The following is a 57,671-nucleotide window of genomic DNA, read 5'->3' on the forward strand; positions in this document are numbered from 1 at the left end:
ATCCGTTCGCAGGTTCACCGGTCTGGTCGCTCGGCCACCGCAATCCCCAGGGCCTTGCCTGGGACGCCTCCGGGCAGCTCTTCGCAGCCGAGCACGGCCAGTCCGGCCATGACGAGGTGAACCGGATTGAGCGGGGTGGCAACTACGGCTGGCCGCTGATCCAGGGCGATGAAACCCGCGACGGCCTGCTCGCACCGCTGGCGCATTCGGGCCAGAGCACCTGGGCGCCTTCCGGCCTGACCTCGGACGGTGACCGGCTGCTTCTTGCGGGCTTGAGAGTGAACGGAATTCTGGAAGTGACCACCGATGGCCGGGTATCCGAAGCCTACCAGGCCGGAGAACGTATCCGGGACGTGCTTGTGTCGGATGGCGTGATCTATGCAATCACCACAAACCGGTCTCCCCGGCGGGAAGGGGCTTCTGAAGACAGGCTGATCCGGCTTGATCCCTGATTTCATAATCGATGGACCTCATGAGCCCGGCACATATATGTGGGAGAGACAGTGATGATTCTGGATGATCAGAACGGGACCTCCCACATGCTCCGAGAAAATATCAATGATCTCATCGCGCTTGCGGCTGTTGCGGAGGAACGCAGTTTCACGCGGGCCGCAGCGCGGTTGAACGTGTCTCAGTCCGCCCTGAGCCACACGATCAAGGGACTGGAGCAACGCCTGGGCCTGAGGCTTTTGACGCGGACGACCCGGTCGGTCGCTCCCACGATCGAAGGCGAAGACCTTCTGGCTACCCTGACACCATGCCTCGAAAAGATCGAAGCCCGGCTTCAGGCACTCAACGATGCACGTGACCAGCCCACAGGAACAGTAAGGATCGTCGCCACGGAATATGCCATAGAAAGCCTCCTCTGGCCGAAGCTGTCTCCGGTTCTCAAGGCCCATCCGCTGGTCAATGTCGAATTCGTCATGGACTACGGTTACACGGACCTTGCCGATTCCCAATGTGACGCAGGTGTGCGGTATGGCGAACAGGTCAGCGAGGGCATGATCTCGATGCGTATCGGTCCGGACGAGCGTATGGTCTGTGTCGGATCACCCGACTATCTGGACAGGGTTGGCGAGCCGGAAACACCCCAGGATCTCGCGGACCATAGTTGCATCAACCTGCGGCTTTCCACCCATGGCGCACTCTATGCCTGGGAGTTCGAAGACAAGGACGGCAACGAAATCCGGGTGAAGGTAAAGGGACAAGCCTGCTTCAATACGATCAACCCGGTCATGCGTGCGTCCGTGGACGGTCATGGACTGGCACTGGTTCCCGAAAGGCTGGCGCAGGAACATCTTGCGGCCGGAACCTTGCGCACATGTCTTTATGACTTCAGCCCGTCGTTTCCCGGTTTTCACCTTTATTACCCCAGCCGGCAAAAGCCCTCGTTCGCCTTCCAGGTCGTCCTGGATGCCCTGCGGGACCGTGGTTGAGACCACTCATGAGGTGACGTCATGAGTGGCTTGAAAGACCCGGTTATTAAGATACGTTTTTTGCGCTCCAGATTAGCAGGGTAATTGCCCACTTGCCGAAAGGGAGCTCCCGATGAAATCCATTCTCACCGCAGCCGGTCTGGCGTTGATGGCCACGACAGCAGCCGCTCAGGACGCGGCAGGAACCTTGCCTGCAGCCGTTGGCCGCGTTGCCCCGGCACTTGAAGCCTATGCGAAGGACGATCTATTCGGTGCGGAATGGAACGGGGCAGGCCTTTCCAAGAGAGACCGGGCACTGGTCACCTTTGCCGCCCTCATGACGCGGCACGAGACCGGAAATCTTGCAAGCCATGTGTCGTTGGCTCTCGATTCAGGCGTTACACCGGCAGAGATCTCCGAAACCATCACCCACCTCGCCTTCTATACAGGCTGGGGCAATGCCACTGCGGCCGCCGAAGCAGCCGCACCAGTGTTTGAGGAAAGGGAGATCACCATTGAAGACCTGCCGGCCTCCGACCCGGACCTGCTGCCGCTCAACGAAGAGGCCGAAGCTGCCCGTGAAAACCTCGTACGCGGCAACTATGCGGATGTGAGCATGGGTGTCGTGGACAACACGCGTGAGTTGCTGTTCCGCGATCTCTGGCTGCGTCCCGATCTCGCACCCCGCGACCGGAGCCTCGTGACGGTGGCCGCCTTGATTGCAGCCGGTCAGCCCGAACAGATGACATTTCACCTCAACCGCGCCATGGACAATGGCCTGACACAGGAAGAAGCCGGTGCCATGCTTTCTCACCTGGCATTCTATGCCGGTTGGCCGAAGGTGTTTTCGGCATTGCCGGTTGCCAAGGCCGTGTTCGAAAAACGCGCACAGTAACAGGTTCCCGCCGGAGCCGGCCTTGCTGCACGAAAGATCGGAACTGAGACATGAAGATAGGCATTCTGGGGTCGGGTCTGATGGGCGCCAAGCTCGGACAGCTCTGGGCGCGTTGCGGCCATGATGTGACCTTCGCCTATTCCCGCAGCCACTCGAAGCTCGAGCGTCTCGCCCAGGCGGCAGGCGCTTCGCACGGGTCGGTGGCGGATGCGGTCGAGAATGCGGACGCGCTGCTGCTGGCCGTTCACTGGTCGCGGGTGAACGACGTCCTCGCGCAAGCCGGCGATCTTGCAGGAGCCGTGGTGCTGAACTGCTGCGTGCCCCTTGACCCGACGAACACGGATCTGGTGGTCGGTATCCAGTCGTCCGGAGCCGAAGAGTTGGCCGCCATGCGGCCGCAGGCCCGCTGGGTTTCCTGTTTCAACACGGTTCCCTCCGAGGCATTCATGCCGGTTTTTTCGCAAAAGGAACGGACACCAAGGCCGCAAGTCCTGGTTTATGGGGACGATGCCGGTGCGAAGGAAGTCGCCGGTCTCCTGATCCGGGATATCGGTTTCGATCCTCTTGAAGCCGGCCCACTTCGCACGGCCCGCTTCGCGGAGCCCTTTGCCATGGTCACCGCCGAGTTGGCTTACAGCCAACCCGGTGGGCCTGCCTTAACCTACCGTTTTGAAAAGCTGCGCGGCTGACCGCGCAACAAGCAACAGGGAGTTGAAAATGAAAATCATCCGTTCCGGGACTGCTTCGTCCGTCAAGGGGCCCGACGACTGGTTCACTGGCACTGTGCGCATCGACCCGCTTTTCCAGGCCGAAGAACCCGGCCGGACCGGCGGTGCCCATGTCACCTTCGAGCCCGGCGCACGCACGGCCTGGCACACCCATCCGGCCGGACAGACGTTGATCGTGACCTTCGGCCGTGGCCGGGTTCAGCGCGAAGGCGGCCCCGTGGAAGAGATTTCCCAGGGTGACGTCGTCTGGTTTCCGGCCGGAGAAAAGCATTGGCACGGTGCCGCACCCGACACAGCCATGAGCCACATCGCCATTCAGGAAAGCATCGACGGCTCCCCCGTCACCTGGATGGAGAAGGTCTCGGACGAAGACTACACCGGCTGACCAACCGCCGGCCGGGCCGAAAGGCCCGGCTGCCATGCCTCGGAGAATGTCCGTTTTCCGACACCTGCGACTGACGTCCCCCGTGCTGTTCACCAACGGCTGGAGGACGTTCACGTATTCACGCCGATTGCCGGCTGTTCCCGTCAGGCAATTCCTCGTCGTCGGCACTCCGGGGGGTGGAATCGGCGACCTTGGACCTGCGGCCGAAGAGCTTCGAAACGACGACGTAGAATGTCGGCACCAGAAGCACTGCAAGCACCGTTGCCGATATCATTCCTCCAAGAACACCCGTACCGATTGCTCGCTGGCTGGCCGAACTGGCGCCCGTCGCAAAAGCAAGCGGAACCACGCCGAGAATGAAGGCGAATGACGTCATCAGGATCGGCCGGAAACGCAGTTTCGACGCTTCGACCGTTGCTTCCAGCAGGGAACGTCCCTCGTTCCTGAGATCCCGGGCGAACTCGATGATCAGGATGGCGTTCTTGGCAGACAGTCCGATGATCGTGATCAGCCCCACCGTGAAATAGATGTCGTTGGGCAGGTTTCGCATGGTTACCGCAACGATGGCCCCGACTGCGCCAAGAGGGACGACAAGCATGACGGCGATTGGAACCGACCAGCTTTCATAGAGCGCGGCAAGGCACAGGAACACGAAGACGAGCGACAGACCGAGCAGGAAGGGAGCTGCGTTGCCTGAAGCCTTTTCCTGGTACGACAAGCCCGTCCATTCGTAGCCGAAACCATGTGGCAAAGACTGGAAAAGCCGTTCCATTTCTGCCATCGCCTCGCCACTGGTGTGGCCGGGCGCAGGGCTGCCGCTGATCTTGATCGCCTGGAGACCGTTGTACCCGACCACTTGCGTCGGCCCCAGTTCCCAGCGCGCACTCGCGAAGGCGGAGAGCGGCACCATCTCGCCGCGGCTGTTGCGGGCGTTCAGGTCAAGCAGGCTCGCTACGTCCATCCGCTCGGCCGCTTCGGCCTGAACGATGACACGCTGCATCCGGCCAGCGTTCGGAAAGTCCGCGACATAGCTCGATCCGATCGACGTGGACAATACCGCATTGATTTCATCGAAGGCGACCCCGTAGGCGTTCGCCTGCCGGCGATCGATATCGAGCATGATCTGCGGAGCAGGCGGCAGACCTTCGATGTAAGGGTATTGCAGGATCGGGCTTTGCCAGGCCATACCCAACAGGGCGTTGGCAGCCTGCACAAGCGCGTCATTTCCGTGATTGGCACGGTCCTGCAAACGGAAACTGAACCCGCTGGCATTGCCGAGCGCTGCAATGGGCGGCGGCGTCAGGGTGAACACGGAGCCTTCCGGAATGCCGGCAAGTGCTCCCAGGGCCGAACCGACGATGGCTTCGGAAGAATCGCCCGGTCCTCTTTCCGACCAGTCCTCGTAGGTTGCGAAGGAGATCCCCGCGTTCTGGCCGTTGCCGTTGAACCCGAAGCCAAGGATCGAGACGATTTTCCTGACGCCTGACCTGTTCATGAAGAAGTCATCGACCTGATCGAGAACACCGGCGGTCCGCTGCGCGGTAGACCCGGCCGGCAATTGCGTCGCGGCGATAGCATATCCCTGATCTTCCACCGGCAGAAAGCCGGAAGGCAGGCGAACATAGGTGTAACCCAGGCCCGCCAGGATCGCCATGTAGATCACCATCATGCGGTAGTTGCGTTTCACCGCCCCGCCGACGACGCGGCCGTAGCCATTCGTCGTCTTGCCGATCAACCAGTCGAACCCGCGGAAGAACCAGTTCTTGTGATGGGCATGGCCTTCGGGGATTGGTTTCAGGATCGTCGCGCACAGCGCCGGCGTAAGGGTCAGAGCCATGAAAGCCGAAAACACCATCGACATGACGATCGTCACGGAGAACTGCTTGTAGATGATCCCGATGGCCCCGGGAAAGAATGCCATCGGCACAAACACCGCAATCAGGACGACCGTGATGCCGATGACGGCACCCGTGATTTGCTTCATAGCCTTGACGGTGGCCTCTTTCGGCGGAAGACCTTCCTCGGCCATGATGCGCTCGACGTTTTCGACAACCACGATCGCATCATCGACCAGGATACCGATCGCAAGCACCATCGCGAACATGGTCAGCACGTTGATCGAGAACCCGAATAGCTGCAGCGCGGCACATGTTCCCAGCAAGGCGATCGGCACGACAAGCGACGGGATCAGCGTGTAGCGGAGGTTCTGCAGGAACAGGAACATGATGACGAAGACCAGCACCACCGCCTCGATCAGCGTGTGAATGACCTTCTCGATGGAAATCGAAACAAAGGGCGTGGTGTCATAAGGGATCTCGAAACTGACACCCTGGGGAAAGTTTGCCGCCAGTTCCGCCATCCTCGACTTGACAGCGTCGGCGGTCACCAGCGCGTTTCCACTCGCATTCAGCTGGATGCCGATCATCGCGGCTTCCTGACCATTGATACTCGAGGAGATCGCATAACTTTGCGCGCCGAATTCCACGCGCGCCACGTCTCCGAGGCGCACCACGGATCCGTCGGGGTTGGCCCGCAGTACGATTTCCGCAAATTCCTCGGTGGTCGACAACTGACCCGTGGTCGAGACGGTGGCCGTAATTTCCTGGCCAGCCGCACTCGGCTGGGCTCCAATGCTGCCGGACGACACCTGGGCGTTCTGTCCAGCAATCGCGCCAGTCACGTCCCTGGCTGTCAGGTTGAGGCCGACGAGCTTTTTCGTGTCGATCCAGACGCGCATCGCCCGTTCTGTTGCGAACAGTTGCGCCTTGCCGACACCAGGCAAACGCCGCAATTCATCAATGACATTCCTGGCTGCGAACTCGCCCAGGTCGACAGCGTTCAACCGGCCATCCGTCGAGACAAGGCCGACAAAGAGAAGAAAGGAGCTGCTCGTTTCCTCGACCCGCACCCCTTGCTGGCGAACCGAAGGCGGCAGGCGCGCCTCCACACGGCTGATCCGGTTCTGCACATCCACGGTCGCGACCTGCGGATCGGTGCCCGCTTCGAACGTGATGTTGATGGTCACGCTGCCTTGCGCATCGCTGACGGAATCGAAATAGAGCATCCCCGTCGCGCCGTTCATCTCCTGTTCGATGAGCTTGGTGACACTGTCATAGAGATTTTCCGGTGTGGCGCCGGGATAGCTGGTTGTCACCGCAATCGTGGTTGGTGCCACGTTCGGATATTGGGAGATGGGCAGGAACGGAATTGCGATCGCACCTGCCAGGGCAATGGCAAGTGCGATGACCCAGGCAAAAACGGGCCGTTCGATGAAATACTGCGGCATTTGGAAGGACCTGTTCTAGCTCGGGATATCGCACGGTTCTGCGGCACTGCAGTCTGATGCCGTGCCGCGTTCGGCGGCCTTTTCTGCAGCCGGTGCGGCCGAGACGGGCTGACCGGGCATCGCACGATCGAGGCCGTCGACGATCACCTGATCGCCTGACTTCAGTCCCTGGGTGACAAGCCAACGGTTGCCGACGGAACGACTTGTCAGGATAGGCTGTGCGGCCGCCTTGCCGTCCCTGACCGTCATCACGCTCGCCTGGCCCAGCGTGTCCCACTGAACGGCCCTTTGCGGAACGAGCACCGCCTGGTGAGCAACGCCTTCCGTCACACGGACGCGGACATAGGTGCCGGGCAACAGTTTGCCCTGCGGATTTTCGAACTCGGCGCGGAGCAGTACCTGACCCGTGGTTTCATCGACCACGGCGGATGAAAACAGCAGTCGGCCCGGATGTTCATAGGTGCTGCCGTCGTCAAGGATCAGCTCGATGGCATTGCTGCTTTCGACCGGCTGCATGTCGCCTGCATCGATTTCGCGGCGGACCCTGGACAATTCCGCGAGCGGCGCGATGAAGTCCACATAGAGTGAACTGATATCCCGCACGATCGCCATTTGCGTTCCGTCCTCCTGGCGAACCAGAGCGCCTTCGGACACCAGCGCAGCGCCAATATGACCGTCAATTGGTGAGCGGACCGAGGCATAGCTGAGTTCAAGTTCCGCGGTCTGGAGAATGGCCTTGGCAACGGCAACTTCCGCCTGGGCCTGCTTGCGGTCCGCCAGGGCAACATCGTGCTGTTCCGTGCTGGCGACATTTCGCGCGAGCAGACGCTTCACCCGGTCTGCCCGCTGGTTCGCCAGGCTGAGCGCTGCTTCTGCCCGCGAAAGCTGCGCCTTTGCGGAAGCGACGGCGGCCGCGAATTTGGCCGGGTCGATTTCGAACAGCACGTCGCCCTTGTGGACGTCGCTACCTTGTTCGAATTGCCGTTCCAGTACGATGCCGGAAACCCGCGCCCTGACTTCGGCCAGACGAATGGGCACCAGTCGACCCGGATAATCTTTCTTGAGCGGCATGTCCTCGCCGGCCACCGTGATCGTCTTCACGGCCGGCGGCGGGAAACTGGCATGCGAAGTTTCTTCGGAAGGGCTGCAGCCACTGAGTATTATCAGAACCGCAAGGAGCGGGAGTAAGTCGGGAAAGAGCCTGACGTGCATTGGTTATCCGGTAATGAGTACGAGGTACCGGCGGCAGGTTTTGGCACGCCGATGAGCCTGTAGACGCAGACCCGGACGCCTTCTTAAGACCTCAACCTAAGTTGAGGTCAAGGACAAATTTCGGCTTCTTCAAATCGGTCACTTTCCGCGTGCCACATCACCGTGCAAAGGCTGGACTTCGCCAAGTTCCGGGTCACTCATCGATTGACAAGTACGATCCCGGCGACGACGAATGCCGCTCCTGCAAGAAGTGAAAAAGTCAGCTGCTCCCCTAGCAGGAGCACAGCCAGGATGCTGCCGAAGATCGGCATCAGGTGGACAAATTGCCCGCCGCGTTCCGGGCCGATGATGCCAATGCCGTAGGACCAGAGCAGAAACCCGATCGCCGACGCAAAAACCGCAATATAGGCGACAGCCAGCAGCGACTCTTCGGTGAACTCAGGCCGTTCCACCCCGCGTACGAGGAGGAAAGCCGCCATCACGCAAAGCGCCACCAGAATGCTTGCCACCAGCGTCACGCTCTGCGGCACGGCGGACGGCTTGTGGCGCAGCAACAGCGTATACCAGGCCCAGATCAAAATCGCGCCGAACATCCAGATCTTGCCGGTATCAACCTGAAGAACGGAGACGCCGACGTTCCCGCCAGCCAGGACCAGAACCGAGGCACCCAGCAGCGACACAAGCAGCCCGGCGATCTGGAACAAGGTCGGCCGGAACCCGCTCCAGATCATTCCACCGGCAACAGTCGCGACCGGAGCCAGCGCCAGGATCAGGAGACAGTTCACCGCCGCTGTCTGCGAGAGCGCCTGATAGACCATCGTGTGAAACGCGGCGATGCCGGTGATCCCAAGCAATGCGACCACGCGCCATGAGGCAACAAGCTCCTGGCGATAGGAGACCAGGCCTCGCAACGTGAAAGGCAGCATCATCGCCAGGCAAAGACCCCATCGGATCGTGTTGAGTTCCAGCGGCGTGATCTCACCTCGGATCGCACGCCCGGCGATAAAGTTTCCTGACCAGAACAGGGTCGCAAAAACGAGCGCGGCAATTGCCGCCGTGGTGTCTTTTTGGATTGCTTGTCTCATCTTCCGGTCATCCTTCGGCTTGATCTGTGGAGATCAGACGCCAAAACCGACCGGCGCACATGAGATCGATGTCCCGCTGCGCTTGATAAAGTGACGTATTGCCTAGGGTGTTTGTCCCGTCTGTGCCGACAGAACGCGCACGATCAACTCGGAACGGGTGTGCACCCCGACCTTGTCGAAGAGCGAAGAGACCTGATTTCTCACGGTCTTTTCGCTCTTGTCCAGAAGCTCCGCAATTTCCGAATTGCTCAGCCCCTTCGCCACCAAAGTCAGCACCTGTTCCTCCGCGGTGGTGAGACCGAAGTCCGTGTCGGATACCGCGAGGTCGGCGCTGGTTCCGAGGAAGTCCTGCAAGGAAGAAAGAAGAACGTTCCACGCAGGTTCCGTGTCCAGCAATACGTGATTGTTGCTGTCCAGGGGCACGAATTTGGCATCGGGGATGGTCATGGCAAGCTCGCGTCCCTGAGCGAAGGGAACGCGTGCGTCGCCATTTGCGTGCAGCACCAGCGTCGGCACTTTCAATTGCGCAGCCAGATTCAGGACGTCGATACGATGCAGCGTTTCCATGGTGCGGGCTGCAATGTCTGCCGACGCGGTGTCTTGCTCAAGAGACCGCCACCATTTGTGCTGCGCAAGCGTTCCGTCCGGAATGAAGAGATGCGTAAAAACCTGATTGAAAGCAGTATCGTCCCTGCCCCACCCCAGCCGCATCAGGTTGGTCAGCGTGGCTGCTTCCAGTCTTGCCCTGTCGCTGGTGTCGCGAGCCAACAGTCCGCGCGCGTAACCGCCGATCAAGACCAGTCGTTCCACCTTGTCCGGATGGCGAAGCGCGTAAGCGATGGAAAGCGCGGCACCCTGAGACATGCCGAGCAGGGTAAAGGGTTCGTCGATTGCTTCGGTCACGGCTTCCAGGTCCGACAGCCAGGCCTCGAAGCTGATCTCGGAGATGTTTCGCGAAGAAAGACCACAGCCGCGAAGGTCGTATCGCACGAGACGTCCGAAGCCAGTCAACTCGGCAAGCCAGTGTTGCCAGACGGGACTGTCAAGATCGCGGGAGATATGGGTCAGCCAGTGCGCGGCTCGAACGATGGTCGGCCCACGCCCTGACGAGGCGCAGGCAATGCGCGCACCATCTTTGGCGGTGACAAAGAAGATGTCTTGTTTTGGAACTCCACGCCGCATCATGGGCAGGAGTATGACATCTCTTCGCATGGGGGCACAGTATTGCCTTGGCGCGATTGCTGTTCATTTCACACCCCATTGCACCCGGCACAAACGCGCACGGCCTCCGGGATGGGCGGAGGCCGTGAAGCGTTTTTCAGTTTTTACAGGGACGCGATTACTGCAGTCGAGTGCCGATCCGGGCATCGACGCTAAAGCGGCCGGCGCCATAGGCTACGATCTGCAACAGTCCACCGGCGATCGATATGTTCTTGAAGAAGTGGATGAACTGGTTCTGATCACCGAGCTGATTGTGGAAGGCCAGAGCTGCTGCCACAGTAAAGAGTGCCATGACTGCGGCAACGAGACGGGTCTGATAACCCGCGATCAGCGCCAGACTGCCGATGATTTCAACTGCAACTGCGCCGATATAGGCGAGCGTTGCGAAGGGCAGGCCTGCCGCATCGATCCAGGCGATGGTAGCTTCTGCAGACCCAAGTTTGGAAATGCCGGAAAGCAGAAACAAAGGGGCGATCAGCAGGCGTGCGGCCAGCGGCACGGCGCTGTCCAGACTGCGGGTGAGTGCGGAGCCGCCTTCAGGTGCAGCCGATACATCGAGATTTGCCATTTTCAGTTCTCCTGTTTTGCCGGACCTTTCCTTATTCGTCCGGGCCTGGTTAAAAGATATCGTCTACTTATCTGATTATAAGCCATCAAAATCAGATCACATTGTAATCGAATATTGAACAATCCAATCCGACCTGCCGTAAGCGGCGGAATGAGATCTGTGCGCCCGGGAGATCCAGCGACGGCGATTTCGAGCCGAAATCTGCCGGCGCCGAAGTTTCAACCTGCATCAGGCATTGCGGACAAAACTGGCGATGATGTCCGCCGTCAGTTCAGGATGCTGATGCTGGGGCCCATGGCCTGCGCTGGGGTAAGTCACCAGTGTGACTGTCGGCAGGACCCCGTTCAGCGCGTACCAGTTCTCGACCGGGAAGATGATGTCGTGATCTCCGCCAATATGCAGGATCGGCACGCTGGTCGTCTTCAGCATCTCCATCACCGGCGGAGCCGGGAAAGCCGGATTGGCCGGACCACCGGCAATGCGAGCCCGCGCAAAATCTATCGGAACTGCCGGGCTGGTATCGCCCTCACGCGCTTCGATGCGTGCCTGGGACCGGCTTGCGGCCGCACGGCTTGAAGCCGATTTCGGTTCGAAGAAAAGGGCAACCACGTCTTCGAAGTCGTTCACGTCCTTGCCGGCAAGGTCGTAAAAAAGCTGCTCTGCCGGTTTCACCAGATCGCCGGGAGGTGTGGAGCCCAAGAGCACAAGGTGGCTGATCTCCTGCGGATAAAGCGTCAGCGCCACCTGGGCCGCCATGCCGCCGATCGACCAACCGAGCAGGATCACGTCCTTCAGGCCCAGCGCCTGGATAAGATCACGCGGATCTGCGGCCATCTCCAGGGGATTGTAACTGGGTGTGCCGGTGGACAGACCAAGGCGCGGTCATCTGGCTTGTTCTCCTGATTTCTTCCGCCGTGGCGGGGGTCGGTTGCATAACGATGGATACGGCTCCGCCGATCGCGGGGGCCGATGCCAGTCCTTCAAGAACGAAGCGTCGCGTGACAGATTTCATGGACATGTTGTTCCCCGTAGCTGATGCAGGCGGTGCCTGCGGTGACGTCATCAGCCTGCGGGAAAGGGCACCGTGGAACCATTGTACGGCAGGTCTTACCGCTCATACATCGGTATGGTTGCGTTAAGCCCCGTGTTTGATTGAAGCTGGTGTTGAGCCAATTTCGTCAACGAAAGCCGGCTTGTTTCATGAGTCCTTCTCATCAGTGCAAGCTGGACTCAGGCATATTTTCCATCCGGTCAGCGGGATAATGTGTCAGCTCCAAATTCGACTTGCCTCCCAAGCGCCTTGAAACCGGACGCAACGCATCAAATGCAACGCCCCTTCATCATCTGCCACATGATCACCTCTCTCGACGGCCGCCTCCTTCCCGGTCGCTGGCCGGCCAGCGAGGAAGAAGTCATGACAGCCTATGAAAGCGCTGCCGAACGTCTGGACAATGACGGCTGGATTGTCGGTCGGCGCACAATGGAAGATTTCATTGCCTCAGCTGAACCCTGCATCTCCGCAGGTCCGGTTCCGCGTCCGGATCTCATAGCCAGCTCTTCTGGAAACAAGGTCGCAATCTGCTTTGACCGCTCCGGACGTCTACGCCCCGAAACCGGAGACCTCGAAGGCGAACATCTCGTGATCGTGCTCTCGGAAAGAGTTGCGGACGACCATGTCCAGGACCTGTACGCCCGCGGTATTTCCGTTTTCTTTGCCGGTGCGGAGGGAACCGACCTGTCCGGTGCGCTGACAAGGATTTCGGAAGCCTTCGATTGCCGGCGTCTGTTGCTGGAAGGCGGCGGTACTCTCAACGGCGCGTTTCTGGCAGCCGACATGATCGATGAAACCAGCACACTCGTCTTCCCGGTTATTGATGGACAGAGCGGCATTCCAGCCATTTACGAGCATACGCAACCGTGTGATGCCCGCAGGCTCGAACTCATCTCCTCCAGCACATTCGACGACGGAACCATCTGGATCCGCCACAAGGTGATCCGGGACACGTCCCATCGAGACCGGAATGACAGTGACATCTGAATCTCATCCCCCTGCCGCGGCCCTGATCATCATAGCCTTCGCGACGTTCCTTGCACTCGTCGTCTTCACCGCGCCGCTGACGACGCTGGAAGCGATGACACGTGAACTGAACCTGTCGTCGGCCGGTCAGGCGTGGGTCATGGGCGGCATGCCACTTGGGGCGGCCTGCGGCCTGCTGACCGCAGGCGCCCTCGGCGATACACTCGGCCGGCGAATGACGTTCACCGGCGGATTGTGGCTCACGGTTCTGTCGTCGGTTGCCGCAGCGCTTGCCACCAGCGGCCTGTTTTTGATCCTCATGCGCATCGTACAGGGCCTTGGAAGTGCCGGCATCATGGCCTGTGGCCTCGGGTTGCTCGGACAGATCTACCAGGGCGAAGCTCGCCGGCACGCAGCGGCGATCTGGGCGGCGGCACTTGGCGGCGGTGTGGCCGCAGGTCCGATCATCGCATCACTCCTGCTCGGGGTTTCGGGCTGGGCCGCGATACACTGGCTGATAGCGGTGACCTCGGCCCTGCTCGCCCTCGCGGCCCGGGCACGCCTTCCGGAAAGCCAACCCAGCGGTCAGAAGGTCGACCTGGCGGGAAGCGTCGTCCTGATGGCCGGGCTCGGGTGCCTTCTTTCGGCATTGACCGAGGCGCGGGTCGGGTCCGCTATGACGGTTGTAACCCTTTCGGCTTCCGGTCTTCTGCTGGTCACGATTTTCGTGGCGATCGAAAAACGGGTCAGAAATCCAATCCTGACACTGGATCTTTTCGGTGATGCCAATTTCGCGGGAGCCACAATTGCGGCCTTCGCCTCGGGCGCAGGTGTGCTTGCCCTTATGTCCATGGTTCCGACCGTTCTGGTCCGCGGCCTTGGAATGGAACCGCTGTTTGCTGCCGTTGTTCTTGTCGCCTGGTCCGGGGTCACCGTTATCGCCGCTCTTGCGGCACGCCTGCTGCCGGATCGGTTCACTTCTAGACAAAGGGTTATCTGGGCCATTCTCGGTTGTGCACTTGCCCAGTTCCTGCTGATTGCCGCTGATGCCGATAAGACCTGGGCAGCCGTTCTTCCCGGTCTGTTCGTCGCCGGGCTGGCCAATGGCGTCCTGAACGCTTCCCTGGGCCACGAAGCTGTGCAGACGGTCCCCCCAGAACGCAGTGCCATGGGGTCCGCCGCCAACAACACGGCCCGCTACCTCGGTTCGGCCATCGGCATTGCACTTGTCTCCCTTCTGATTGCAGAACCGACGGACGAGGGCTTTTTTGCCGGCTGGCATGGGGCGGTCATTGTCAGCACCGTCAGCAGCCTGATCGGCGTTGCAGCCATGCTGTTTGTCAGTCGTCGTGGTACCCGACCGACAGTGTGACACCGGCGGCAGAAGCGCCCTCGACATCGCTCAATGACCAGACCTTGTCTGCTTTGTCAGTGGGCTGTCGCCGTGTGCAGGCCAGGGACATCCACTTGGTTCGCCCGGTTCGTTTCATGAGGTCAGATCATAACTCGTTTCAAGAGACGCGCCTTAATCCCCCGGCCTGATGACTTCATATTACCCGTGACGCGCCGGGCATGACGCTGCCTGAAGCGAAACGGACGCAAGCATGTTGCCGCGTTGCGCAATCAGCCGTCGGCACGCCTTCATGAAAGCTCGAGGAGAGGCACCATGGAACTGAACATCAATGGATCCCGGCACGAGGTTGACGTTGAACCCGACACCCCATTGCTGTGGGTATTGCGGGACACGCTCGGAATGACCGGTACCAAATACGGATGTGGCCTTGCTCAATGCGGAGCCTGCACGGTGCTTGTCGACGGTTACGCGACCCGTACCTGTGTCACCCCGGTCGAAAGTGTCGCCGGTTCCGAGATCACGACAATCGAAGCAATTGAACAAGATCCGATCGGCAGGAAAGTGGTCGACGCCTGGGTGGAAAACCAGGTGCCGCAATGCGGCTATTGCCAGTCTGGCCAGGTCATGGCTGCCACGTCCCTTCTCAAGGAAAACGCCAGCCCATCGGAAGACGACATTGCCGCAGCAATGACCAATCTGTGCCGATGCGGCACTTACAATGCGATTTCGAAAGCCGTGCGTCAGGCTGCTGAAGCTTAAGGAGGCGCTCCCATGAAAATTGATGAAAATTCCGGTTTCACGCGCGCCGATATAAACACAGCGCGCCCGCTGAACGTCTCACGCCGTGGCTTTCTCGCCGGTTCTATCAGCGCGCTGGTTCTGACCGTATCTCTTCCTGCTGGAACCGGGCGGGCGATTGCGCAGGCCGGCCAGACCACGCCGGGTACCCGGATCGATGCCTACCTGGAAATTCTGGCCGACAGTACGGTGAAATTCCGCAGCGCTTTTGTGGAAGGTGGGCAGGGTATCTACACTGCCATGGCCCAGATTGTCGGTGAGGAACTGGATGTCGAGCCGGGCAACTTTCAAGTTGAAACGGCGCCCCCGGGACCCGACTACCTGCTGATCGGCGGGCAAATTCGCTTTACCGGCGGCAGCATGTCCGTGCGCATGAGCTATGACGCCATGCGCAAGCTTGGTGCGACTGCCCGTCAGATGCTGCTGCAAGCCGCTTCTGGGCGCCTTGGCGTGCCGATTGAAACCCTCACGACCGAACCCGGGAAAGTGGTTCATCCGGCCTCCGGGCAATCGATCCCCTACGGAGACCTTGCGACAGCTGCGGCGGACCTTCCGGTGCCGGAAACTGTCGAATTGCGGTCGAAGGATGAATTCCGCTGGATCGGAAAGCCGCACGACAGGCTGGACGTTCTCGACAAGTCCACGGGACGGGCGCAATACGCGATCGATCTTTCGGTCGATGGTATGCTCTACGGTGCGGTACAACATGCGCCGCGTCTTGGCCAGCAACCTGGCGCATTCGCCAATGAGGCAGACGTCGCGGCGATGCCCGGTGTGCATTCCCTTCACAAATTGCCCGGTGCCGTCGCGGTTCTGGCCGACAGCTGGTGGCGCGCCCGGATGGCCGTTGAGAAGCTGGAAGTCGAGTGGACAGAAGCTCCCGCAGGTACCGCTCGCGCCATGCCGGACACCTTCTCCTCCGAAGCGCACAAGGAAATGCTCAAGGCGACGGCTGGTCAAGGGATCGCGTTTGAAGCCGAAGGCGATGCCGATGCCGCGCTATCATCATCCGCCAAGGTGATCGAAGCCGCCTATGACGCCCCCTATCTGGCACACGGTCAGCTTGAGCCGCCCTCTGCACTTGTGCGCTGGAACGATGACGGCACGCTGGAAATGTGGGTCCCGAACCAGGCTCCCGAGATGTTCCAGGCCGATGCCGCGAAGGTGGCCGGGATATCTGCGGACAAGGTCATTGTTCATTCCCCGATGCTCGGGGGCTTCTTCGGCCGTCATTTCCTCTATCAGACGGCAAATCCCTATCCGCAGGCGATCCTGCTGTCCAAGGCGGCTGGCCGCCCGGTAAAACTCCTTTGGAGCCGCGAGGAAGAATTCCTGCGCGACGCTCTTCGGCCAATTGGCACGGTGCGGTTCAGGGCTGCGATCGGCCCGGATGGCCATCCCCTGGCTTTCGATGCGGTTGCCGTCGGCGAAGGCCCCACCGGACGCTGGTACGGTCGTCAGCCGGACAAGGTCGACAGCTCATCGGTCGAGGGAATTGCCGGCAAGCCCTACGCGATCGCAAACAAGCGTGTGGGCCAGATCCATGTCGACGATCTGGCCATCATAGGTTTCTGGCGTTCCGTCGGTCATTCGATGAATGATTTCTTCTATGAGTCCTTTTTCGACGAAATGGCTGATGCCGGCGAGCAGGATCCCTTTGAACTGCGTCTCAAGTTGCTGGACCACAGCCCACGCCACAAGACACTCCTGCAGACGGTTGGTGACTTGTCCGGCGGTTGGAAAAGAGGGCCCTTTGAGGCGGAAGACGGAACGCGGCGCGGCCGCGGTGTTGCCATGGCCTCTCCTTTCGGCAGCGAGGTGGCAACGATTGCAGAAGTCTCCCTGGATGGCGGCGAAGTGGTCGTTCACGATGTCTGGGTCGCTATCGATCCGGGCAGCATCGTCAATCCAGCGATTATCGAAGCCCAGGTAAACTCCGCCGTGGCACTCGGTCTCTCTTCCGCATTGCTGGAAGAGGTCGTCTACACCGATGGTATGCCCGAAGCCCGCAATTACGACATGTATCCGATCCTGCCTCCTGAGCGCATGCCGCGCGTTCATGTCCGTATCGTGGAGAGCGGTGCGCCGATGGGAGGTGTCGGTGAACCCGGGCTTCCTGGCGTGCCGCCGGCAGTCGCAAATGCCGTAGCTGTTCTTACCGGCGAACGGATCCGGAGCCTGCCGCTTTCCAGGTTTGATTTTTCGGGAGCAAACGGATGATCAGCAAGATTATTGCAGCCATCGGCATCTCGCTGATGATTTATGGTGCTCCCTGCGCTTTTGCGCAGGGAGGTGACCTTTCGGGACAACAAGCGCTCCTTGAAAAACAGGACCTTGGCCTTCAAGCTGGCAGGAGCTGATTGCTGCGAACCATGAACGCTCGTCAGCACCCTTCAGACGACGCCTTGAAGGACAATGTGCTGGTTCTCGCCTTGCCGCTTTTCCCGACATATTTGACCTTCGCCCGCATGAAGGCGGGATAACCGGCGCCAATCGTCTTGGTCGAGAACCCGTAACTGTTCGTCACGGTGACCGCTCCATTGATCCGGCTTGAATAGAATTCTCCCGTCGCTGTATTCAGGCTCAGTTTCTCCGTGCGCGTGAAGCACTTGCGCCCCTCCGGGCAAACCTGCGTATGAACCCCGCACCGGTTTTGCTTGTAGTCGTTGAAGAAGTAGACGGACTTCACCGGCCCCTTGGAACCGGTCTTGATGAAGCAACCAACAGGATGGTTGAACGGACAGGCCTGTGGTTGACCTGTCACTCCCTCATTGGAGCGCGACTGTGCTGTCGCAATTTCTGCCGGCAGACCCAGCAGAAGGCCAGCTGCAAGAGCGTAGGCGTATTTCATCAGATTGTCTCCTTTGAGCCGAAACTCGGCAAGGAGTAGGCGATCCTTGCAGACCGCAAATGTCCCATATGGGAGAGCTTGAGCGGAAATCGCAGTTACTTAGGCAGCGAAGCATCAAGCTCTCGCGTCTCTTCCAGCAACCTTTCGAGGCGCCAGGGACTGGCCCGGGGCAAAGCGTGACACTGTCTCATACAGCAACCAGGACAGAAGACAGCCGACCAACGCCGCGGAATTCAGGTCCACCGTTGTCAGCAGCACGGTGACCGCGATCCCGACGTTCAGGGACACGATTGCCGCCGGCGCGCTCACACGCCGGCCGCGAACCGACGCCCAGACAACCGGCAAGAACACCGCCAGCGAACTGAAGGCGGAAATGATCGAATTCAGGACATCCGCGAACAAGGCCGCTGAAAGACCGAGCAACGTGAACAGCGCGGCAACGATCAACTGCAATCTCCCCAGCGACAGCTCTGTCCGTTCCAGACCGGCCATCAGCGGCATCACGAACGTGTCCATCGTCGACATCACCACGGCGATGAGCATCAGGTCGACAAGCCATATCCAGGTCTGCGGCACCGACGTGTGCAGGATCTGCATCACGTCCCCGCCAGGCATGCTGTGCAGCCCGAGCCAGACGATAATGAGGTATCCCGCAAGGCATATCGGGGCTCCGAGCAGGAATGCGCGCCGGGCAACCGACGGCTCCCGTGCGGTCGCCATCCGCTGCCAGTTGTCGACGGCCAGAACCGCACTTGCCGGTATGAACAGCCAGATGCCGATCAGGATCGGAAAGCGGTAGGGACCAAGGTCGAAAAACACGAGCTCCCGCGTAGGCGCTTCCATGTTCCACATCCCGAGGATCGCAATGCCGACGAGAATGACCACAGCCTGCGGAATGTCGGTTTCCGTTGCCACCCTGTAGCCGCCAATCGCCGTGTAGGCCCCTGCAACGAATGTTGCGAGCACGACTGCCGCAAGCGGCGGAATTGGAAAGACGGCCGTCAGGACAACGGCCAGGGCAATCAATTGTACCGAGGCCCGCAGAAGGAAGACAAAGGCAACCGGCACCCATATCAGGATCGGGTGCCGCACCTTGTGGGTGACCACGATGAGGTCGATCAGTCCCCTAACCCCGTATTTCTGTGACAGTCTGTGCACACCCGGAGCGACAAGGGCACACATCAGCAACCCGGTGCCATAGGCCAGCGCGAGCGACAGGCCGATGACCGGGCTTGCCGCGGAAAACAGCACCAGGGCAACGAATGTACCGATGCCGATATTGCCGCAGATGATACCGGCAACGGTAGCCAGCAAACCCGTGCGACCCGAGTTGAAAATGTAGTCGGCTCGCGTCCCCTTGCGGCTGCGCCAGAAGGCGTAAACCAGCGGTCCCAACAGAAGCGTTCCAAGGACGATTGTCTGTGATCCCGTGCCTGTCACGCCAGAAGCGGCCTCTCGAAAACGTGTTCCGTCCGACGGGCCCTGGTCAGGTAAAAATCCCCGTGAACTCTAACCGTTGTCCGATGTAACCCGGCACCCTATGATCTCCAATATATGGAAAACCATAGTTTATGCTTGGACAGACGCAGTGCCGCCCAGTTTGATCGAGAAATTGCCTGAAGGAATTTCTTCCAACAGTGCCTGGACAGCCAGTGCGCAATTCTTCGAATCCTTTGGCTTCGACAAGCTCATTTACATCGACCGCACGATGGCGGGTCTGTCGATGTTCACCACTTTTCCGGAAAGCTGGACCTCTCATTACCGCGCCGCCGCCTATGAGCGGATCGACCCCTTCTTTGCATACTGCTGCACCTCGACTACTCCTATGGGGACAGGCATCGACTATCTTTCGGACTATCCGTATCTGTGCACCGCCCAGCGCCAACTCATTCAGGAAGCTGGAGAAACCGGCATGCGTGCCGGAATGTCCTGTATCGTGCGGCAAGCCGGCCCTGGTGGAGCTGGTGGCTGGAACCTCGGTTCAAGCCTGCCGCGCCACGAAATCGAGAAGATATTTTCAGAACATGCCGACCTGCTCCGCCTGACAGCCTTCTTTGCGCACCAGCGCCTGCAGGCCGCGCTGGAAAACGAGCACAGGGACATCGCGCTGAGCCCGAGGGAAAAGGAATGCCTCCTTTGGGTCGCGCAAGGCCTGCGCAGCAAGCAGATTGCAGACAAGCTCGGCCTCAGGCCGGTTACCGTCGAACTTCATCTCAAGAACGCCCGCACAAAACTTCGCGCCGCGACCCGCGAACAGGCAATTGCCATCGCGCTGCTCAACGGGCTGATTTCCCCTTAGTCAAGAATGTGGGAAAGGTGTCCTGTGCCTTTCACGTATTCAAGCTCCCTTAAATGGGAGAGGGCGCGTGCCACCCCAACTGTTCTGTTGTCTTCCGGACATGGATTTTCCGGAGACATGCATGACGACGCTTTTCATCCTACTGATCATGAGCCTTGGCGGGTTCGTCTACCTGCAGAATCGCCTGGCAGCGGCCAGAAATGCCGTTGCGAACGGGCGTTCGGGCATTCAGGTTCAACTCAAGCGGCGGCATGACCTTGTTCCCGGGCTGGTGAGTGCGGTCCGCTCCGCCATCCGTCAGGAAAACCATGTCTTCGACCGTCTTCTGGACGTGCGGGAGAAGGCGATTGCGGTTCGGCAGGGCAGCCTGGAAGACATCGAACGGGCCGAAGGCGACCTGACCGCGGGGCTGAGCACCTTCCTTGGCTACACGGAACATCATCCTGATGTGACTTCGACGGAAAACATCCTTCAACTGCAAAAACAGCTGGAGGAAACTGAAGACCAGATCAGTGCCGCGCGCCGGCTCTATAACGGCAATGTGGATCGCTACAACACGCTGCTGGATGCCATCCCTTCGTGTTGGGTCGGCTCGCTCCTCGGCTTCGAACGAGCAGCGTTTTTCGCACTCGATGCAGACCAGTTGAAATCCGCTGAAGCCGTACCGCCAATCGACCTGACAAGAGCGCCGTCATGAGTGGGCGTGTCACGCACTGGGACCCGATCCAGGGTGAAATCTCCGTGGAGACCCCCGATGTCTCCGACATCCAATCCGGTGTTGTTCTGCCGGCTCCGCTCCGGCGCATGCTGCCGATAGGGGCGATCCTTGCCCTTTTGTGGACCATAGTGCAGGGCTTCTGGACGGACGGCTTTCCGTTTGTGCCTGTTGCGGTCACGACCGTGATGTTCGCGCTCATGTTTCTGGCGGGGGAGCTTGAAAACAGGGACGGCCGACAGCTGAAGCGTCGGGTCGAACTCGCACGCAGGAAAGGCTGGAGCTACAGTGGCAAGCTCATGGAGCGCGTGCGCGAATTCGGCACCGTCATGACATCGGACGGCGCGGATCGCCGAACGCACCTGGTCAAATCCGAAAGGGCGCTTGCCGTAGAGGACCGCGTCCCCGAACTGACCAGGCTTCAGGTCGGATCCTTTGTCGGTGCCCAATTCGATGGCGAATTCTGGGGCACAAGCAGCAACGACGGATTGCCGTTCTGGGTCGCAATCGGTGCCATGGAAATGGAAGCCGGCCTTGCGGCGAATCCTGCCCTGAGGCGTGACGCCCGTGGCGGCAGAGGGGGCTTCGGCGTGTTCCACTCCCTCCTGGGCGCTTATAAACTTGGCCGCAAGACAGGCGTCCGGGCCGCAGTGCGACCGGAGAACCTCTTCCACAAGGGCCCTCTGGATCGGGACATCAAGACGGAGTCCATCGCCTTCAACGAGGCATTCCATGTCTCCTGTTCAAACGATGTCGGAGCGGATGCAGACCTTGCCGTTCTCAGCATCCTGACGCCTGCTACTCAGACCACCCTGCTCGATCTGCTTGAGCGGTATCATACTGTCGGCTTCGTGGTTGACGACGATGTCCTGTTCTTTCTGGCACAGGACAAGCTTGTCGGTGCCAACGCGCATCCGGACCGGGTCGATGCACATCTCGTCGACCTGCTGACCGAGTTCGAGGCTGCAAAGTTCTCTCTCAAGAATACCTTCGAATAGGGGCTCTCGGCATGAAACGCCGCTTTTGCAGCCAGACCCTATGGATTTTCATAGATTTGCAACGGCGGCTTTCTGCTGCAGTCTCGCGGCGGGCGTCTGCAAGGGGACTTTTGACACATTGGGCAGATGTGGTTCTGAGACGAGATCTGCGCATGGAAGCAAAATACCTACCGAGACCTGACGGGCCTTCGCTTTATTACCGTCATTGGCCCGTCAACATGACGCGCCGTCTCTATTCGGGAAAGAGAACCGTTTTCCTGGGCCACAGCCAACCAACGCATTCAGGAATGCTGCAGCCACTCGCAGCCGGGTTCCGCGCCTCCGGCTGGGACGTCCACTCCGGCGATATCCGGGGACACGGCAAGAGTTTCGACAAGACCTCGGTTGCCGGGCATCTGGATCCGCGAGACGGCTGGAAATCGGCTGTAGAAGACATGCGGCACCTGCTGGAGCAGAGCTTTGAGGACACGCCCTGGCAGGACCGGTTGATCGTCGTTCCCAATATCACCGCCCTGCTGACGCTGGAAGTCATGAAGACCTGGCCGGACCTTGCCCGGCACATCGTGTTCATCTCGCCGCCGCCCAACCAGAAGACGCTGGCGTTGTTCGGCAAGACTTTTTCCGAGGTTCGAATCCGCCTGAAAGGCGCGGATACGCCCGACGAACAGACCCTGCACCATCTCTATTCCTTCCTTGGCGCGCACCTGAAGGATCGCAGGCACCTTGCTGATGTCATGAGTACGGATCACCGCGTCATTCAGCAGGTCCTGGAAGACCCGCACGGCTGGCCGACACCGACACCCGCATATTGGAAGCAGATTTTCGAAGGCATGCTCAGTGCGTGGTCGTGGCCGCGTGACGCTCAGATGAAACCGGGCACGCGGTGCCTTGTCGTCTTCGGCGGCGAAGATGCAATGCTCCGCGACGGCGGTTTCCTGCCGCCCATCGAGCGCTTCCTGTCGCGGATTGGCATTGAGGACGTTGCCTCCGAACGTGTCGACGGAGCCCGGTCGGCGCTGTTTCTGGAAGAGGACAAATTCTCGATCAGCGGACGGATCCTGGACTGGGTCCAGAAAAACAGACGCCCTGAGGCCGATATCAGGGAAGTCGGCGTGGAAGAGCTTGCCTCGGACATCCTCAACCGGATCAGCGAAACCGGCGCACGGCAGCTGGAGCCGGATGAACTTGTCGAGCTCTGTTACAACGCCATCGACGACGACAGCCGATGGACGGAAATCATCTACCGGATGATCCATGAGGCAGAACTCTCCGGGAACGTCAACGAGGAAGAACTGCACGAGCGCATCAGCCGGCTGATGCCGCACTGGGAACGGGCGTTCAACCTGAACAAGCAGGTCATGATGAGCGCGACGCTCGGCGTTCTTCTGGAAAGCGTGATCGAGCGGCTGCAGATCGGTGTTGCCCTGCTGGACAGGCAAAACGACCTCCTGCATTGCAACGGCGCCTTCGAAACTTCGCTCTCGGGCCTGTTGCCGCAGGACGACGCTTGTCAAATTCAAGAAACCGCGAAGGCGCGGGTAAAGTCGCTGCTGGCAGAAAACGAAGCGGCAGTCATTTCTCGCCAGAACGGGGAAAGACTGATTGTCCATGAGGGCAAGCCTGTCGGCTTTCAGTTTTTTCCTGCCGCCCTCAAACAGACCAGCCTTCAGAGGCACGGGCCTGCCAGCTTGTTGTTGTTGAGGGTGCAGACCGGCGAAGACACCTCCGAAACCCGAAAGACCCTGATCGAACTGGCCTATGGCCTGACCGGCAAGGAAGCGGAGATTGCCCTCGAGATCGCCGAAGGACGATCGCTGGACCAGATTGCAGACAACCAGGGAATTCTGGTCAGCACGGCACGCGGGCATCTTAAAAAGAGTTTCCAGAAGATCGGCGTGCACAGTCAGTCGGAGCTTGTGGCCCGGCTGATGGCCGGGCCTGTCGGCTGGTTGAAATAGACCGTCTGCACGCATTCCATTCGGGAAGTATTCGTACTGCCTGTCACCTGCCAGCCGCGTAGACGGAACATCCCTGCTTCAAGGCGGCACGACGGTCGCTCTGGCACTCGCAGGAAGGGGTGATCCCGGTGCCGGTGAGGCAGGAAACGCCTTTGACGTAGCAACCCTGGGCGCGAACCACCACCCTGTGGTTAAACCGGGTGCCATCGAACTTGGGATAGCCTTTTGTCACCCGGGCCATGGAAACGGCAAACCGGCGGCCATGGCTGTTCCTCATCTTGCCTTGCCAGTTTACCCAGGCTCTTGCCTCGGCACCGGCCCGGGTCTTGTGACCCTTGCTGAAAGCGCTCTCCGCCTGGATCGTGCAGATCGTCTTGGCCTGCGCCGTAAAGGTTGGCAGCAGGAAACTCGTCCCCAGTGCCAGAAAAAGTATCATCCAAATCTTCCGCATTTCAGTCTCCGGTCTTGTTGGCGAGACATGTCGATGACGCAAGACTGACGTTTCGGTCCGGCTGAAGCCTCTCCCATTTGGGTGAGCATCGATGCGGTTCCGGCACCGGATGGCGCTTATTTGCAGACAATGAAACCAAAAGCGGGACACTCGCCGGTTTCACAATAGGCGTCGACAGTGGCGGCCTTGCCGACGAGCTTGATGTCGCCGAAACAGGCAACGTCCGGCTGACCGAATTTCAGACAATAGGCACGGGCGGGTGCCTTGCCGCATTCGCTGTAGCGATTGTCCGCTCCCTTGAAACAGGCGAGCACCCGGATGTCCGGTTGCCCCTGCACGAAGATCGGATCGACGGACACATTGCCCGGGCAGGGTGCCTCTGAAAATCCGTCGAGACTTGCGAAGTCGGGCAAGGCTTGTGCACCGCTGTCATTCGGCGATGCGCCGGTGTCCTCGGTACCCGAACTTGAAAGGCTGCCCGCGCCGATGCCTATACCGGAACCGGCAGCCTGCAGGCATTCGGACGGTGGCAAGTCTGCGTTTCTTGCCACCTCCGTAAACCGTGCGGGATAAGCCTGGGCGAACAGGTCCCGGGCCTCTCCCGTCGTCATCAAGCCCAGCATCGCCAGGACGTCGCATTGCGAAGATGAAACGTCTTGGCAGCCATAACCCGCCGCACAAGCGAGGTCTTCGACACCTGGGGCCTGGACCCCGGGACCTTGCGCGAAGACCGCTTCCGACAGGAACCAGGCGATTACAAAGGCCAGATAAGCACGGCGAGGACGAAGCCTCATTGCGAAACCAGCTCGATTGCAAACCTGTCGAACTCGAAATGGCTCTCTTGCGACTTTGCCTTGTTCCACTGACCGGCGAGCACGCTCGGCTTGCCGGCAAGGCGCAGCACGGTAACCGGATCGGTCTCAAGAACGTAGGGGCCGCCCTCCTGACCGTCAGCAGTGGGCAATTCCAGTTCGATGGCAGCGGAGAGCGCACGTCCTCGCCGTTTCAGACGCAGCAGAGCACCATCGGTCGAAAGCGATTCCAGAACCTTGTTGCCATAAGCCCTGCCCGCCTTGTCGCACACGGTCTTGACGATCTGCTTGCTGAACAGATTGACATCGAAACGCGAGACTTCAGGCTTGCCTTCGGGATCTCCGGAGAGGCGGGTCAAGGACAGGTTCAGATAAGAACCGCAGCCTTTTGTCCAGATCCAGGCCATTGCGCCAATCTGGTTGCTCGTATCCTCCAGCAGCGACAACGATACGCTTTCATGACCGCTTTGTTCATGCAGCTTGAACTTGAGACTCAGGTCGAAATCACCGTCAGGCAGCGGCTCGTCAAGAACGAGGCGGTTCAGCGCGTTCTTGTTGTCGTAGATCGTGTCGCCCCCCAGTGCGGAGACAAACAGGGTGCCACTTCCGGTAAACCTGGTCAGCCTGTCGGTTCCATTCAGCGTCTGCCAGCTGGCTGCCAGCTCCGGGCCGTCAAATGTTTCCTCAAACACAAGGGTGCTGGCCGGAACGACCTCTTCAGCTTTCGGCGCCGGTGCGGAAGGTTCCGCTGCCTTGCCTGCGTCCGCGACAGCCTGCTTGACGGCCTCGGTGAAGCTTTCGGCATTGTTGGCGGCGTAATAGTTGCCGCCGCCATTTTCGGCAATGCACTGAAGGGCCTGGTTCTCCTCCTGCGTCAGGTCAAACCCGACCACATGGACGCGGGTGTTGATACCCCGCTCGGCCAATGCCTTGGCCGCGGCGCATGGGTCACCGCCGCAGGTTTCCAGCCCGTCTGAAATCAGAAGCACGTTTGCCGGCCGGTTGGAGGCGGGCATGGCGGAAGCCGCCTGTTGCAGGGCGGCTGCGATGGGGGTTTTTCCACGAGGCGTAATCGCGTCGATAACCGGCTTCAGACGTTCGGTATCGAAGTTGGAAACCGGATACAGGATCTCGGTGTCTCCGCAATCCCCTTCCCGGCGGTGTCCGTAGGCCATGAGGCCGACGTTGGTCTGAGCCGGCAGGTCACCGATAAGGCCTGTCAGCGCCTGCTTCGCAGTGGTGATCTTGGCAACACCGTCGACCTGACCCCACATGGAGCCTGAACCGTCCAGAACGAACAGAAGGTCGCTCCCTTCAGAGGACAGGCCGTTTCCGGGAAGGTCCCCTTCTTCCATGCCGGGTATTACCGCGTCTCCGCCGTTTGCAGCCTGTGTCTGCCCCGATCCAACGGTGGACCCGGCCGCTGAACTGCCCTTGAGCGTGATCTCGGAACCTGGATCCGATCTGATGTCCACACCGGCGGACTGCAGGAGATCAGACAGCGACCAGTCGTTTGTTTCGGAATAGATGTCGTTGATCTGCCAGGAACCGTCCGGCACGGCTATCAGCGTGTAGATGTGCCGGATCGGCATTCCGAAGTTGGTAAAAGTCACCTTTATCCGGGCAGCGCCCTGCAAGAGGGGTGCGTCCGGATCGGGCCGGATACTGAGATCGGAAATGCTCGCGTCCTGTGCATCGTAGACCGGATCGAATTGCAAAATCCCCTGAAGCTCCCCTTGCACGAGACCGTCGACGAGGAACTCCTTTGCGGCCGGAGCGTCGTTCAGGAGCGGCGTATCGCCGTCGTTGAACCGCTTGGAATGTTCGGCATAAAACAGCCTCACAAGGTTCTCAGCGGCGGCGACATCACCTTGCTGAGCATGAGAAGGTAAAGCTGCACAAAGGGCGAGCGAGAAAGGAACCACGAGCCGCAGTACGCGCGCCCGAGAGGGAAGAGCAGTCATGGGAAACTCCGGGCTCATTGTTGCGGACGGCGGATGCTGAAGTGGTCGAACTCGGCCAGCGTTTCACCGCTGCCGGCGCGGCTGCCCTGGCCAAGCAGGAAAACCGGTTTGCCGAAAGGCGCCATGCGGGCAATCCAGTTGGTGTGAACGGTCTCGAGACCGGCGGGCTTTTGCGCCCCTCTGTCCGGAACGGTCAATGTCAGGGAGGTCCGGTAGCGCAACCCTCTTCTGGAAAGGGTCAGCTCAAAACCTTCTGCAAACAGGTTCGACAGGATCTGATCCCCGAGGGGCCGGCCGGCCTTGTCGCAAACAGACTTGATGATGGGACCGTCAAACAGGCTGTGGTTGGCGGCGGTCAAAACCGGCTCTCCTTCCGGCATTACCGGCTGATTGGCGACAGTCCGCAGGAACAGTGCAGGACCGCACCCCTTGGTGAGCACATAAAGATGGGCTGCAATAAAATTGTCCGGACTTTCCCGAAGTCCCAGCCAGACTTCGTCGTAACCAGTTTTCGGATCGAGCTTGCCCTTGATAGCAAGATCGAAGTCTCCCTCAGGCGGCACGCCTTGCAGCTCGAAGATGTTGCTCGTATCCGCATTTCGCAGACTGTTCTTGCCGCCGCTCGTAAGCGCAAGCAGGATGCCGTTCTCTACAACGAAGGAGTCCTTGTCAGCATTCAGGAGTTGCCAGTGCCCGGCCAGATCCTTGCCGTCAAACGGCTCCTCGAAGGGAAGTTCGATCGCGGTGGCAGTCGGTGCCTGGCCGCTGTCGGCTGCGGCCAGCCTGGCCTGTTCTTCAGCTGTCAGGTTTGTCTGGGCCTGCGCCGAAACCGCGCCGAGCAGAAAAACTGCAGTTGCCTGAAATAGCGAACGTCCCGATTTTCCTGATCTGCGCACCAGCTTCTGCAAGCGGGAAGAAACTTTCGTGCATTCGGCCATCTATAAATGCTCCAACCGTGGTCGACGGCTGGAAGCCTATAGAGGCGTGGCAGATCGGCCCTCCCTCAAATGGGAGAGACATCGAATGCAAATCACTATTCAGGACTGTTTTTGCAATGAAATTGCCGGGGAATTGCAGACGGTACATGCCCGCTTCAAAGGCCCATTCGATAACGCCCCGGGCAACGCAGGCACCTGGCGGACTGCAAGCTGCCTTTCAAAAACAAGTCCCGCTGCCTCATGGAAGCAGCGGGACATGAATTTCGGCAATGCAGACTGGTCTCAGTCGGCGAGATCCTGGACGCTGACCACGCCGCCGTTTTCATCGAGGCGATAGATGATCGGTGTTCCGGTGCCCAGTTCACGCTTCAGGATTTCTTCCGGTGAAAGGTCTTCCAGATCCATGATCAGCGACCGCAGCGAGTTGCCGTGCGCGGCAACGATCGTGCGGCTGCCAGCCAGGACGCGCGGCAGAATTTCCGACTTGTAGTAAGGCAGAACGCGCTCTGCAGTCATCTTCAGGCTTTCACCGCCCGGAGGCGGAATGTCGTAGGAGCGGCGCCAGATATGGACCTGCTCTTCGCCGAATTTCTCGCGCGCTTCGTCCTTGTTCATGCCGGTGATGTCACCGTAGTCACGCTCGTTGAGAGCCTGATCCTTGAAGGTTTCAAGGCCGGTCTGGCCCAGTTCTTCCAGGATGATGTCCAGCGTCTTCTGTGCACGCGACAGATCGGAGGTGAAAGCAACGTCGAAGGACAGCTTCAGATCCCTGAGCTGCTCGCCGGCCTTGTGAGCCTCCGCCACGCCCTGCTCGGTCAGGTCCGGGTTTTTCCAGCCGGTGAACAGGTTCTTCAAATTCCAGTCGCTCTGTCCGTGACGGACAAGCACAAGAAGGCGGTCCATGCCATTCTCCTCAAGCTAAATGCGTATCTTCAAGAATCCAGGCCGAGGACATCGGCCATCGAATAAAACCCGGGCTTCTGGTCAAATCCCCACAGTGCCGCCTTGACGGCCCCGCGGGCGAACAGTTGCCGGTCTTCCGCCCGGTGAGTGAGTTCGATGCGCTCGCCCTCACCTGCAAAAATCACTGAATGCTCCCCGATGACCGACCCGCCCCGCAGGGTTGCAAAGCCTATGTCGCCGGTCTTGCGAGGGTCCATGATACCGTCGCGCGAACGGACCGAATGGGCGGCCAGATCCAGGCCCCGGCCCTGTGCAGCCGCTTCGCCAAGCAACAGCGCCGTGCCCGAGGGGGCATCCACCTTGTGCTTGTGATGCATTTCCAGAACCTCGATGTCGAAATCCGCATCAAGCGCGGCGGCAGCCTTGCGCACCAGGCTCGCCAGCAGATTGACACCCAGGCTCATGTTTCCGGATTTGACGACCCGGGCATGGCGGGCAGCCGCCTTCAGAGGTTCGTCCTGCCCTTCAGCCCAACCGGTGGTGCCGATGACATGGACGATGCGAGCCTGCGCGGCCAGCTCGGCAAACCAGAGGCTTGCCGCCGGAGCCGTGAAATCCAGGACGCCGTCAGAGGCGGCAAAGGCTGTCAAGGGATCGTCGGTGACGGGAACGCCCAAGGAACCTGTTCCTGCCAGGTCGCCCACATCCTTGCCAAGAAACTCGGAGCCCTCGCGTTCGATCGCCGCGACGACGGTAGCACCCGTTGTTTCCGTGACCGCCCGCGTCAATGCCCGGCCCATTCGGCCACCGGCTCCAACGACTACCAAGCGCATCTGCCCCATCAAGTGGCTCCGTCTTCCGCAATAGGCCAATCGACCCCAATTCACTTCACGATTGGGGGTATACCAGTTTCGCCGGGGGAGGCAAACGCCCGATCATGCAAGGGGACAGCAGCACTCAATAGAAATGGCTCCTGTCAAATATTACTATACTCAACCCCAACTTTATTGATGAACAGCAAGTTAAATTGACAATAAAATTGCAATATCTTCACCATTCCAATTCACCAAAGGTAAACCTCGAGCAGTTACGTTTGAGTCTGTAAGTGTTTTTTCTTGCAATTGCAAAACAGGAGGCAGGTTTCATGATACTGTGCTTATGGACGCATCGGTTCGTCACAACCTGTCTTTTCCCGAAGCTGTCCACACCCGCCGCCGGGTGCCTTGTACTTGCAAGACCAGCAACAACCTGTTGTTCCAACCGAGAAGGACCCCGCCCCGCCTTGCTTCCCGTCATGTTCGATTTACCCGTCAGATGATGCCCGCCGGTTCAGGAGCGCTTCGTTGAAGGCCAGTTTTTCCATTCCCTTCAGCCGCCTTGTCATGGCCCTGTTTGCGTTCGGCCTTATGGGAACGGCGATCGCGCTCTTCTGGATTACGTACCTTGGCAGCCTGTCGATTGCCGAACATGAAATTGCCCGCAGCGCAAAATCCAAGGCAACGCTCGCAAGGCTCGTCTTCACCCAGCATCTGGACAAACTCGAAACGCAGATCCGCGCGGTCGCAGCACACCCGGATATCCGGCAGGCTCTTTTGAACTACGACAAGGAGACCGCCAAGGTCATCATTGAACGTGCATCCGAAGGTATGACCAGCGCCGTTCTGGACATTCTCCTGATCGATCTTCCAGGTGAAAACGGCTGGGTAAACGGCAGTCTCGGCCTGATCGACCTGAGCCACCAATTGCCGGTGAAGATACGTGCGGCCATGCCGCCCGACATCTGGGTAACTTACGCGGACCATGATTCCGATCCCATACAGATCACTGCAGCGCTCTCTGTTCTGGTTCTCGATCCCGATACCGGCCGAGTCCTCGGCAGGATTTATGGCGGGACGACTATCACCGATTCCTTCTCCCTGCCGGGTGTCCTCGCCAAGGCGCTACGGGTGGAAGATATCGCCTTCTATCACCATGAGGATGTTGTGGCGGGCATGGGCGACCTGACCACGGAAGTGCTTCCCGAACGGCTCTACGCTACACCTGAGGACGTCAATTACGCGCTGAACGGAGAGAACCTTTTCGTTTTTGCTCCGCTGATGCAGGGCCTGGACGGCCACATGCTTGCGACCGTGATCAAGCAGCCCGTGGACACCCTGCAAAAGGTCGAGGAAACCTACAGCCAGCTGTTCACGCCTTTCCTGCTTTATACCGCGATACTGGCAATCGGTGCCGCGCTTCTGGTCAATCGCATCACCACGGCCGGCCTGGGCAGGCTGCTGAACTACGCGATGAGCCTCCGTCAGGACAGGGTGGTGTCGCCACCGCCACCCGGGCTGATCTTCGAATTCAACAAACTGGCGACCATGTTCCAGGCGGCGTTCGAATCCGTTCGTGACCGCGATGCCCAGTTCAAGGACATGATCGACGGCTCGATGCACGGCGTGCTAGTTCATGCCAATCATCGCATCCTTTATGTGAACGACGCCCTGCTGAAAATGTGCGGTTACACCCCCGGTGAACCCGAGCAGCTTGTCGAGTCCCCCACATTGGTGATCTATGCACCGGAAGAGCACAGCCGGCTGCGCAGCTACTACAACATGCGTGAAAACGGCGAAGGTGCTCCGCGCACCTATGAGGTCAAGGGCATCCGCAAGGATGGCGAGACCATCTGGCTGGAGCAGCATGTTCGGTTGACGGAATGGCGTGGAGAACGCGCCTATTACGCCACCATCACAGACATCAGCGAGCGCAAGCGCCAGGAGGAACTGGCAACCAAGAATGCCAATTTCGACATTCTGACCGGTCTGCCGAACCGGCGCCTGTTCATGGACCGTTTGCGCCAGGCGATCCAGCGCGGCAAACATATGGGCGACCTGACGGCGCTGATGATCCTCGACCTCGACCGGTTCAAGACCGTCAACGAAACCTATGGTCCCAAGGCAGGGGACAAGGTCATCGAAACCATAGCCGCGCGTCTGACCAGGACCCTTGGCCCGGACCAGACCGTGGCCCGCATGGGCGGCGACGAATTCGCCATTATCCTGTCGAACCCGGAAGACCGCTGGCAGATCGAACAGACCGCCCGTGACATTCTGAAGGCGATCGGCGACCCGATCAAACTGGAAGACGGCAATGAAGCCGTGCTTGCCGGCAGTCTCGGCATTACCGTTTGCCCGCACGACGGCACGCACGAGGAAGCGCTGCTGATGCAGGCTGACACCAGCATGCTGCAGGCCAAGGCCGATAGCGGTGCCAGTTACCGGTTCTTTGCCACGCGCATGAATGAACAGGCCGCCCGCGCAAGCCAGATCGAGATCTGCCTCCGGCAAGCCATCGACAAGGGTGAGCTGCACCTGAATTTCCAGCCGATCGTGGACTATGAAAAGAACCGCGTGGTGAGCTGCGAAACCCTGGCACGCTGGACCGATCCCAAGCTGGGTGTCGTCCCTCCGACCGAATTCATCAAGGTGGCCGAAGACTGTGGGCTCATCGTGCCGCTTGGCGAACAGGTGCTGCGCGAGGCCTGCGAATTCTTCCAGTCCTGCAACCGCAATGGCTTGCAGCTCGACGGGATCAGCGTCAACATCTCGCCGCGCCAGTGCAGGGATGCGGATTTCCTGCCTCGGCTGAGAGAAATCCTCGACGAGACCGGCATGGACCCGGCCCGCCTGCAGCTGGAAGTCACCGAAAGCGTGATGTTCGACGACCAGCGCGTCAACCCGGTCGAAATTCTGGAAGCCATCAGCAACCTCGGCATCAAGATCTCCCTGGATGATTTCGGCACCGGCTATTCGTCGCTCAGCTACCTGAAGCGCCTGCCGATCGACACGCTCAAAATCGACCGGACCTTCATCATGGGCCTGGAGCGGGATGTGGACGGCCAGGCACTGGTTCAGGCGATCATTTCAATGGCCGGCTCGCTGCATATCGAAGTCGTGTGCGAGGGGGCCGAAACGCACGAACAATGCGAGCTGATCCATTCCTTCGGCTGCTCGCTCATCCAGGGGTACAGCTTTTCGCGCCCGCTTTCCGGCGTCGACTTCCACCGCTATCTCGCCAAGATGAACGGCGTCGATTCTGTTGCGGCCCGGGCCGGCTGACCAGCCTTTCTCGCTTCAAGACAAACAAAAACGGGGACCTTTCGGTCCCCGTTTCATATCTTGCGTCAGTCGGACGGAAGCTTATTCAGCTTCTTCCTTCTTTTCGATTTCCTTGCCGGTTTCCTGGTCGACAACCTTCATGGACAGGCGGACCTTGCCGCGCTCGTCGAAGCCCATGAGCTTGACCCAGACCTTGTCGCCTTCCTTGATCACGTCGGTGACCTTGGCAACTTTCTTCGGAGCCAGCTGGGAGATGTGGACCAGACCGTCCTTCGCACCGAAGAAGTTCACGAATGCGCCGAAATCAACGCATTTGACGACGGTGCCTTCGTAGATCATGCCCACTTCCGGCTCAGCGGCGATGGAGTTGATCCAGTTGACGGCAGCCTTGATCGCCTTGCCATCGGCAGATGCGATCTTGACGGTGCCGTCGTCTTCGATGTTGACCTTCGCGCCGGTCTTTTCCACGATTTCACGGATGACCTTGCCGCCCGAACCGATGACTTCACGGATCTTGTCGACCGGGATCTTCATCACTTCGATGCGCGGAGCATGTTCGCCGAGCTCGGCACGAGCCTCGGTGATGGCCTTGGACATTTCGCCGAGGATGTGGATACGGCCGTCCTTGGCCTGACCCAGAGCGACCTTCATGATCTCTTCGGTGATACCGTCGATCTTGATGTCCATCTGCAGCGAGGTGATACCGTCCTGGGTACCGGCGACCTTGAAGTCCATGTCGCCGAGGTGATCTTCATCGCCCAGGATGTCGGACAGAACCGCAAAACGGTCGCCGTCCTTGATCAGACCCATGGCGATACCGGCAACCGGTGCCTTCAGCGGAACGCCGGCATCCATCAGCGACAGCGAGGTGCCGCAGACGGTTGCCATGGAAGAAGACCCGTTGGATTCGGTGACTTCGGAAACGACGCGGACGGTGTACGGGAACTCGTGATGCGGAGGCATCATCGGGTTGATTGCACGCCATGCCAGCTTGCCGTGACCGATTTCGCGGCGTCCCGGGGAGCCCATGCGGCCGGTTTCACCGACGGAGTAAGGCGGGAAGTTGTAGTGCAGCATGAAGTGAGACTTCACGGTGCCTTCCAGAAGATCGATGAACTGCTCGTCTTCGCCGGTGCCGAGGGTGGCAACGACCAGGCCCTGGGTTTCACCACGGGTGAAGAGTGCGGAACCGTGCGCACGCGGCAGAATGCCGACTTCGGACGAGATCGCACGGACAGTCGACAGGTCACGTCCGTCGATACGGGTGCCGGTGTCGAGGATCGCGCCACGAACGATTTCAGCTTCCAGTTTCTTGAACTGCTCGCCCAGAACGGTGCTTTCGACGGCTTCGCCTTCGGCAGCGTTGGTGATCAGCGCTTCAACGACCTTCGCCTTGGCAGCGTCGACTGCGTTCTTGCGGTCGGTCTTGGACGTGATCTTGTAAGCGGCAACAAGCTCGGCCTCGGCCAGAGCCTTGACCTTGCCGAACAGCTCGGAATGATCCGGCAGGACCAGCTCGCGCGGTTCCTTGGCAGCGGTTTCAGCCAGTTTGATGATCGCGTCGATCACCGGCTGGAAGCCCTTGTGGCCGAACATCACAGCGCCGAGCATGATGTCTTCGTTCAGTTCCTTGGCTTCGGATTCAACCATCAGAACGGCGTCATTGGTACCGGCAACAACCAGATCCAGCGAGGATTCCGGCATGTCGTCGACCAGCGGGTTCAGCACGTATTCGCCGTTGATGTAGCCAACGCGCGCGCCGCCGATCGGACCCATGAAGGGAACGCCCGACAGGGTCAGAGCAGCGGAAGAAGCCACCATCGCCAGAATGTCCGGAGCGTTTTCCAGATCGTGCGACAGAACGGTGATGACCACCTGGGTGTCGTTCTTGTAGCCGTCTGCGAACAGCGGGCGGATCGGACGGTCGATCAGGCGTGACGTCAGCGTCTCGTGCTCTGACGGACGGCCTTCACGCTTGAAATAGCCACCCGGGATCTTACCAGCGGCAAATGCCTTTTCCTGGTAGTTCACGGTGAGCGGGAAAAAATCCTGGCCCGGCTTCGGAGACTTGGCGGAAACAACCGTCGCCAGAACCTTCGTTTCGCCATAGGTCGCCATGACGGCGCCGTCGGCCTGACGGGCAACCTTGCCCGTTTCGAGGACGAGCGGGCGTCCGCCCCACTCGACTTCTACACGATGAATATCAAACATCATCTGTCCTTACAGCTTTGCCTGCCTTTGGCTGCTTTCGGTACAGCACGGTCATGGCAGACACATTCCCGGTCGGCCCCGTATGGGCCGGTTACCGGCGGACAGGTCACGGGCAAGACGACGAGCTGCTTTCGGCTCAAGACGGAAAGAAGCCGGCAATCCTGCCCCATGACGTGTCACGAGGTCTCTATAGAGCGTTCCACTCGAATTTGAAACACTCAAAGCTCTTTCGCGGAACAAAGACCCGAAGTGGATCAGTGTTTTGCCCGCAAGAGCTGCGTCCGGCAAATGCCGTCACGCAATACAAAAACGCGGCGGGTTCTCACCCACCGCGCTTTCAGGTTCTGAGTTCTTAGCGGCGAATGCCAAGACGCGTGATCAGCGACTTGTAGCGTTCTTCGCTCTTGCCGCGCGTGTAGTCCAGAAGGGACCGGCGCTGCGCAACCATTTTCAGAAGACCGCGGCGGGAGTGGTTATCCTTGCCATGACCCTTGAAGTGTTCGGTCAGGTTGTTGATCCGCTCGGTGAGGATCGCGACCTGTACTTCCGGGGAACCGGTGTCGCCTTCTTTGATGGCGTATTCCTTGATGAGCTCAGCTTTGCGCTCTGCAGTAATCGACATCGCTCTTTCCTTTCAAAGAGTGGGGTCCGTTGACCGGACACGTTGAAATGCCGGAGACCGGCCTGATCCGGATGTTTCCAGAGCCGAGATGTCGTTCAGCAAAGGATCCTTCCGGACGAATTGAGCATCAGTGCCCAATGGCGGCGGAATATGGCGGAAAACCCTTCGAAAATCCAGAGGTTTCTCAGGTTTTTTCGCCACACCAGAATTTACAGGTGAAACACTCTGGTCGGCTGGAACCGGCCCTTGTCAATTGAGCCGATGGCAACCGGCACGCTGGCGTGGCTGGCAAAGGCGACTTCCGTGTTGAGCGGAGCATCCCGGCCGCGCAGCAGCACGGCCATGCCTTTGCGGATCTTGGCCGCGTCATCGAGCGAAACGGGTACTTCAATCAGATTGTCCATCGCCTCGCGAACCGGCAGGACGAACTCCTCGACCAGAGCCTCAATGCCGGCGCCTTCCTCAAGCGCCTCGGCTGCTTCCTGGATTTCGTCCAGCCCGATCAGGTCCTCTTCGCTGAACGGACCGACCAGCAAACGGCGCAACTCGGTCACGTGACCGCGGCTGCCGAGCCGGCGGCCGAGATCGCGTGCGATGGCCCGCACATAGGTGCCCTTGCCGCATTCAGCCTCGAAGACGGCGCGGTTCTCATCCGGACGTTCAACCAGATCCAGCCGGTGCACGTCGATCGGGCGGGCTTCCAGTTCGACTTCCTCACCGTCACGCGCCAGATCATATGCCCGTTCACCGGCGACCTTGATGGCGGAGAATTTCGGCGGGACCTGCATGATCGTGCCGACAAACTCGCCAAGGACGGCCGAGATTTCATCCGCACTCGGCCGCACGTCGGACGTTGCAACCGCCTCGCCTTCGGTGTCGTCGGTATTGGTTTCAACACCCCAGGTCACCTCGAAACGGTAGACCTTGCGGCCATCCATGACGAAGGGCACGGTTTTCGTGGCTTCGCCGAAGGCAACCGGCAGGAGGCCGGACGCGCGCGGATCAAGCGTTCCGGCATGGCCGACCTTTTCCGGCGAGAAGATCCGCTTGATCTTGCCAAGCGCCTCGTTGGAGGAGATGCCATATGGCTTGTCCAGCACGAGCCATCCGTTGATTGCGTTCTTTTTTCTTTTGAATTGTTTTTGGCGTGCCATGAGTGCGTTTCAATACGTTTGCAATTGTTTTACGGCGACAAAAGAAACACTGACGGTCAGCCCCACCATCCATGCGCAACAGCGAGACCCTGAAGACATCAGCTTTCGTCAGCGATCATTCTTGAGTTTTTCAAGTCTGTTGTGGTCACAGTAAGTCACCTGGTTTCCAACTTTATGCGCCTTCGCCAAGTCGCATGCCCCACTTTGAATTTGCCATCTGCATCCGTTCTGGTGACTGCATGCCTTGACCCTGGCGGGTTATCTTTTGATGCGTCTGATGGAGCCAATGCTGCCACCAACTCAATCTCTGCATTTGCAACCGGCATACCATCGTTAACAGCACACCCGAAACCTCAGGCGCGAGGACGCGTGGAACGGAAAACACGACACATGCAGAGGTCGCTGCACCAAGTGCGATTGCTGCGATAGTTCTGAAGAGCGCCATCTTCTTTCACATCAAGTGACTTGCAGACACGGCACACATTCAAGTCGACCGACCAGACAAATTCAGTTTTCCATTTCCCGGCGAGGCTACAATTACCGAGGGCTAAGAACTCGAATTCACGCAATTTCGAATTGAATCGTGAATTGTGGTTTCAGCGCGGCAATCAGTCCTTGGTTGGGTCGCCGTCCTCGTCCGCGTCGAGATCGCGGGAGACTTCCGGGGAATGCAGCAGCGTGCCGATGCGGTCGTCGTCGTCGAACCTGGTGTCGAGAACGAAGCGCAGGTCCGGCATGTATTTCATGGTCAGCCGGCGGGACACCTGGCCGCGCAGATATTTGGCGCTGCGGTTCAGGGCCTTTTCGACATTTTCAGCGTTGACACCCCCAAGCGGCATCACCAGGCAGGTGGCCAGGCGCAGATCCGGTGTCATGCGCACTTCGGGGATCGTGACGATCACCCCGTCGAGATCGGGGTCGGAGAACCGTCCCCGGGTCAGAATATCGGACAGCTCCTTGCGGACCGTCTCGCCAACGCGCAACTGGCGCTGGGAAGGGCCGCGGCTGTCCTGTCCGTGTTGTCTTGCCATTTTGTTGTTCCTGCATCTCTGGCAGCGCAATGCGTCCCGACGTTTCGGGTGACGTTGCCGGACCTTTTCAGGCTATCCACGCCTTTGCCGTGCCCCAAGCACAGACATTGGCCAGACTGCCCGGATGGCGCGGCTGCCACGGCGAAGCCTTGGCATGACGGCGTTACCTGCGACCAGATACGACGTCAGCGGCTTAATTGAATAAGCCGCTGACATCAGTTTCAAGTAGATTTCTGACTTCGATCAGAGTGTCCGTGCGATCTGCTCGACGCGGAAGCACTCGATGACGTCGCCCGGACGCATGTCCTGGTACTTGACGAAGTTCATGCCGCATTCCTGACCGGATTCGACAGACTTGACCTCGTCCTTGAAGCGCTTGAGCGTGCCCAGTTCGCCTTCGTGGATGACCACGTCGTCGCGAATGAGGCGAACGTTGGCGCCACGTTCCACGACACCTTCGGTGACCAGACAGCCTGCAACCTTGCCGACCTTGGAGATGTGGAAGATTTCCTTGATCTCCGCATTGCCGAGGAAGGTCTCGCGGCGCTCCGGCGACAGCATGCCCGACAGGGCCGCCTTGATGTCGTCGACCAGGTCGTAGATCACGTTGTAGTAACGGATCTCGATGCCTTCGCGGCTTGCCGCTTCACGGGCCTGCTTGTTGGCACGTACGTTGAAGCCAATGATCGGAGCCTTGGAAGCGAGCGCCAGCGTGACGTCGCTTTCGGTGATGCCACCGACACCGGAGAGCAGGATGCGTGCGCCGACTTCCTCGTTGCCGAGTTCTTTGAGCGCATGCGCAATCGCTTCCGCGGAGCCCTGCACGTCGGCCTTGAGCACCAGCGGGAACTCTTTTTTGCCGGTTTCTTGCAGACGGTTCATCATCTGCTCGAGCGAACCACGCGTACCGGAGGCGACCACGGAGGCCTTCTCGCGGATCTGACGCTGACGGTAGTCGGTAATTTCACGGGCGCGGGCTTCGTTGTCGACGACCGCAACCATGTCACCGGCTTCCGGCGTGCCCTGGAAGCCCAGAACCTCGACCGGTTTGGCCGGACCGGCTTCCTTCACCTGGTTGCCATTCTCGTCGAGCATGGCGCGGACGCGGCCCCACTCGGCACCGGCAACAAGAATGTCGCCCGGCTTGAGAGTACCCTTCTGCACCAGAACGGTTGCAACCGGACCGCGGCCCTTGTCGAGCTGCGCTTCGATGACGATACCTTCCGCCTTGCGGTCCGGATTTGCCTGGAGTTCCAGAACTTCGGACTGCAGCAGGATCATTTCCAGAAGCTTGTCGAGGCCCTGGCCACTCTTGGCCGAGACTTCCACATCGATCACGTCACCGCCCATGGATTCCACAACGAGGCTCTCGCTGAGAAGTTCGGTACGGACGCGGTTCGGATCGGCTTCCGGCTTGTCCATCTTGTTGATGGCCACGATGATCGGCACGTCGGCAGCCTTGGCGTGCGCAACGGCTTCCTTGGTCTGCGGCATGACGCCATCGTCGGCAGCAACAACAAGGATCACGATATCGGTCGACTTCGCACCGCGAGCACGCATCTGCGAGAACGCAGCGTGGCCCGGGGTATCGATGAAGGTGATCTTGTTGCCGTCCTGATCGACCTGATAGGCGCCGATGTGCTGGGTAATGCCGCCGGCTTCGCCGGTGACAACCTTCGACTTGCGGATTGCATCGAGCAGCGAGGTCTTGCCGTGATCGACGTGACCCATGATGGTCACGACCGGAGGACGCGGCAGCAGGGTGGACGGTTCGTCTTCCGTGGTGAACAGACCTTCTTCAACGTCTGCTTCAGACACGCGCTTGACCGTGTGGCCCATTTCCTCGGCGATCAGTTCGGCGGTATCGGCGTCGATAACGTCGTTGATCTTGAGCATCTGGCCCTGCTTCATGAGAAGCTTGATCACGTCCACGGCGCGCTCTGCCATACGGTTGGCGAGTTCCTGGATCGTGATGGCTTCCGGCAGAACGACTTCACGCATGATCTTCTCACGCACGACCTGCTGCTGCCCGCGCTTCGCCTTTTCCTGGCGACGGCGCATGGAGGCCAGAGACCGCGCACGCTGGCCGTCGTCGCCACCGGTGGCGGCGGAGATGGTCAGCTTGGAGCGGCGGCGGTCGTCGCCAGTGCGCGGACGCGCGGCGGGAGCCGGAGCCTGCTTCGGACGCTTGACCGCACGAACGCTCTTGTTGTTGCGATCGTCTTCTTCGGATTCTCCGCGCTCGGGTTTCGCACGTGCGGCCGGAGCTTCCGGCGCCTTGCGCTTGCCCATGTCGTCAAGGCTCGGCGGCTTGCCGCCGTCGGCGTGAGCCGGCTTGCGAACCACGGTGCGACCGGTTGCTTCCTTGCGCACAGGCGCAGCAGCTTCCGTTGCCGCTTCGGCGACAGGTTCGCTCTTCGGTTCGGCCTTGGCCTGTTCCGCAGCCTGGAGAGCTTCTTCGGCTTCACGCTTTGCGCGCTCTTCCGCTTCCACCTTGGCGCGGGCCTCTTCTTCGGCCTGACGCTGCGCGGCTTCAACAGCCCGGCGCTTGTCTTCTTCTTCGCGGCGCTTGCGATCTTCCTCGTCGCGCACCTTCGCCATCTGAAGGGCTGCCGCACGTGCTGCCGCTTCTTCCTTGGTCAGGGTGCGCAGAACGTTGCCGTTGCCCTTCTGGCGCTGGCCGGAGGCAGACCGGCGGGCCTGCTTGGTCGCCTGTGGATCTGGCTGTGGCGGCGTACGCGGCGCTTCAGCCGGCCGCTCGAGGCGCTGTGTTGTCGGCGCAGGAGCTTCTGCTTTCGCTTCCTGCCCCGGGAGTACAACACGACGCTTCTTCTTTTCCACGACGACGGCTTTGGTCCGGCCATGCGAGAAGGACTGCCGAACAGTTCCCTGATCGCCACCGCCGCGCTTTAGGCCAAGCGTTTTGCCACGCTCAACGCTGATTGTCTTGTCGCCTGGATTTTTCGTATCGCTCATATTGCCTTCAGTCCTGCGCAACCGCCTTTTCAAGCGTTGCCATTATCGCTGCTTGCCCCGGAGGAGTTGCGAAAACGCTCCAGGTCACGCACCCGCGACAGGAAGTTTTCGCTCGCCTGCCCCGCAAGCAGTGCAGCATGTATCACATTTGACCGGCCCAATGCCAAATCCAATTGGTCCGAATCGAACAAACGGACGATTTGGCATCCGTTTGCGTGTTCCTGAGTGCCGGCAGCCAGTGCCGCCAGCTTCCTTACCCCGTCTTCTGCAGCGTCCGAGGCATGGACCAGCCCGGCGACATCTTCCTGCCGCAGAGCTGCTTCAACTTTCGCATATCCCGTTACCAGCTCGCCGGCCTTGCGCGTCATGGAGAGCGCTTGCAGCGCCGATCGTTCCATGAGCGCATCAACCCGATCCGCCAGTCCCGGCTCGACAGAGGCTTCCCCTTTAAAACCCCTGCCGAAGACCTTTTTCCGGTCCTTTTCGGCAACAGCCACGACTTCTTTCGTGGCGGTTATCCAAACACCACGCCCTGGAAGAACCCGCTTCAGATCCGGAACCACCTCGCCTTGCGGGTCGAGGACGAACCGGATCAGCGCACTGACGGGCTGAACCTCCCGGGTCACGGCACATTGCCGTTCGGTCGGCTCACTCTTCCTGGGCACGCTGCCACTCCTTTAGATCAACCTGCTTTCCGGTGCGAACACCTTCGGCGCAGAAAAGTTGATCGAACTTGCGAATTCGAAGCTGCCGATCGGCCGGGGCCAGACCGGAAGCTTCATACAGGAGGCTTTTGCCTCTCTCGTTACCCGTTCAGGATCGCGCCGCCCTGCGGCTCTTCTCCAACGGTCTCGGCCATTTCGGCCTCGTCTTCTTCTTCGGCTTCTTCTGCCTCAGCCTGAGCTGCGAGTTCTTCCTCGGTGATCCAGCCGGCTGCCAGACGAGCGGCCATCACGACGTTTTCCGCTTCAGCGCGGGACATGTCGAATTCCGAAAGAGCACCTTCGAAGCGCTTGGTTTCGCCGTCCTTGCGTTCGGTCCAGCCGACGAGATCGTCAGCAGCGCAACCGGCGAGGTCTTCCATCGTCTTGATGTCGTCCTTGCCCAAGGCAACCAGCATAGCCGTTGTCAGGCCATCAATCGACCTCAAGTCGTCGGCAACACCGAGCGAAATACGCTCTTCGTCGAGTTTTGCTTCCAGTTCGGCCAGGTAATCCCGGGCACGTGCCTGGATTTCGACGGCGGTGTCGTCGTCGAAGCCTTCGATCATGGAGATCTCGTCGAGTTCCACATAGGCAACTTCCTCAACCGAGGTAAAGCCTTCGGTCGCCAGCAACTGTCCGACCATCTCGTCCACGTTGAGGGCTTCCATGAACAGCTGCGAGCGCTCCAGGAATTCCTTCTGGCGGCGGTCGCTTTCTTCCTGCTCGGTCATGATGTCGATGGCCCAGCCGGTCAGCTGTGAGGCCAGACGCACGTTCTGGCCGCGGCGGCCGATCGCCAGTGATAGTTGGTCATCAGGAACGACAACTTCAATACGTTCGGCGTCTTCGTCCAGAACAACCTTGGCAACTTCGGCCGGCTGCAGGGCGTTGACGATGAAGGTTGCCGCTTCTTCGTTCCACGGGATGATGTCGATCTTTTCGCCCTGGAGTTCGCCAACAACGGCCTGGACGCGGCTGCCGCGCATACCCACGCAGGCGCCGACCGGGTCGATGGAGCTGTCCTTGGAGATCACGGCGATCTTCGCGCGCGAACCCGGGTCACGGGCAACGGACTTGATCTCGATGACGCCGTCGTAGATTTCCGGAACTTCCTGGGCAAACAGCTTCGCCATGAACTGCGGATGCGTGCGCGACAGGAAGATCTGCGGGCCGCGCTGCTCGCGGCGAACGTCGTAAATGATGGCGCGGATGCGGTCGCCCGTGCGGAAGATTTCGCGCGGGATCAGCTCGTCGCGGCGGACGATGCCTTCGCCGCGGCCAAGATCGACGATGACGTTGCCGTATTCGGCGCGCTTGACGACACCGTTGACGACTTCGCCGACACGGTCCTTGAATTCTTCGTACTGACGGTCACGCTCGGCTTCGCGCACTTTCTGCACGATAACCTGCTTGGCGGACTGGGCGGCGATACGGCCGAAATCGAGCGGCGGCAGCGGCTCGGCAATGAAGTCGCCGATGCTGGCTTCCGGATTGCGGGCCTGCGCGTCATCAAGAGAGATGTCGGTGGAAACGTTCTCGACAGTGTCAACGACCTGAAGCAGGCGCTGCAAACGGATCTCACCGGTCTTCGGATTGATTTCGGCGCGGACTTCCGTTTCCGTACCATAGCGGGAGCGGGCTGCCTTCTGGATCGCGTCTTCCATTGCATTGATGACGATCATCCGGTCGATGGATTTTTCCCGTGCGACCGCGTCAGCGATTTGCAGCAGTTCCAGCCGGTTCGCGCTGATTGCCATATTCCACTCCTCTTGCGCCAAGGATCGGTTCGGGCGCGTTCTTCTTCTTTCCCTTAGAGCCTGTGGCTCAGTTGGGCATGTTGTCCTGCGACAGCTCGTCATCCTGGCCACGGGCGGCGAGCGCCGCCTTTTCCGCCTGAAGAGCTGCGGTAATCAAGTCATCGGTCAGAACCAGCTTGGCTTCGCCGATGTTCTCCAGCGGCAGCGCCACGGTGTCCTCTTCGCCTTCCCGCACATCGGGCAGCCGAAGGTTGGCCTTGCCGTCTTCCGCGCCGAGGAGCTTGCCCCGGAATCGCTTGCGGCCATCCAGCATGACGGCCATCTCGACCTTCAGCTCATGGCCGGCCCAGCGATTGAAATCGCCGGCCCGCACGAGCGGACGGTCGATACCTGGAGATGAAACTTCTAGATGATATGCCCGGTTGATCGGGTCTTCGACGTCGAGCGCAGGCGACACGGCCCGGCTGATGGTTTCGCAGTCCTCGACCGTCATGGTGCCGTCCGGGCGCTCCGCCATGATCTGCAGGGTGCAGCCGTTCTGAGCACTGATCTTCGTACGCACCAGTCGGTAGCCGAGGTCCTCGATGACCGGCTCCACAATTGCGGCAACACGGGCATCAAGACCCTGTTCCGTCACAATTCTCGGTTCGTGTGCGCTCACACTTGGCTCCTGTTGGCGGCCGTTACCGGCTCTTGAGCATCAGATGCACCTGATTGTCGATTTACATAGGGCAGTCCTGCTCGAACTCGTTGGTTTCCGGTTATGTAAGCAAAAAAGAGCGGGTCCCCGGCGGGCCCACTCTCAAAGTGCTCAGATAAGCCGTTTGAGGTGAAACACGGGCTGTATAACGCCAAAGGGGGCAAAAAGGCAAGAGGCCGGGCCAAATTCCTCAAAGAAGTTGGCGCCAGTCCGGAATCCCCCGATAAACGGCAGCAAACGCGCCATTCTCCGCGATGCGCCGCTACACCCTGCGGAAAGTCAGGTAGCGTCCGATACGCCCCTCGCGGATGGCCTTCGCCTCGTAGCGTGTACTTGGCCAGCCCTCCCAGGGTGTTTTCCAGTCGGACGCCGTTTCCGCCCCCCATTCGAACGCCGCATGGTCGCGGCAATGGCGCAGTGTCCAGTCGACGTAGGTATCGATGTCGCTGGCAAAACGGAATTCGTGGCCGGGCTTGATGGCCCGGGCATAGCGATCGAGATTCTGTTCGTTGATGAACCGGCGCTTCCAGTGGCGCTTTTTCGGCCAGGGATCCGGATAGAGCTGATAGGCCAGGTCGAGACTTGCCTCGGGCAACCAGTCCAGAACATTGACGGCATCATCATCGTAAAGGCGGATATTGCGGAACCCCTCCCCCACGACGGCATTCACGGCCTTGGCCATGCTGCCGACGAAAGGTTCGACGCCGATGAAGCCGACACGCGGATTGGTTCTGGCCCGGTGAAGCAGATGCTCACCGCCACCAAAGCCGACCTCCAGACACACCTCGTCGACATCCGCGTCAAAGAGGGTCTTCAGATCCTCCGGAGCGGGTGTCGCCAGGTCCAGCGCCAGGCGCGGCAGTTCGTTTTCCATCAGCGCCTCACGGCGCGGGCTCAACGGCTTGCCCTTGCGGCGGCCGTAAAAGGAACCTTCGTAGCGGTCAGTCATAATTCAACTTCAAAACGACAGATCGCCGGCACTGAACCGGCGATCTGCTTCACTTCTTCCATGTTCAGCTTAGGCGCAGCTTATCCCGCAAGCGGGCGCAGCGCGTCAACCAGATCCGTCTTTTCCCAGCTGAAGCCGCCATCGGCCTCAGGTTCGCGGCCGAAGTGGCCGTAAGCGGCGGTGCGCTCATAGATCGGGTTGTTCAGCTTCAGGTGCTGGCGAATGCCGCGCGGGCTGAGGCCCATGACATCGCGCAACGCTTTTTCCAGCTTGGCTTCATCGCAACGGCCGGTGCCATGCAGGTCGACGTAGACCGACAGCGGCTCCGGAACGCCGATGGCGTAGGAAAGCTGAATGGTGCAGCGGTCGGACAGATCGGCTGCAACAACGTTCTTGGCAAGATAGCGCGCCGCGTAGGCTGCCGAACGGTCCACCTTGGTCGGGTCCTTGCCGGAGAATGCGCCGCCGCCATGCGGAGCCGCACCACCGTAGGTGTCAACAATGATCTTGCGGCCGGTCAGGCCGGCATCGCCGTCAGGGCCGCCGATGACGAAGGCACCGGTCGGGTTGACGTGCCAGACGGTGTCGCCGGTGATGAAGCCTTCCGGCAGTGCAGTGCGGATGTAAGGCTCCACAATGGCGCGCACGTCGGAGGAGGTCAGGGCCGGATCCAGATGCTGGGTCGACAGAACGATCGAGGTTGCCTCGACCGGCTTGCCGTCGACGTAGCGGACGGTTACCTGGCTCTTTGCGTCCGGGCCGAGCGCAGGCTCCTGACCGGATTTGCGGACGTCGGCCAGAAGACGCAGGATCTTGTGCGAAAACAGGATCGGCGCCGGCATCAATTCTTCGGTTTCACGGCAGGCGTAACCGAACATGATGCCCTGATCGCCAGCACCTTCGTCCTTGTTGTCGGCAGCATCAACGCCCTGGGCGATGTGCGCGGACTGCGCGTGAAGGTGAACGGCGATATCGCAGTTTTCCCAATGGAAACCGTCTTGCTCGTAGCCGATATCCTTGACGGCCATGCGGGCAAGATGAGCGATGTAATCGTTGGTGATGGTTGACGGACCGCGGGTTTCGCCGGCGATCACGATGCGGTTGGTCGTTGCCAAGGTTTCACAGGCAACGCGCGCTTCCGGCATTTCCTTGAGGTAGGCATCTACAACCGCATCGGAAATACGGTCGCATACTTTATCCGGATGCCCTTCGGAGACGGACTCGGAGGTAAACAGGTAATTCTGACGTGCCATTGGCGATCGTCCTTCTGGGAATGAATATGACAGGAGCGGCGATTGTCATCGCCGCTCCGTCTGCATCAATCTTAGAAGTTCTTCGCCGCGTCAAGCGCGCGCGTGAATTTTGTCAGTCGTCGCCAGCCAGAGACCGGACCAGATCGACGATCCGGCGGCGTACTTTCGGGTCTTCAATCCGCACGAATGCCTTGTTCAGGGACAGGCCTTCGGAAGAAGACAGGAAGTCGACGACATAAGAGGTCGGCTGCGTTTCGCCGAAACCTTCCGCCTCTTCAGGCGTACCGGGCGCATCTTCGAAGAAAAAGGAAACCGGGACTTTCAGAACGGTTGCGATGTGTTGCAACCGGCTGGCACCGATACGGTTGGTGCCTTTTTCGTATTTCTGGATCTGCTGGAAGGTGATGCCCAGACTTTCGCCAAGCTTTTCCTGACTCATGCCTAGCATCATGCGGCGAAGCCGAACGCGGCTGCCAACATGAATATCGATCGGATTCGGAGACTTTTTACTGGGCATCTGTGTCGCTCTTTCTTTTTCTCGCGGAAAAAGCCCGCTCGTTTTCGTTTGCACAAGCTCTCCTGACATCCCCCCACAGGCTCAAGAGACCGAAGTTTGCCCGCAACCTTTCACTTGTACATGAAGCAGCCTTCAATCGGCTATTTCACGGTTGTATCACAGTTTCTTCACTCAACTCAAACAAAAAATATCAATTTACACGCGAATCGCGGTTGTATTGGTAAAACCCGGCAAATACTACGATAAGAAACGAGATAACGAGCACGGGCAGATCGCCAAAAATGCCGTAGAGAGTATTGTCTAGTCTCTGCGGAAGCTTGGAATCGATCAGACCTTTTTCGAATATCGCGAGTTTCGCGACCACCTGACCTTTGGCATCAATCACCGCTGAAATGCCTGTATTTGCAGCTCTAATCAGCGGCAGGCCGGTTTCGATTGCACGTAAACGAGCCTGTGCGAGATGCTGATAAGGGCCGGGCGTCCGGCCAAACCAGGCGTCGTTGGTAACGTTCAGCAGAAAGTCCGGCCTTCTGGAAACACCGTCCAGAGATCCCGGAAAAATTGCCTCATAGCAAATCATGGGTAGAAAACTAAAACTTTCGGAGGTGGTCAGTACACGCGGTTGATACCCGGCCTCGAACCCATCCATGGGGCCCGCAAGGTTAGAAATTCCCAGTGATTCAAGCAGAGGTTTAAACGGAACGTATTCGCCGAAAGGCACGAGCCGAACCTTGTCGTAGATGCCCTGGACGGTGCCCTCGGTGCCGATGACGAAGACGCTGTTAAAGTAATCAGCCCCTCTCATGCCGGGCTCGGCCCGGATCGCGCCGGTCACCAGTTCGGTCTTGTCACCGAGCGACTGACCGATCCGGAACAAGGCTCCCGGCTCCTGTGTCAGCAGGAAGGGAACAGCCGATTCCGGCCAGACCACCATGCGCGGCTGTCCGACGCGCGCGGCACCGCCAAGCGGCGCTTCGGTCATGTCGAGGAAGGTCTGAAAGATCTCGTCGCGCAGCTCCGGCCGCCATTTGTCTTTCTGATCGATCGATGGCTGTACAATTCGGATGTCGAGATCGGCAACGGGCAATGCCGTCTGCCAGAGCCTGACGGCGCCATAACCCGCAACCGCGGCCAGGGCAACCGCCGCAACGACAACGGCCGTCGCACGCTGGCGAAACGGGCGAGCGTCTGCCAGAACGGCCGGCGTCGAAAAGACCGCAACCACGAAGAAGCTGAGACCATAAAGCCCGACGAGACTTGCCGCCTGCGACACGCTCAGCGATCCGGACACGCCATAACCGAAGGCATTCCAGGGAAACCCGGTCAGGACATGGCCGCGCAACCAGTCCGTCAGGGTCAGGCCGGCAGCAAGCACCAGGATGCGGCGAAACTGGTCACTCCAGAATATCGCGGCCAGTCCCACCCCAAGACCCGTGAACAGCGCCAGTCCGACAGGCATTGCCAGCACGGCAAAGGGCATCAGCCAGGCAAAGCGCTCCGCTTCCACCAGAAACGCCGCGCCGATCCACCAAAGACCCGAGAGAAAATAGCCGAAGCCGAACAACCAGCCGAGCGCGAAGCCCGTGCGAAACCGCTGAACCCGCTTGCCGGGTGCGGGATCGACCGCTCCGTCCAGCATCCAGACCAGACAGGGAAACGTGACCAGAAGCACGAAAGTGAAGTCATAAGGGGGAAGCGCAAAGGCCGTCAGCGCACCGCAGGCGGCGCACAAGAGACGGCGCTGCCAGCCCCATGCCAGAAGAAAGGTATTTGGCAGGGCCGACAGGCGGTGTGACAACCATTGCATCAAAGAGCTTCCCCATACTTGCGGTCAGGAGATTTGTCGGCTCGCCGCAGTGGGGTCAAGGGTTAATACCAACGGCGCGCGAAGAAGTCGCTTCGAGACGACGGGCCATCGGCACCGTTGGCAAGCATCCTTTTGGCTGGTTTCGGCGTCCGGCCGCTCATCCGTTTCCGCTGGACGCAGCAACCTTGGTCTTGGTGCTTTCGCTGTCCTGGCTGCTCTCGCCGGAAACGGAATCGGTCCGCTTTGGACGGCGACGAAGGTCCGGCGGGCGCGCGTCGGCGCGGCGGCGGCGGATCTTCAAGCGCTTGATGCGGCGCGGATCCGCATCCATTATCTCGAATTCGAACCCGGGCACTTCATCCGGCACCAGCAGCAGCTCGCCGCGGACCGGTACGCGGCCAACGGAGACATAGAGCAGACCACCGAGCGTATCGACGTCCTCGGAAATCTCGCCGTCGTTCAGCTGCGTGCCGAGCGCTTCGTCGAGTTCCTCAAGCGGCAGACGCGGATCTGCGATCCACACGCCCTCGCCGGCGGCAGCCAGCATGGCTTCCTCGTCCTCGTCGTGTTCGTCTTCGATATCACCGACAACTTCCTCGACAAGATCTTCCAGCGACACAAGTCCGTCGGTTCCGCCATATTCGTCGATCACCAGCGCCATCTGGATACGATCGGCCTGCATTTTCGCCATCAGGTCCGTCGCCGGCATCGACGGCGGCACGAACAAGAGATTGCGCAGCAGATCCGTGTCCTTCAGCGAGACCGACAGGTCGACGCAGGACAGGTCCAGGTCGGGCATGTTGTGACCGTTCCGCGCAGGCGCATTCGAATTGGACGGTTGAAAGCCGGTTGTATCGTTTTCATTGTCCACAGAAGTTGCAGGACGGTTCGAAGCGCCACGTTCCGCGATATAGGCCATCAAATCCTTGATGTGGACCATGCCGCGCGGATCGTCGAGCGTCTCTTCGTAAACCGGCATGCGCGAATGCCCGCTCGTCTGGAACAGTTCCATGACGCGGCTGAGGCTGGTTTCCAGATCGACCGCGTCGATATCCGCACGCGGGATCATGACGTCGTCGACGCGCAATTCACGCAGTCTCAGAATGTTGCCGAGGAGCATTCGCTCCTCCGGCGAGAAGGCAGCATCACCGCCCTCGCGAGCAAGTTCGTCCTCCAGGTTCTCGCGCAAGCTCGATGACTGGCGGCCCAAGCGCAGGAAGCGTTTGAGAAGATCGAGAAAGGCCGCAGGTTTCTGCGGCTTCAGCTGTTGCGGGTCTTCCCCGTCCTGGTCCTGTCCGGTGCTGGCAGGCTTCTGCCCGGTTGCCGGACTTTGCGGTTCAATTGAGTTCATCATCCATCAATCAAGAACATCACATCCCATGATGCCACTTAACCGCCGTCGGCCACAAGTGGCCTGTCCGCGTAAGGGTCATCGATGCCAAGAGACGCCAGAATGGACTTCTCAAGGCTTTCCATCAGTTCCGCCTCTTCACTTTCCTGATGATCATAATCGAAAAGGTGAAGCAAACCGTGAACAGTCAGATGGGTAAGGTGATCGGAAAATTCAATTCCAAGGTCTGCAGCTTCCGCTGCGACGGTTTCATAGGCGAAAACGATGTCCCCCAGAAGGGGGCCATAAACGTCGCCTTGCGGATCGCTGCCGGGAAAGGACAGGACGTTCGTTGCCTTGTCCTTGTCGCGCCATTTCGCGTTCAGCTGCCGGATCGACGCGTCGTCGGTAAACAGCAGCGAGACTTCCGTTCCCTCCAGCACTTCCAGATCCGCCCCCGCAAAGGCAGCGGTGATGGCCTTTGCAGCTATTGCCTCCAACTGGCTTTCCGCCGGCCAATCACCCGCTTCTATCGACAGGTCTATCTGAAAACTATCAGGCAATCGGTCTGGCATCGTAAGCAAGGGCTTTTCAGGAATTTGCGGCTTCACGAGGGCGCGCAGAGGCACCGTCGCGGTCCGCACCACGTTGTCGCTCGGCAAAGCGGCGCTCGCGCGCTTCCGATTCTTCCCGAGAGGCGTTGTCGTAAGCGGTCACGATCCTTCCGACCAGCTCGTGACGGACAACGTCCTTCTCGTTGAAGCGGATATGGGCAACTTCCGGAATGTCCGTCAAAAGCCCCAGCGCTTCACGCAGACCGGACATCTGTCCTGACGGCAGGTCGATCTGGCTCGGATCGCCGGTGACGATCATCTTCGAGCCTTCCCCAAGACGCGTCAGGAACATCTTCATCTGCATGGAGGTCGTGTTCTGCGCCTCGTCGAGCAGCACCACCGCGTTGGAGAGCGTTCGGCCGCGCATGAAGGCGAGCGGCGCCACTTCGATCATGCCGGACTGCAAGCCACGATCGACCTTCTCGGCAGGCATCATCTCGTAAAGCGCATCGTAGATCGGTCGCAGGTACGGATCGACCTTGTCCTTCATTTCACCCGGCAGGAAGCCGAGGCGCTCACCGGCTTCCACTGCAGGACGGGACAGGATCAGACGGGCCACATCGCCGCGCTCCAGAAGAGCTGCTGCATAGGCAACCGCCAGAAAGGTCTTGCCGGTACCGGCCGGGCCGGTTCCGAAAATCAGGTCGGCCCGATCCATCGACCGGATGTAGGCATCCTGGGTCGGTGTGCGGGCGACGATCGTTTTCCGGCGGGTCGCGATCTGGGCGAAGGCCAGCCGGGACTTCGGCTCCAGCGTCGGCAACGGCAGCTGCGCTTCCGCAGCCGCTGCCATGCGCAGTGCGCCGTCGACATCACCCGGGTGGATTTCCTGTCCCTGCAGCAGACGCTGATACATGGCTTCCAGAGCCGTGCGTGCCTGGGCGCAGCCAACCTGGCTGCCTTTCAGTGTCACCTGGTTGCCCCGGGCAATCGCGTCGATGCCGAGACGCTGCTCGATCAGCGCAAGGTTCTGGTCGAATTGCCCAAACAGATCTCCGATCAGCCGGTTATCTTCAAAGGCAAGAACAATATGGGTCATGTCGGAGGCCGAACCGGCCGCAGAGGATTGTACCGAAGACTTGCGGGATGAAGAGTGGCTGTCGCGCGTCAAATGACGTCTCCTTTAGGCCGCCGGAGCCGGGATGCGTCCGGACCTTCCAAGATCATCTTGCCCCGCAATCAGCCGCCCGAACAGGGAATTGGACCCGATGTCGACGATTTCCACCGCTTGTATTGACCCGATGAGGTCTTCAGGTGCATCCAGCTGCACCGGCTGCAACCACGGCGACTTGCCGACCAGCTGCCCGGGATTGCGGCCGGTCTTCTCCAGAAGCACGTCGCAGGTCATGCCCAGACGCGAGGCGTTGAACGCCTTCTGCTGGTCGGCAACCAGCGCCTGAAGCGCGGCCAGCCGTGCGGACTTGACGTCCTCCGGCACCTGTTCGTCCATGGTTGCGCCGGGCGTACCGGGCCTGGAACTGTATTTGAACGAGAAGGCCGAGCCGTAGCCGACCTGTCGAATCAGATCCATCGTGTCTTCGAAATCCTGGTCGCTCTCGCCCGGGAAACCGACGATGAAATCGCCTGAGAGCGCAATGTCGGGAGAGACCTCGCGAATGCGGTCGATCAGGCGGAAATACTCATCGCGCGTGTGCCGGCGGTTCATCGCCTTCAGGATCTTGTCGGACCCGGACTGCACCGGCAGGTGCAGATACGGCATCAGGCTTTTCAGGTCCCGATGCGCCTCGATCAGGTCGTCATCCATGTCGCGCGGATGGCTGGTGGTGTAGCGCAGCCGGTCCAGACCGTCGATTTCCGCCAGACGACGCAGCAACCGGCCAAGACCCCAGACGGCACCATCCGGCGATGTGCCGTGATACGCGTTAACGTTCTGGCCCAGCAGCGTGATCTCGCGTACCCCGGCCGCGGCCATGCGTTCGGCTTCGCTGACGATCTGTTCGACAGAGCGGGAGACTTCGGCCCCGCGCGTGTAGGGAACGACGCAGAAGGTGCAGAACTTGTCGCAGCCTTCCTGCACGGTCAGGAAGGCGGATGGCGGGCGTTTGAGAACCTGCTTTTCGGCACGTTCCGACAGGTGATTGAACTTGGCGTCGATATCAAACTCGGTCTCGACAACCTTGGAGCCTGCGCGGGCCTTTTCCAGAAGGGACGGCAGCTGATGATAGCTCTGCGGGCCCACCACAAGATCGACAATCGGAGCCCGGCGAGAAATTTCCTCGCCCTCCGCCTGCGCAACGCAGCCGGCGACACCCACCATCATGTCCTTGCCGGATTTTGCCCGCTCTTCCTTGACCTTGCGGATGCGGCCAAGCTCCGAATAGACTTTCTCGGCTGCCTTTTCACGAATATGGCAGGTGTTCAGAATGACAAGATCCGCGTCTTCCAGATCGTCCGTCGCCTCGAATCCTTCCGGTGCCAGCACATCGGTCATGCGCTCGCTGTCGTAGACGTTCATCTGGCAGCCATAGGTACGCACGAACACCTTGCGGGTGTTTCCGCCTTTGCGGGCGTCTGTCATATCGGTGGCGGAAACGGCGGTGACGTTCGTTTCCAAGTCTTGTTCAGGGCGGCTTGTCATTCGCTCCTCGTGGGGCTCCTCATGGCCTTGATACGCTGGCCTTTTTCAGGCGGCCGGATGTCGTGAATGTCGGTACCTTCATCGGGCAGTTCACCCGGCACAGGCACAGGATCGATCCGTCCTTCATGCCCGGGACCCGCGCCTGAGACCGGCGGCGGACCGCACCTTGCAAATTCAGGCGCCAGCTTTAGCGGTTTTTTCCGCGTTTGAGAAGAACTCGAGTGTCTCGATTTCGCTGAAATCTTCGGTGTCGACCGGCTTTTGCAGCAGCGAGGCTATCGTCATGGCCCGAACCTCCGTTTCCAGACGGCGGGTCAGGGCTTTCCGGTCCGTTGTCCGGTCAACCAGAACCGGCTCGCCCCAGCGCACCACCACGTCGAGTGCACCGCGCGAAAAGATGCCCCACAGATGGCCGGCGAGTTCCATATCGCCATACCAGGCGACATGCGGCCGATGGGCCCGGCCCATCGGCAGGCCGTAAAAGCCCTGATAGGCGACCGAAAGCGGCTGCACCCAGACTTTCGAGGTTTCGTCCTCACCGACCGCACGGGTGGCGGCGCCCAGTAGGGCCGAGCGAAACGGCAGGACGCAATTGCCGTCGTTGGAGGTACCTTCGGCAAACAGGACCATCGCGTCGCCGGCAGCCATGCGAACGGCGATGGCATCGGCAACCTGGGCGGTTTCCGTGCGCCGGGTGCGATTGACGAATACCGTGCGCTGAAGCTTGGCGAACAGACCGAAAATGGGCCAGCCGGAAACCTCGGACTTGGCGATGAAGGAGAGAGGCATCAGCGAGCCGACCACGGTGATATCGACCCAGGATGCGTGGTTGGAGGCGATCAACAACGGCCGGTCCACTGCCGGGGCCCCGATCTGCTCGATCTTGATGCCCACAAGCCGGGTGGCGATCCGGTGCCAGAGCTGGGGCAGTTTTCGCTGCATCTTAAGCCCGAGCTTCACCGCCAGCCACTGAAGCGGGATCAGCACCAGCGAGACCAGCGTCAGAAGGAAGATAATAACCCCGGCCTTGAGCTCAGCCATCGCCCTGATTATCCTTCGGGACATCGAGTGGGACGCCATAAAGTTCCAGCCGGTGATCGACCAGACGGTAACCCAGCTTCTTGGCGATGAATTCCTGCAAGGCCTCGATTTCCTCGTTGCGGAATTCGATGACCTGGCCGGAGCGCAGATCGATCAGATGGTCGTGATGCTCGTCCGGAACGGTTTCATAACGCGACCGACCGTCACGAAAATCGTGCCGTTCGATCATGCCGGCGTCCTCGAACAGCTTCACCGTGCGATAGACCGTCGAAATGGAAATGCCGGGATCGATCGCCACGGAGCGGCGGTAGAGTTCCTCGACGTCCGGGTGCTCGTCGGACGCGGCTTCGATGACGGAGGCAATGACGCGACGCTGTTCGGTCATGCGCATACCTTTTTCGATGCACAAGTCCGCTAGCGTTGATTGCCGCTCTTCCGCCATTGCGATGCCGTCCGCTGTCTGTTTCCGATACCGTATCCGTTTCCGCTACAGCGCTTAACCAAGATCGACGCGCATGACAAGCGCGGTGCCGTCTCCTCCACTGTCGCTGTAATAGCCTTTGCGGCTGCCGACTTCCTTGAAGCCGAGCGCCCGGTACAGCAGCAGAGCCGGTTCGTTGGCTGCGTCCACTTCCAGAAAAAGGTGTTTGCAACGTTCACCGTAGAGCCGAAACAGGCCGGCTTCCATCAGCTTCTTGCCGATGCCACGGCCGCGTTGGCGCGGGTGAACCGCAATGGTGATGACCTCGGCTTCGTCGGCAACGGTGCGCACGATCAGGAAACCAAGCGGTGCGCGCGTGCCATAGGGGCTCGCCCGGCGTGCCACCAGAAACATCGTCCCCGCATGCGCTTTCATCCGCGCAAGCTCGTCCGTATTCCATTTGTGCTTGAAACAAAGCGCGTGGATGTCGGCAATCTTCGGTAGATCCTCGTCCAGCGCCTCTTCTATCACCGGCGGCTGGGTCCAGAACCACCAAAAACTCATTGCCGTTCTATCCTTCCCTTCGTTTGCGGCGTCGCATCGGGCGGCCGCAAATAGAGTGGCGAAGGGGATGACCTCGAAGGATCGGCGGAGATCCCCAGTTCCGCGACATCCCGAATACCCGGGAAAGTGCTGCGGGACAATATCGCGCTTTCCGGAAGCCCAAGCTCCCTCGCGATTTTTTCCGATGCCGATCCTGCCAATCTTATGTCCTTGGGCAGGTTCGCCGCAAGATCTGCGATGGTGCGGACACCGGCTTCATCGGCAGCGGTGCCGGACGCATGATAAAGCTGGCAGTAGACCTCGTCTGCCTTTCCCGTCAGCGCCACCAGCACGGGACCGCCGTCATCTCCCGGCACGGCGGAACGGGCAATGGCTGCCAGGGTCGTTACGCCGACAACCGGCTTTCCGAGCACGAGACCAAAGCCGCGGGCAACCGCCAGTCCGACGCGAAGGCCGGTAAAGCTGCCGGGTCCGATGGTCACGGCAACGCGGTCGAGCTCGGAAAAGGTGGTGGACGACTCGGCCATGACCTCACCGATCATGTCCATCAGCTTCTCGGCATGGCCGCGGCCGATCTCCTCGCCGCACGCCTCGAAACACGCGGTTTCGACACCGTCGTCGAGAACGGCGGCGGCGCAATTGGCAAGGGCTGTATCGATGGCGAGGACGCGCATTCCGGTTTGGCTCATGGTTTTCGTGTCCCACATGCCACTACCCCGCCCCGGCCCGCGAGTCGAGCGGGGCTTTGGACCTAAGTCCAAAGGGGGGCTTGCCTTCCACAAAGAATGGGAGTCGAAAATATTAAAGGCCCGGACAAGAGGCCGGGCCTTTGAAATTCTTCAGGAATGCTCCGATCAGATCGGGCGGACTTCCTCGACTTCCGGAACGAAGTGACGCAGCAGGTTCTGGATGCCGTGCTGCAGTGTTGCCGTGGATGACGGGCAGCCGGCGCAGGCGCCGCGCATGGACAGATAGACCACGCCTTCCTTGAAACCCTTGAAGGTGATGTCGCCACCATCCTGCGCCACAGCCGGACGCACCCGGGTTTCCAGGAGTTCCTTGATGGTGCTGACGGTGTCCGCGTCCCCTGCCTCGAAGAATTCGCCTTCCTCGATATTTTCCGCTTCGCTGGTGGCCATGACCGGCTGTCCGGACATGAACTGCTCCATGATCACGCCCAGGATGGCGGGTTTCATGTGCTGCCAGTCGGTTTCGTCCTTGGTCACGGTCACGAAGTCGTGGCCGAAGAAGACCGCGACCACGCCCGGCACGTCGAACAGTTTCTGTGCAAGAGGCGACACCCCGGCGTCGGTCCTGGAGCGGAAATCGTAGGTTCCCTCCGGCAGGACAACCCGTCCCGGCAGGAATTTCAGTGTCGCCGGATTGGGAGTGGCTTCGGTTTGAATGAACATCTTGTCTCGTCCTTGCGCTTCAGGTCGCGCCCATGTTGCCGGCTTCGTTTTGCGCCTCACCTCCATCGCAAAACGCCGATGAATGTTTCTAACGTATCTCTCGGCAGTTTGGAACCGTTAAAAACTAGATAGGTGCAGATCCTGCCTGGTCAAGCCGTCTTCTTGAATCCGGCAGCCCTGCGATCGCTCGTCAAGCCAGCGCGGCGATGGAATCATCGTCCAGGTTACCCGGCACGATCGTCACCGGAATGGGGAAGGTTCCCGCGGATTTTCCGGCAATCGACGACACCAGAGGTCCCGGCCCTTCAGAGCCCGTGCTGGCGGCCAGGATCAGGATCGCGATGTCGGCATCCGCCTCGATCAGCTCCATGATCTCCTCGGCCTTTGTCCCTTCCCTCACCACCGATTCCGGTTCGGTACGGGCAACGGACCGCACGCGCTCTGCAGCTTTCGCAAGCGCTGCCTCGGCTTCTTCCTGGGCTTCCGCCCGCATGATGTCTTCAACCCCCAGCCAATGCTGGAAGTCGCCAGGCGCAATGATGAAGACCAGCGTCACGACGCCGCCGGTCCGGGCCGCCCGTTTTGCGGCATATACGATCGCCCGGTCACATTCGGGCGTCTCGTCGACCACGACCAGAAACTTCCGGCGGTGGCCTTCCTCGTTGCTTTTTCTGATAGCTACCATGGGCCGCATGCTGCCACCGGTCCGCGCACTCCGCAAGCGGCGAAATCGCCGCGCACGGAGCGCTCAACCGGTGTCTTTCCGCATGCCTCCTAGAGGATGAACTTCGACAGGTCGACGTTCTTGGCAAGGTCGCCGATGTTGTCGCGAACGAATTTGCCCGTGATCTCCACCTCTTCACCCGGACGGTCCGGCGCCGTGAAGGAAATCTCGTCGAGAATGCGCTCCATCACCGTCTGCAGACGGCGGGCACCGATGTTCTCGACAGAGGCATTGAGATCAACCGCAATCGAGGCGATCTCGTCGATGGCATCCTCTGTGAAGTTCAGCGTGACCTTTTCCGTTTCCATCAGCGCAACATACTGCTTGATGAG

At 59.9% G+C, this 57,671-nt stretch carries 52 protein-coding genes (2 of these 52 cut by a window edge); 15 read left to right on the forward strand and 37 right to left on the reverse strand.

Going from position 1 to position 57,671, the window contains the following annotated elements; translation table 11 throughout:
• From ACYQ6M_RS22375 to ACYQ6M_RS22395, 5 genes are all read left to right on the forward strand, one after another.
• On the forward strand, positions 1 to 452 hold the 3' end of the coding sequence (locus ACYQ6M_RS22375) for a PQQ-dependent sugar dehydrogenase (protein ID WP_460075634.1). 559 nt of this gene lie to the left of the window's left edge; the window shows 452 of its 1,011 coding nt (coding positions 560–1,011); the start codon falls outside the window, past its left edge; the stop codon is at positions 450 to 452.
• 87 nt (positions 453 to 539) lie between these two features.
• The gene (locus tag ACYQ6M_RS22380; RefSeq protein ID WP_055659269.1) at positions 540 to 1,436 is read left to right on the forward strand and encodes a LysR family transcriptional regulator; all 897 of its coding nucleotides are present in this window, start codon (positions 540 to 542) and stop codon (positions 1,434 to 1,436) included.
• Positions 1,437 to 1,548: 112 nt separating this feature from the next.
• Positions 1,549 to 2,310, forward strand: a complete 762-nt coding sequence (locus tag ACYQ6M_RS22385; protein WP_022999073.1) for a carboxymuconolactone decarboxylase family protein — start codon at positions 1,549 to 1,551, stop codon at positions 2,308 to 2,310.
• A gap of 50 nt (positions 2,311 to 2,360) precedes the next feature.
• On the forward strand, positions 2,361 to 2,999 hold the full coding sequence (locus ACYQ6M_RS22390; protein WP_460075636.1) for an NADPH-dependent F420 reductase: 639 nt from the start codon (positions 2,361 to 2,363) through the stop codon (positions 2,997 to 2,999).
• Positions 3,000 to 3,027: 28 nt separating this feature from the next.
• The gene (locus ACYQ6M_RS22395; protein ID WP_022999075.1) at positions 3,028 to 3,423 is read left to right on the forward strand and encodes a (R)-mandelonitrile lyase; all 396 of its coding nucleotides are present in this window, start codon (positions 3,028 to 3,030) and stop codon (positions 3,421 to 3,423) included.
• A 118-nt stretch (positions 3,424 to 3,541) separates the two neighbouring features.
• On the opposite strand, the gene ACYQ6M_RS22400 is transcribed toward ACYQ6M_RS22395, so the two are convergent.
• The 6 genes from ACYQ6M_RS22400 to ACYQ6M_RS22425 all read right to left on the reverse strand — a co-directional run bounded on the left by ACYQ6M_RS22400 (position 3,542) and on the right by ACYQ6M_RS22425 (position 11,665).
• Positions 3,542 to 6,709, reverse strand: coding sequence for a multidrug efflux RND transporter permease subunit (locus ACYQ6M_RS22400; RefSeq protein ID WP_460075638.1), 3,168 nt, complete (start codon positions 6,707 to 6,709; stop codon positions 3,542 to 3,544).
• A 15-nt stretch (positions 6,710 to 6,724) separates the two neighbouring features.
• Positions 6,725 to 7,810: an efflux RND transporter periplasmic adaptor subunit gene (locus ACYQ6M_RS22405; protein ID WP_460075640.1), complete on the reverse strand. Its 1,086-nt coding sequence runs from the start codon at positions 7,808 to 7,810 to the stop codon at positions 6,725 to 6,727.
• 308 nt (positions 7,811 to 8,118) lie between these two features.
• Positions 8,119 to 9,006, reverse strand: coding sequence for a DMT family transporter (locus tag ACYQ6M_RS22410; RefSeq protein WP_460075642.1), 888 nt, complete (start codon positions 9,004 to 9,006; stop codon positions 8,119 to 8,121).
• Positions 9,007 to 9,108: 102 nt separating this feature from the next.
• Positions 9,109 to 10,218: an alpha/beta fold hydrolase gene (locus tag ACYQ6M_RS22415; protein WP_230057640.1), complete on the reverse strand. Its 1,110-nt coding sequence runs from the start codon at positions 10,216 to 10,218 to the stop codon at positions 9,109 to 9,111.
• A 127-nt stretch (positions 10,219 to 10,345) separates the two neighbouring features.
• Complete coding sequence (locus tag ACYQ6M_RS22420) at positions 10,346 to 10,795, reverse strand: DoxX family protein (RefSeq protein ID WP_075281712.1); 450 nt, start codon at positions 10,793 to 10,795, stop codon at positions 10,346 to 10,348.
• Positions 10,796 to 11,023: 228 nt separating this feature from the next.
• Entirely contained in the window at positions 11,024 to 11,665 is a 642-nt protein-coding gene (locus ACYQ6M_RS22425; protein WP_460075741.1) for an alpha/beta fold hydrolase, read from the reverse strand.
• A 454-nt stretch (positions 11,666 to 12,119) separates the two neighbouring features.
• Between ACYQ6M_RS22425 and ACYQ6M_RS22430 the strand changes: the two genes are divergently transcribed.
• The 5 genes from ACYQ6M_RS22430 to ACYQ6M_RS22450 all read left to right on the forward strand — a co-directional run bounded on the left by ACYQ6M_RS22430 (position 12,120) and on the right by ACYQ6M_RS22450 (position 17,324).
• The gene (locus ACYQ6M_RS22430) at positions 12,120 to 12,833 is read left to right on the forward strand and encodes a RibD family protein (RefSeq protein WP_168686528.1); all 714 of its coding nucleotides are present in this window, start codon (positions 12,120 to 12,122) and stop codon (positions 12,831 to 12,833) included.
• On the forward strand, positions 12,817 to 14,184 hold the full coding sequence (locus ACYQ6M_RS22435) for an MFS transporter (protein WP_460075645.1): 1,368 nt from the start codon (positions 12,817 to 12,819) through the stop codon (positions 14,182 to 14,184). The genes ACYQ6M_RS22430 and ACYQ6M_RS22435 overlap by 17 nt, the downstream gene beginning before the upstream one ends.
• A gap of 294 nt (positions 14,185 to 14,478) precedes the next feature.
• Positions 14,479 to 14,925, forward strand: coding sequence for a (2Fe-2S)-binding protein (locus tag ACYQ6M_RS22440; RefSeq protein WP_152504859.1), 447 nt, complete (start codon positions 14,479 to 14,481; stop codon positions 14,923 to 14,925).
• A 12-nt stretch (positions 14,926 to 14,937) separates the two neighbouring features.
• Positions 14,938 to 17,184, forward strand: a complete 2,247-nt coding sequence (locus tag ACYQ6M_RS22445) for a xanthine dehydrogenase family protein molybdopterin-binding subunit (protein ID WP_460075647.1) — start codon at positions 14,938 to 14,940, stop codon at positions 17,182 to 17,184.
• Complete coding sequence (locus ACYQ6M_RS22450; protein WP_228870222.1) at positions 17,181 to 17,324, forward strand: hypothetical protein; 144 nt, start codon at positions 17,181 to 17,183, stop codon at positions 17,322 to 17,324. The genes ACYQ6M_RS22445 and ACYQ6M_RS22450 overlap by 4 nt, the downstream gene beginning before the upstream one ends.
• A gap of 23 nt (positions 17,325 to 17,347) precedes the next feature.
• Here the strand turns inward: ACYQ6M_RS22450 and ACYQ6M_RS22455 are convergent, their stop codons facing one another.
• Both ACYQ6M_RS22455 and ACYQ6M_RS22460 read right to left on the reverse strand, forming a co-directional pair.
• Positions 17,348 to 17,815, reverse strand: coding sequence for a hypothetical protein (locus tag ACYQ6M_RS22455; RefSeq protein WP_460075649.1), 468 nt, complete (start codon positions 17,813 to 17,815; stop codon positions 17,348 to 17,350).
• 114 nt (positions 17,816 to 17,929) lie between these two features.
• Positions 17,930 to 19,255, reverse strand: a complete 1,326-nt coding sequence (locus tag ACYQ6M_RS22460) for a sodium:solute symporter family transporter (protein ID WP_460075651.1) — start codon at positions 19,253 to 19,255, stop codon at positions 17,930 to 17,932.
• Positions 19,256 to 19,403: 148 nt separating this feature from the next.
• Here ACYQ6M_RS22460 and ACYQ6M_RS22465 point away from each other — a divergent pair, with 148 nt between their 5' ends.
• From ACYQ6M_RS22465 to ACYQ6M_RS22480, 4 genes are all read left to right on the forward strand, one after another.
• Positions 19,404 to 20,114: a helix-turn-helix transcriptional regulator gene (locus ACYQ6M_RS22465; protein ID WP_161633214.1), complete on the forward strand. Its 711-nt coding sequence runs from the start codon at positions 19,404 to 19,406 to the stop codon at positions 20,112 to 20,114.
• Positions 20,115 to 20,235: 121 nt separating this feature from the next.
• Positions 20,236 to 20,811, forward strand: a complete 576-nt coding sequence (locus ACYQ6M_RS22470; protein ID WP_062490893.1) for a LemA family protein — start codon at positions 20,236 to 20,238, stop codon at positions 20,809 to 20,811.
• On the forward strand, positions 20,808 to 21,827 hold the full coding sequence (locus ACYQ6M_RS22475) for a hypothetical protein (protein ID WP_460075654.1): 1,020 nt from the start codon (positions 20,808 to 20,810) through the stop codon (positions 21,825 to 21,827). The genes ACYQ6M_RS22470 and ACYQ6M_RS22475 overlap by 4 nt, the downstream gene beginning before the upstream one ends.
• A 218-nt stretch (positions 21,828 to 22,045) precedes the next feature.
• Entirely contained in the window at positions 22,046 to 23,785 is a 1,740-nt protein-coding gene (locus tag ACYQ6M_RS22480; RefSeq protein WP_460075743.1) for a serine aminopeptidase domain-containing protein, read from the forward strand.
• Between the two features lie 43 nt (positions 23,786 to 23,828).
• Here the strand turns inward: ACYQ6M_RS22480 and ACYQ6M_RS22485 are convergent, their stop codons facing one another.
• The 6 genes from ACYQ6M_RS22485 to dapB form a co-directional block, all read right to left on the reverse strand.
• Entirely contained in the window at positions 23,829 to 24,221 is a 393-nt protein-coding gene (locus ACYQ6M_RS22485; RefSeq protein WP_460075656.1) for a hypothetical protein, read from the reverse strand.
• A 131-nt stretch (positions 24,222 to 24,352) separates the two neighbouring features.
• Positions 24,353 to 25,030, reverse strand: coding sequence for a hypothetical protein (locus tag ACYQ6M_RS22490; RefSeq protein ID WP_460075658.1), 678 nt, complete (start codon positions 25,028 to 25,030; stop codon positions 24,353 to 24,355).
• On the reverse strand, positions 25,027 to 27,012 hold the full coding sequence (locus tag ACYQ6M_RS22495; RefSeq protein WP_460075660.1) for a VWA domain-containing protein: 1,986 nt from the start codon (positions 27,010 to 27,012) through the stop codon (positions 25,027 to 25,029). Before ACYQ6M_RS22495 ends, ACYQ6M_RS22490 begins: the two co-directional genes overlap by 4 nt.
• Positions 27,013 to 27,026: 14 nt before the next feature.
• Positions 27,027 to 27,950: a hypothetical protein gene (locus ACYQ6M_RS22500; protein WP_367020927.1), complete on the reverse strand. Its 924-nt coding sequence runs from the start codon at positions 27,948 to 27,950 to the stop codon at positions 27,027 to 27,029.
• Positions 27,951 to 28,232: 282 nt separating this feature from the next.
• Positions 28,233 to 28,853 carry a 2,3-bisphosphoglycerate-dependent phosphoglycerate mutase gene (locus ACYQ6M_RS22505; RefSeq protein WP_022999102.1) on the reverse strand — a complete coding sequence of 207 codons (621 nt, stop codon included), beginning with the start codon at positions 28,851 to 28,853 and terminating at the stop codon, positions 28,233 to 28,235.
• Positions 28,854 to 28,882: 29 nt separating this feature from the next.
• Complete coding sequence (gene dapB, locus ACYQ6M_RS22510) at positions 28,883 to 29,695, reverse strand: 4-hydroxy-tetrahydrodipicolinate reductase (protein WP_460075663.1); 813 nt, start codon at positions 29,693 to 29,695, stop codon at positions 28,883 to 28,885.
• Positions 29,696 to 30,196: 501 nt separating this feature from the next.
• On the opposite strand from dapB, the gene ACYQ6M_RS22515 reads away from it, so the two are divergent.
• Positions 30,197 to 32,953, forward strand: coding sequence for a putative bifunctional diguanylate cyclase/phosphodiesterase (locus ACYQ6M_RS22515; RefSeq protein WP_460075665.1), 2,757 nt, complete (start codon positions 30,197 to 30,199; stop codon positions 32,951 to 32,953).
• An 81-nt stretch (positions 32,954 to 33,034) separates the two neighbouring features.
• On the opposite strand, the gene pnp is transcribed toward ACYQ6M_RS22515, so the two are convergent.
• The 23 genes from pnp to hslU all read right to left on the reverse strand — a co-directional run.
• The gene (gene pnp, locus ACYQ6M_RS22520) at positions 33,035 to 35,164 is read right to left on the reverse strand and encodes a polyribonucleotide nucleotidyltransferase (protein ID WP_031268705.1); all 2,130 of its coding nucleotides are present in this window, start codon (positions 35,162 to 35,164) and stop codon (positions 33,035 to 33,037) included.
• Positions 35,165 to 35,516: 352 nt separating this feature from the next.
• Positions 35,517 to 35,786 carry a 30S ribosomal protein S15 gene (gene rpsO, locus ACYQ6M_RS22525; protein WP_022999106.1) on the reverse strand — a complete coding sequence of 90 codons (270 nt, stop codon included), beginning with the start codon at positions 35,784 to 35,786 and terminating at the stop codon, positions 35,517 to 35,519.
• A gap of 209 nt (positions 35,787 to 35,995) precedes the next feature.
• Positions 35,996 to 36,940: a tRNA pseudouridine(55) synthase TruB gene (gene truB, locus ACYQ6M_RS22530; RefSeq protein WP_460075667.1), complete on the reverse strand. Its 945-nt coding sequence runs from the start codon at positions 36,938 to 36,940 to the stop codon at positions 35,996 to 35,998.
• Between the two features lie 608 nt (positions 36,941 to 37,548).
• Positions 37,549 to 37,971: a 30S ribosome-binding factor RbfA gene (gene rbfA, locus ACYQ6M_RS22535; protein WP_022999108.1), complete on the reverse strand. Its 423-nt coding sequence runs from the start codon at positions 37,969 to 37,971 to the stop codon at positions 37,549 to 37,551.
• 243 nt (positions 37,972 to 38,214) lie between these two features.
• On the reverse strand, positions 38,215 to 40,947 hold the full coding sequence (infB, locus tag ACYQ6M_RS22540; RefSeq protein WP_460075669.1) for a translation initiation factor IF-2: 2,733 nt from the start codon (positions 40,945 to 40,947) through the stop codon (positions 38,215 to 38,217).
• 29 nt (positions 40,948 to 40,976) lie between these two features.
• The gene (locus ACYQ6M_RS22545; RefSeq protein ID WP_031268706.1) at positions 40,977 to 41,612 is read right to left on the reverse strand and encodes an RNA-binding protein; all 636 of its coding nucleotides are present in this window, start codon (positions 41,610 to 41,612) and stop codon (positions 40,977 to 40,979) included.
• Between the two features lie 140 nt (positions 41,613 to 41,752).
• Positions 41,753 to 43,408 carry a transcription termination factor NusA gene (nusA, locus tag ACYQ6M_RS22550; RefSeq protein WP_022999112.1) on the reverse strand — a complete coding sequence of 552 codons (1,656 nt, stop codon included), beginning with the start codon at positions 43,406 to 43,408 and terminating at the stop codon, positions 41,753 to 41,755.
• Between the two features lie 67 nt (positions 43,409 to 43,475).
• Entirely contained in the window at positions 43,476 to 44,069 is a 594-nt protein-coding gene (gene rimP / locus ACYQ6M_RS22555; protein ID WP_031268707.1) for a ribosome maturation factor RimP, read from the reverse strand.
• 301 nt (positions 44,070 to 44,370) lie between these two features.
• On the reverse strand, positions 44,371 to 45,057 hold the full coding sequence (trmB, locus tag ACYQ6M_RS22560; protein ID WP_228870256.1) for a tRNA (guanine(46)-N(7))-methyltransferase TrmB: 687 nt from the start codon (positions 45,055 to 45,057) through the stop codon (positions 44,371 to 44,373).
• Between the two features lie 80 nt (positions 45,058 to 45,137).
• Positions 45,138 to 46,310 (reverse strand): methionine adenosyltransferase, encoded by a 1,173-nt coding sequence (metK, locus tag ACYQ6M_RS22565; protein WP_022999115.1) that lies wholly within the window; start codon positions 46,308 to 46,310, stop codon positions 45,138 to 45,140.
• Between the two features lie 112 nt (positions 46,311 to 46,422).
• The gene (locus tag ACYQ6M_RS22570; RefSeq protein WP_023014432.1) at positions 46,423 to 46,827 is read right to left on the reverse strand and encodes a helix-turn-helix domain-containing protein; all 405 of its coding nucleotides are present in this window, start codon (positions 46,825 to 46,827) and stop codon (positions 46,423 to 46,425) included.
• A 190-nt stretch (positions 46,828 to 47,017) separates the two neighbouring features.
• On the reverse strand, positions 47,018 to 48,634 hold the full coding sequence (lnt, locus tag ACYQ6M_RS22575; RefSeq protein ID WP_460075673.1) for an apolipoprotein N-acyltransferase: 1,617 nt from the start codon (positions 48,632 to 48,634) through the stop codon (positions 47,018 to 47,020).
• 157 nt (positions 48,635 to 48,791) lie between these two features.
• Complete coding sequence (locus ACYQ6M_RS22580) at positions 48,792 to 49,988, reverse strand: hemolysin family protein (protein ID WP_022999118.1); 1,197 nt, start codon at positions 49,986 to 49,988, stop codon at positions 48,792 to 48,794.
• Between the two features lie 35 nt (positions 49,989 to 50,023).
• Positions 50,024 to 50,539 carry an rRNA maturation RNase YbeY gene (gene ybeY / locus ACYQ6M_RS22585; protein WP_168691686.1) on the reverse strand — a complete coding sequence of 172 codons (516 nt, stop codon included), beginning with the start codon at positions 50,537 to 50,539 and terminating at the stop codon, positions 50,024 to 50,026.
• 16 nt (positions 50,540 to 50,555) lie between these two features.
• Positions 50,556 to 51,617, reverse strand: coding sequence for a PhoH family protein (locus tag ACYQ6M_RS22590; protein ID WP_022999120.1), 1,062 nt, complete (start codon positions 51,615 to 51,617; stop codon positions 50,556 to 50,558).
• 84 nt (positions 51,618 to 51,701) lie between these two features.
• Positions 51,702 to 53,153, reverse strand: coding sequence for a tRNA (N6-isopentenyl adenosine(37)-C2)-methylthiotransferase MiaB (miaB, locus tag ACYQ6M_RS22595; RefSeq protein WP_460075745.1), 1,452 nt, complete (start codon positions 53,151 to 53,153; stop codon positions 51,702 to 51,704).
• A gap of 198 nt (positions 53,154 to 53,351) precedes the next feature.
• Entirely contained in the window at positions 53,352 to 54,218 is an 867-nt protein-coding gene (olsA, locus tag ACYQ6M_RS22600) for a lyso-ornithine lipid O-acyltransferase (RefSeq protein WP_077291048.1), read from the reverse strand.
• Positions 54,211 to 54,660, reverse strand: coding sequence for a Fur family transcriptional regulator (locus ACYQ6M_RS22605; RefSeq protein ID WP_031268709.1), 450 nt, complete (start codon positions 54,658 to 54,660; stop codon positions 54,211 to 54,213). Before ACYQ6M_RS22605 ends, olsA begins: the two co-directional genes overlap by 8 nt.
• 54 nt (positions 54,661 to 54,714) lie before the next feature.
• A complete protein-coding gene (gene rimI / locus ACYQ6M_RS22610; protein ID WP_022999124.1) occupies positions 54,715 to 55,203 on the reverse strand; it encodes a ribosomal protein S18-alanine N-acetyltransferase in 489 nt (162 codons plus the stop codon).
• Positions 55,200 to 55,892 carry a tRNA (adenosine(37)-N6)-threonylcarbamoyltransferase complex dimerization subunit type 1 TsaB gene (gene tsaB / locus ACYQ6M_RS22615; protein ID WP_416384111.1) on the reverse strand — a complete coding sequence of 231 codons (693 nt, stop codon included), beginning with the start codon at positions 55,890 to 55,892 and terminating at the stop codon, positions 55,200 to 55,202. The genes rimI and tsaB overlap by 4 nt, the downstream gene beginning before the upstream one ends.
• A gap of 165 nt (positions 55,893 to 56,057) precedes the next feature.
• Positions 56,058 to 56,615: a NifU family protein gene (locus ACYQ6M_RS22620; protein WP_031268711.1), complete on the reverse strand. Its 558-nt coding sequence runs from the start codon at positions 56,613 to 56,615 to the stop codon at positions 56,058 to 56,060.
• A 190-nt stretch (positions 56,616 to 56,805) separates the two neighbouring features.
• Positions 56,806 to 57,300, reverse strand: coding sequence for a universal stress protein (locus tag ACYQ6M_RS22625; RefSeq protein WP_031268712.1), 495 nt, complete (start codon positions 57,298 to 57,300; stop codon positions 56,806 to 56,808).
• 89 nt (positions 57,301 to 57,389) lie between these two features.
• A protein-coding gene (hslU, locus tag ACYQ6M_RS22630; RefSeq protein WP_022999128.1) for an ATP-dependent protease ATPase subunit HslU crosses the window boundary here: on the reverse strand, positions 57,390 to 57,671 show its end. Its footprint extends 1,023 nt past the window's final position; 282 of the gene's 1,305 nt are visible here — the last part of the coding sequence; its start codon lies beyond the right edge, outside the window — the gene reads right to left on this strand; it ends in the stop codon at positions 57,390 to 57,392.

Source organism: Roseibium sp. ROS1, assembly GCF_054658215.1.

Bases quoted from the DNA above. Each gene is read 5' to 3' on its own strand.
- ybeY (WP_168691686.1), bottom strand. From the start codon at position 50,539: ATGCCAGACCGATTGCCTGATAGTTTTCAGATAGACCTGTCGATAGAA.
- ACYQ6M_RS22590 (WP_022999120.1), bottom strand. From the start codon at position 51,617: ATGACCCATATTGTTCTTGCCTTTGAAGATAACCGGCTGATCGGAGAT.
- ACYQ6M_RS22500 (WP_367020927.1), bottom strand. From the start codon at position 27,950: ATGGCCGAATGCACGAAAGTTTCTTCCCGCTTGCAGAAGCTGGTGCGC.
- ACYQ6M_RS22415 (WP_230057640.1), bottom strand. From the start codon at position 10,218: ATGCGAAGAGATGTCATACTCCTGCCCATGATGCGGCGTGGAGTTCCA.
- ACYQ6M_RS22445 (WP_460075647.1), top strand. From the start codon at position 14,938: ATGAAAATTGATGAAAATTCCGGTTTCACGCGCGCCGATATAAACACA.
- ACYQ6M_RS22570 (WP_023014432.1), bottom strand. From the start codon at position 46,827: ATGCCCAGTAAAAAGTCTCCGAATCCGATCGATATTCATGTTGGCAGC.
- ACYQ6M_RS22395 (WP_022999075.1), top strand. From the start codon at position 3,028: ATGAAAATCATCCGTTCCGGGACTGCTTCGTCCGTCAAGGGGCCCGAC.
- tsaB (WP_416384111.1), bottom strand. From the start codon at position 55,892: ATGAGCCAAACCGGAATGCGCGTCCTCGCCATCGATACAGCCCTTGCC.
- nusA (WP_022999112.1), bottom strand. From the start codon at position 43,408: ATGGCAATCAGCGCGAACCGGCTGGAACTGCTGCAAATCGCTGACGCG.
- ACYQ6M_RS22455 (WP_460075649.1), bottom strand. From the start codon at position 17,815: ATGAAATACGCCTACGCTCTTGCAGCTGGCCTTCTGCTGGGTCTGCCG.
- ACYQ6M_RS22450 (WP_228870222.1), top strand. From the start codon at position 17,181: ATGATCAGCAAGATTATTGCAGCCATCGGCATCTCGCTGATGATTTAT.
- ACYQ6M_RS22435 (WP_460075645.1), top strand. From the start codon at position 12,817: ATGACAGTGACATCTGAATCTCATCCCCCTGCCGCGGCCCTGATCATC.
- ACYQ6M_RS22440 (WP_152504859.1), top strand. From the start codon at position 14,479: ATGGAACTGAACATCAATGGATCCCGGCACGAGGTTGACGTTGAACCC.
- ACYQ6M_RS22390 (WP_460075636.1), top strand. From the start codon at position 2,361: ATGAAGATAGGCATTCTGGGGTCGGGTCTGATGGGCGCCAAGCTCGGA.
- trmB (WP_228870256.1), bottom strand. From the start codon at position 45,057: ATGACTGACCGCTACGAAGGTTCCTTTTACGGCCGCCGCAAGGGCAAG.
- ACYQ6M_RS22620 (WP_031268711.1), bottom strand. From the start codon at position 56,615: ATGTTCATTCAAACCGAAGCCACTCCCAATCCGGCGACACTGAAATTC.
- lnt (WP_460075673.1), bottom strand. From the start codon at position 48,634: ATGCAATGGTTGTCACACCGCCTGTCGGCCCTGCCAAATACCTTTCTT.
- ACYQ6M_RS22495 (WP_460075660.1), bottom strand. From the start codon at position 27,012: ATGACTGCTCTTCCCTCTCGGGCGCGCGTACTGCGGCTCGTGGTTCCT.
- dapB (WP_460075663.1), bottom strand. From the start codon at position 29,695: ATGGGGCAGATGCGCTTGGTAGTCGTTGGAGCCGGTGGCCGAATGGGC.
- ACYQ6M_RS22385 (WP_022999073.1), top strand. From the start codon at position 1,549: ATGAAATCCATTCTCACCGCAGCCGGTCTGGCGTTGATGGCCACGACA.
- olsA (WP_077291048.1), bottom strand. From the start codon at position 54,218: ATGGCTGAGCTCAAGGCCGGGGTTATTATCTTCCTTCTGACGCTGGTC.
- ACYQ6M_RS22605 (WP_031268709.1), bottom strand. From the start codon at position 54,660: ATGGCGGAAGAGCGGCAATCAACGCTAGCGGACTTGTGCATCGAAAAA.
- ACYQ6M_RS22400 (WP_460075638.1), bottom strand. From the start codon at position 6,709: ATGCCGCAGTATTTCATCGAACGGCCCGTTTTTGCCTGGGTCATCGCA.
- ACYQ6M_RS22505 (WP_022999102.1), bottom strand. From the start codon at position 28,853: ATGGACCGCCTTCTTGTGCTTGTCCGTCACGGACAGAGCGACTGGAAT.
- metK (WP_022999115.1), bottom strand. From the start codon at position 46,310: ATGGCACGTCAGAATTACCTGTTTACCTCCGAGTCCGTCTCCGAAGGG.
- ACYQ6M_RS22480 (WP_460075743.1), top strand. From the start codon at position 22,046: ATGACGCGCCGTCTCTATTCGGGAAAGAGAACCGTTTTCCTGGGCCAC.
- rimI (WP_022999124.1), bottom strand. From the start codon at position 55,203: ATGAGTTTTTGGTGGTTCTGGACCCAGCCGCCGGTGATAGAAGAGGCG.
- pnp (WP_031268705.1), bottom strand. From the start codon at position 35,164: ATGTTTGATATTCATCGTGTAGAAGTCGAGTGGGGCGGACGCCCGCTC.
- ACYQ6M_RS22625 (WP_031268712.1), bottom strand. From the start codon at position 57,300: ATGGTAGCTATCAGAAAAAGCAACGAGGAAGGCCACCGCCGGAAGTTT.
- rpsO (WP_022999106.1), bottom strand. From the start codon at position 35,786: ATGTCGATTACTGCAGAGCGCAAAGCTGAGCTCATCAAGGAATACGCC.
- ACYQ6M_RS22470 (WP_062490893.1), top strand. From the start codon at position 20,236: ATGACGACGCTTTTCATCCTACTGATCATGAGCCTTGGCGGGTTCGTC.
- ACYQ6M_RS22430 (WP_168686528.1), top strand. From the start codon at position 12,120: ATGCAACGCCCCTTCATCATCTGCCACATGATCACCTCTCTCGACGGC.
- ACYQ6M_RS22410 (WP_460075642.1), bottom strand. From the start codon at position 9,006: ATGAGACAAGCAATCCAAAAAGACACCACGGCGGCAATTGCCGCGCTC.
- truB (WP_460075667.1), bottom strand. From the start codon at position 36,940: ATGGCACGCCAAAAACAATTCAAAAGAAAAAAGAACGCAATCAACGGA.
- ACYQ6M_RS22490 (WP_460075658.1), bottom strand. From the start codon at position 25,030: ATGAGGCTTCGTCCTCGCCGTGCTTATCTGGCCTTTGTAATCGCCTGG.
- ACYQ6M_RS22485 (WP_460075656.1), bottom strand. From the start codon at position 24,221: ATGATACTTTTTCTGGCACTGGGGACGAGTTTCCTGCTGCCAACCTTT.
- ACYQ6M_RS22580 (WP_022999118.1), bottom strand. From the start codon at position 49,988: ATGATGAACTCAATTGAACCGCAAAGTCCGGCAACCGGGCAGAAGCCT.
- ACYQ6M_RS22380 (WP_055659269.1), top strand. From the start codon at position 540: ATGCTCCGAGAAAATATCAATGATCTCATCGCGCTTGCGGCTGTTGCG.
- rbfA (WP_022999108.1), bottom strand. From the start codon at position 37,971: ATGGCAAGACAACACGGACAGGACAGCCGCGGCCCTTCCCAGCGCCAG.
- ACYQ6M_RS22475 (WP_460075654.1), top strand. From the start codon at position 20,808: ATGAGTGGGCGTGTCACGCACTGGGACCCGATCCAGGGTGAAATCTCC.
- infB (WP_460075669.1), bottom strand. From the start codon at position 40,947: ATGAGCGATACGAAAAATCCAGGCGACAAGACAATCAGCGTTGAGCGT.
- ACYQ6M_RS22420 (WP_075281712.1), bottom strand. From the start codon at position 10,795: ATGGCAAATCTCGATGTATCGGCTGCACCTGAAGGCGGCTCCGCACTC.